The organism is Spirosoma arcticum (genome assembly GCF_054779955.1).
Map to the genome: position 1 here is coordinate 458,296 of NZ_BAAGXG010000006.1, position 57,671 is coordinate 515,966.

The 57,671-nt window shown below is 54.5% G+C and carries 51 protein-coding genes and 1 pseudogene (2 of these 52 only partly in view); 30 read left to right on the plus strand and 22 right to left on the minus strand.

The features are described from left to right. Together ACYVHB_RS16475 and ACYVHB_RS16480 are read right to left on the minus strand one after the other, a co-directional pair. Window positions 1-426, minus strand: partial view of an SDR family oxidoreductase gene (locus ACYVHB_RS16475; protein ID WP_461052858.1) — the 5' portion only. Its footprint begins 288 nt before the window's first position; only the first 426 of its 714 coding nucleotides appear in the window; its start codon is at window positions 424-426; its stop codon lies off the left edge, out of view. 135 nt (window positions 427-561) lie between these two features. Next, window positions 562-915 (minus strand): winged helix-turn-helix transcriptional regulator, encoded by a 354-nt coding sequence (locus tag ACYVHB_RS16480; RefSeq protein WP_461052859.1) that lies wholly within the window; start codon window positions 913-915, stop codon window positions 562-564. Between the two features lie 169 nt (window positions 916-1,084). On the opposite strand from ACYVHB_RS16480, the gene ACYVHB_RS16485 reads away from it, so the two are divergent. The 4 genes from ACYVHB_RS16485 to ACYVHB_RS16500 all read left to right on the plus strand — a co-directional run bounded on the left by ACYVHB_RS16485 (window position 1,085) and on the right by ACYVHB_RS16500 (window position 2,660). Next, on the plus strand, window positions 1,085-1,372 hold the full coding sequence (locus ACYVHB_RS16485) for a DsbA family protein (protein WP_461052923.1): 288 nt from the start codon (window positions 1,085-1,087) through the stop codon (window positions 1,370-1,372). Beyond that, a complete protein-coding gene (locus ACYVHB_RS16490) occupies window positions 1,341-1,520 on the plus strand; it encodes a hypothetical protein (protein ID WP_461052860.1) in 180 nt (59 codons plus the stop codon). The genes ACYVHB_RS16485 and ACYVHB_RS16490 overlap by 32 nt, the downstream gene beginning before the upstream one ends. Before the next feature lie 41 nt (window positions 1,521-1,561). Then, the gene (locus tag ACYVHB_RS16495; protein ID WP_461052861.1) at window positions 1,562-1,993 is read left to right on the plus strand and encodes an organic hydroperoxide resistance protein; all 432 of its coding nucleotides are present in this window, start codon (window positions 1,562-1,564) and stop codon (window positions 1,991-1,993) included. A 91-nt stretch (window positions 1,994-2,084) separates the two neighbouring features. After that, window positions 2,085-2,660 (plus strand): ester cyclase, encoded by a 576-nt coding sequence (locus tag ACYVHB_RS16500; protein WP_461052862.1) that lies wholly within the window; start codon window positions 2,085-2,087, stop codon window positions 2,658-2,660. Window positions 2,661-2,814: 154 nt separating this feature from the next. Here ACYVHB_RS16500 and ACYVHB_RS16505 read toward each other — a convergent pair whose 3' ends face one another. Then, entirely contained in the window at window positions 2,815-4,125 is a 1,311-nt protein-coding gene (locus ACYVHB_RS16505; protein WP_461052863.1) for an NmrA family NAD(P)-binding protein, read from the minus strand. A 144-nt stretch (window positions 4,126-4,269) separates the two neighbouring features. Between ACYVHB_RS16505 and ACYVHB_RS16510 the strand changes: the two genes are divergently transcribed. The 9 genes from ACYVHB_RS16510 to ACYVHB_RS16550 all read left to right on the plus strand — a co-directional run bounded on the left by ACYVHB_RS16510 (window position 4,270) and on the right by ACYVHB_RS16550 (window position 16,663). After that, window positions 4,270-4,596: a winged helix-turn-helix transcriptional regulator gene (locus ACYVHB_RS16510; protein WP_461052864.1), complete on the plus strand. Its 327-nt coding sequence runs from the start codon at window positions 4,270-4,272 to the stop codon at window positions 4,594-4,596. A 221-nt stretch (window positions 4,597-4,817) separates the two neighbouring features. Then, window positions 4,818-5,432: an RNA polymerase sigma factor gene (locus tag ACYVHB_RS16515; protein ID WP_461052865.1), complete on the plus strand. Its 615-nt coding sequence runs from the start codon at window positions 4,818-4,820 to the stop codon at window positions 5,430-5,432. A gap of 69 nt (window positions 5,433-5,501) precedes the next feature. After that, on the plus strand, window positions 5,502-6,602 hold the full coding sequence (locus tag ACYVHB_RS16520) for a FecR family protein (RefSeq protein WP_461052866.1): 1,101 nt from the start codon (window positions 5,502-5,504) through the stop codon (window positions 6,600-6,602). A gap of 106 nt (window positions 6,603-6,708) precedes the next feature. Then, on the plus strand, window positions 6,709-10,179 hold the full coding sequence (locus tag ACYVHB_RS16525) for a TonB-dependent receptor (protein WP_461052867.1): 3,471 nt from the start codon (window positions 6,709-6,711) through the stop codon (window positions 10,177-10,179). Between the two features lie 15 nt (window positions 10,180-10,194). Further along, the gene (locus ACYVHB_RS16530) at window positions 10,195-11,640 is read left to right on the plus strand and encodes a RagB/SusD family nutrient uptake outer membrane protein (RefSeq protein ID WP_461052868.1); all 1,446 of its coding nucleotides are present in this window, start codon (window positions 10,195-10,197) and stop codon (window positions 11,638-11,640) included. Window positions 11,641-11,679: 39 nt separating this feature from the next. Continuing rightward, window positions 11,680-13,032 (plus strand): polysaccharide pyruvyl transferase family protein, encoded by a 1,353-nt coding sequence (locus ACYVHB_RS16535; protein ID WP_461052869.1) that lies wholly within the window; start codon window positions 11,680-11,682, stop codon window positions 13,030-13,032. 30 nt (window positions 13,033-13,062) lie between these two features. Beyond that, window positions 13,063-14,418 (plus strand): polysaccharide pyruvyl transferase family protein, encoded by a 1,356-nt coding sequence (locus ACYVHB_RS16540; protein WP_461052870.1) that lies wholly within the window; start codon window positions 13,063-13,065, stop codon window positions 14,416-14,418. A 10-nt stretch (window positions 14,419-14,428) separates the two neighbouring features. Next, window positions 14,429-15,715 carry a polysaccharide pyruvyl transferase family protein gene (locus ACYVHB_RS16545; RefSeq protein WP_461052871.1) on the plus strand — a complete coding sequence of 429 codons (1,287 nt, stop codon included), beginning with the start codon at window positions 14,429-14,431 and terminating at the stop codon, window positions 15,713-15,715. Window positions 15,716-15,895: 180 nt separating this feature from the next. Further along, window positions 15,896-16,663, plus strand: coding sequence for a sugar phosphate isomerase/epimerase family protein (locus ACYVHB_RS16550; RefSeq protein ID WP_461052872.1), 768 nt, complete (start codon window positions 15,896-15,898; stop codon window positions 16,661-16,663). A 3-nt stretch (window positions 16,664-16,666) separates the two neighbouring features. Here ACYVHB_RS16550 and ACYVHB_RS16555 read toward each other — a convergent pair whose 3' ends face one another. After that, entirely contained in the window at window positions 16,667-17,581 is a 915-nt protein-coding gene (locus ACYVHB_RS16555; protein ID WP_461052873.1) for an AraC family transcriptional regulator, read from the minus strand. A 135-nt stretch (window positions 17,582-17,716) separates the two neighbouring features. Here ACYVHB_RS16555 and ACYVHB_RS16560 point away from each other — a divergent pair, with 135 nt between their 5' ends. The 4 genes from ACYVHB_RS16560 to ACYVHB_RS16575 are packed head-to-tail and all read left to right on the plus strand — an operon-like array spanning window position 17,717 to window position 24,501. Beyond that, window positions 17,717-19,855: a glycoside hydrolase family 36 protein gene (locus ACYVHB_RS16560; RefSeq protein WP_461052874.1), complete on the plus strand. Its 2,139-nt coding sequence runs from the start codon at window positions 17,717-17,719 to the stop codon at window positions 19,853-19,855. Between the two features lie 22 nt (window positions 19,856-19,877). Further along, the gene (locus tag ACYVHB_RS16565) at window positions 19,878-20,717 is read left to right on the plus strand and encodes a phytanoyl-CoA dioxygenase family protein (RefSeq protein WP_461052875.1); all 840 of its coding nucleotides are present in this window, start codon (window positions 19,878-19,880) and stop codon (window positions 20,715-20,717) included. A 1-nt stretch (window position 20,718) separates the two neighbouring features. Beyond that, window positions 20,719-22,185 (plus strand): sugar porter family MFS transporter, encoded by a 1,467-nt coding sequence (locus ACYVHB_RS16570; protein WP_461052924.1) that lies wholly within the window; start codon window positions 20,719-20,721, stop codon window positions 22,183-22,185. Window positions 22,186-22,194: 9 nt separating this feature from the next. Next, entirely contained in the window at window positions 22,195-24,501 is a 2,307-nt protein-coding gene (locus ACYVHB_RS16575; RefSeq protein ID WP_461052876.1) for a GH36-type glycosyl hydrolase domain-containing protein, read from the plus strand. Window positions 24,502-25,300: 799 nt separating this feature from the next. On the opposite strand, the gene ACYVHB_RS16580 is transcribed toward ACYVHB_RS16575, so the two are convergent. From ACYVHB_RS16580 to ACYVHB_RS16610, 7 genes and pseudogenes are all read right to left on the minus strand, one after another. Next, window positions 25,301-25,687 carry a transposase gene (locus ACYVHB_RS16580; RefSeq protein WP_461052877.1) on the minus strand — a complete coding sequence of 129 codons (387 nt, stop codon included), beginning with the start codon at window positions 25,685-25,687 and terminating at the stop codon, window positions 25,301-25,303. Between the two features lie 58 nt (window positions 25,688-25,745). Then, window positions 25,746-25,964: a DDE-type integrase/transposase/recombinase gene (locus ACYVHB_RS16585; protein ID WP_461052878.1), complete on the minus strand. Its 219-nt coding sequence runs from the start codon at window positions 25,962-25,964 to the stop codon at window positions 25,746-25,748. A 329-nt stretch (window positions 25,965-26,293) separates the two neighbouring features. After that, window positions 26,294-26,661 (minus strand): annotated as a pseudogene (locus ACYVHB_RS16590) (transposase); the annotation flags it as partial. A 362-nt stretch (window positions 26,662-27,023) separates the two neighbouring features. Continuing rightward, the gene (gene adhP, locus ACYVHB_RS16595) at window positions 27,024-28,061 is read right to left on the minus strand and encodes an alcohol dehydrogenase AdhP (protein WP_461052879.1); all 1,038 of its coding nucleotides are present in this window, start codon (window positions 28,059-28,061) and stop codon (window positions 27,024-27,026) included. A 106-nt stretch (window positions 28,062-28,167) separates the two neighbouring features. Further along, window positions 28,168-30,297, minus strand: coding sequence for a heavy metal translocating P-type ATPase (locus ACYVHB_RS16600; protein ID WP_461052880.1), 2,130 nt, complete (start codon window positions 30,295-30,297; stop codon window positions 28,168-28,170). Next, window positions 30,294-32,711 (minus strand): phosphoketolase family protein, encoded by a 2,418-nt coding sequence (locus ACYVHB_RS16605; RefSeq protein WP_461052881.1) that lies wholly within the window; start codon window positions 32,709-32,711, stop codon window positions 30,294-30,296. Before ACYVHB_RS16605 ends, ACYVHB_RS16600 begins: the two co-directional genes overlap by 4 nt. Window positions 32,712-32,913: 202 nt before the next feature. After that, window positions 32,914-33,786, minus strand: coding sequence for a universal stress protein (locus ACYVHB_RS16610; protein ID WP_461052882.1), 873 nt, complete (start codon window positions 33,784-33,786; stop codon window positions 32,914-32,916). Between the two features lie 229 nt (window positions 33,787-34,015). Here ACYVHB_RS16610 and ACYVHB_RS16615 point away from each other — a divergent pair, with 229 nt between their 5' ends. The 4 genes from ACYVHB_RS16615 to ACYVHB_RS16630 all read left to right on the plus strand — a co-directional run bounded on the left by ACYVHB_RS16615 (window position 34,016) and on the right by ACYVHB_RS16630 (window position 39,382). Continuing rightward, a complete protein-coding gene (locus ACYVHB_RS16615) occupies window positions 34,016-35,131 on the plus strand; it encodes a L,D-transpeptidase family protein (RefSeq protein WP_461052883.1) in 1,116 nt (371 codons plus the stop codon). Window positions 35,132-35,209: 78 nt separating this feature from the next. Further along, window positions 35,210-37,723, plus strand: coding sequence for a cation-translocating P-type ATPase (locus ACYVHB_RS16620; RefSeq protein ID WP_461052884.1), 2,514 nt, complete (start codon window positions 35,210-35,212; stop codon window positions 37,721-37,723). An 11-nt stretch (window positions 37,724-37,734) separates the two neighbouring features. Continuing rightward, window positions 37,735-38,595: a CPBP family intramembrane glutamic endopeptidase gene (locus ACYVHB_RS16625; RefSeq protein ID WP_461052885.1), complete on the plus strand. Its 861-nt coding sequence runs from the start codon at window positions 37,735-37,737 to the stop codon at window positions 38,593-38,595. Beyond that, the gene (locus ACYVHB_RS16630) at window positions 38,585-39,382 is read left to right on the plus strand and encodes a CPBP family intramembrane glutamic endopeptidase (protein WP_461052886.1); all 798 of its coding nucleotides are present in this window, start codon (window positions 38,585-38,587) and stop codon (window positions 39,380-39,382) included. The genes ACYVHB_RS16625 and ACYVHB_RS16630 overlap by 11 nt, the downstream gene beginning before the upstream one ends. A gap of 180 nt (window positions 39,383-39,562) precedes the next feature. On the opposite strand, the gene ACYVHB_RS16635 is transcribed toward ACYVHB_RS16630, so the two are convergent. From ACYVHB_RS16635 to ACYVHB_RS16650, 4 genes are all read right to left on the minus strand, one after another. Beyond that, on the minus strand, window positions 39,563-39,910 hold the full coding sequence (locus ACYVHB_RS16635; protein WP_461052887.1) for a hypothetical protein: 348 nt from the start codon (window positions 39,908-39,910) through the stop codon (window positions 39,563-39,565). 186 nt (window positions 39,911-40,096) lie between these two features. After that, window positions 40,097-41,482 carry an alpha/beta hydrolase fold domain-containing protein gene (locus ACYVHB_RS16640; protein ID WP_461052888.1) on the minus strand — a complete coding sequence of 462 codons (1,386 nt, stop codon included), beginning with the start codon at window positions 41,480-41,482 and terminating at the stop codon, window positions 40,097-40,099. A gap of 43 nt (window positions 41,483-41,525) precedes the next feature. After that, window positions 41,526-41,861 (minus strand): chaperone modulator CbpM, encoded by a 336-nt coding sequence (locus tag ACYVHB_RS16645; RefSeq protein WP_461052889.1) that lies wholly within the window; start codon window positions 41,859-41,861, stop codon window positions 41,526-41,528. 12 nt (window positions 41,862-41,873) lie between these two features. Then, a complete protein-coding gene (locus ACYVHB_RS16650; RefSeq protein WP_461052890.1) occupies window positions 41,874-42,773 on the minus strand; it encodes a DnaJ C-terminal domain-containing protein in 900 nt (299 codons plus the stop codon). A 251-nt stretch (window positions 42,774-43,024) separates the two neighbouring features. Here ACYVHB_RS16650 and ACYVHB_RS16655 point away from each other — a divergent pair, with 251 nt between their 5' ends. Continuing rightward, a complete protein-coding gene (locus tag ACYVHB_RS16655; protein WP_461052891.1) occupies window positions 43,025-43,852 on the plus strand; it encodes a DUF6544 family protein in 828 nt (275 codons plus the stop codon). Window positions 43,853-43,855: 3 nt separating this feature from the next. Here ACYVHB_RS16655 and ACYVHB_RS16660 read toward each other — a convergent pair whose 3' ends face one another. Beyond that, window positions 43,856-44,200 (minus strand): hypothetical protein, encoded by a 345-nt coding sequence (locus tag ACYVHB_RS16660; RefSeq protein WP_461052892.1) that lies wholly within the window; start codon window positions 44,198-44,200, stop codon window positions 43,856-43,858. Window positions 44,201-44,362: 162 nt separating this feature from the next. On the opposite strand from ACYVHB_RS16660, the gene ACYVHB_RS16665 reads away from it, so the two are divergent. The 5 genes from ACYVHB_RS16665 (at window position 44,363) to ACYVHB_RS16685 (ending at window position 47,827) form a co-directional block, all read left to right on the plus strand. Continuing rightward, entirely contained in the window at window positions 44,363-44,968 is a 606-nt protein-coding gene (locus ACYVHB_RS16665; RefSeq protein ID WP_461052893.1) for a hypothetical protein, read from the plus strand. A 10-nt stretch (window positions 44,969-44,978) separates the two neighbouring features. Beyond that, the gene (locus ACYVHB_RS16670; RefSeq protein ID WP_461052894.1) at window positions 44,979-45,611 is read left to right on the plus strand and encodes a hypothetical protein; all 633 of its coding nucleotides are present in this window, start codon (window positions 44,979-44,981) and stop codon (window positions 45,609-45,611) included. Next, window positions 45,608-46,723 (plus strand): Acg family FMN-binding oxidoreductase, encoded by a 1,116-nt coding sequence (locus tag ACYVHB_RS16675; RefSeq protein WP_461052895.1) that lies wholly within the window; start codon window positions 45,608-45,610, stop codon window positions 46,721-46,723. The genes ACYVHB_RS16670 and ACYVHB_RS16675 overlap by 4 nt, the downstream gene beginning before the upstream one ends. 17 nt (window positions 46,724-46,740) lie before the next feature. Further along, window positions 46,741-47,184 (plus strand): hypothetical protein, encoded by a 444-nt coding sequence (locus tag ACYVHB_RS16680; RefSeq protein ID WP_461052896.1) that lies wholly within the window; start codon window positions 46,741-46,743, stop codon window positions 47,182-47,184. A 64-nt stretch (window positions 47,185-47,248) separates the two neighbouring features. Next, window positions 47,249-47,827 (plus strand): DUF1003 domain-containing protein, encoded by a 579-nt coding sequence (locus ACYVHB_RS16685; protein WP_461052897.1) that lies wholly within the window; start codon window positions 47,249-47,251, stop codon window positions 47,825-47,827. Window positions 47,828-47,856: 29 nt separating this feature from the next. Here the strand turns inward: ACYVHB_RS16685 and ACYVHB_RS16690 are convergent, their stop codons facing one another. The 6 genes from ACYVHB_RS16690 to ACYVHB_RS16715 form a co-directional block, all read right to left on the minus strand. After that, window positions 47,857-50,511, minus strand: coding sequence for a cation-translocating P-type ATPase (locus ACYVHB_RS16690; RefSeq protein WP_461052898.1), 2,655 nt, complete (start codon window positions 50,509-50,511; stop codon window positions 47,857-47,859). Window positions 50,512-50,517: 6 nt separating this feature from the next. After that, window positions 50,518-51,351, minus strand: a complete 834-nt coding sequence (locus tag ACYVHB_RS16695) for a universal stress protein (RefSeq protein ID WP_461052899.1) — start codon at window positions 51,349-51,351, stop codon at window positions 50,518-50,520. Window positions 51,352-51,383: 32 nt separating this feature from the next. After that, entirely contained in the window at window positions 51,384-52,208 is an 825-nt protein-coding gene (locus ACYVHB_RS16700) for a universal stress protein (protein WP_461052900.1), read from the minus strand. A 102-nt stretch (window positions 52,209-52,310) separates the two neighbouring features. Beyond that, window positions 52,311-53,300: a 2-hydroxyacid dehydrogenase gene (locus tag ACYVHB_RS16705; RefSeq protein WP_461052901.1), complete on the minus strand. Its 990-nt coding sequence runs from the start codon at window positions 53,298-53,300 to the stop codon at window positions 52,311-52,313. Window positions 53,301-53,331: 31 nt separating this feature from the next. Beyond that, window positions 53,332-54,150 carry a universal stress protein gene (locus tag ACYVHB_RS16710; RefSeq protein ID WP_461052902.1) on the minus strand — a complete coding sequence of 273 codons (819 nt, stop codon included), beginning with the start codon at window positions 54,148-54,150 and terminating at the stop codon, window positions 53,332-53,334. Between the two features lie 120 nt (window positions 54,151-54,270). After that, window positions 54,271-54,621, minus strand: a complete 351-nt coding sequence (locus ACYVHB_RS16715) for a thioredoxin family protein (protein WP_461052903.1) — start codon at window positions 54,619-54,621, stop codon at window positions 54,271-54,273. A gap of 154 nt (window positions 54,622-54,775) precedes the next feature. Between ACYVHB_RS16715 and ACYVHB_RS16720 the strand changes: the two genes are divergently transcribed. From ACYVHB_RS16720 to ACYVHB_RS16730, 3 genes are all read left to right on the plus strand, one after another. Further along, window positions 54,776-56,410: a sensor histidine kinase gene (locus tag ACYVHB_RS16720; RefSeq protein ID WP_461052904.1), complete on the plus strand. Its 1,635-nt coding sequence runs from the start codon at window positions 54,776-54,778 to the stop codon at window positions 56,408-56,410. Then, window positions 56,388-57,476, plus strand: coding sequence for a response regulator (locus ACYVHB_RS16725; protein ID WP_461052905.1), 1,089 nt, complete (start codon window positions 56,388-56,390; stop codon window positions 57,474-57,476). The genes ACYVHB_RS16720 and ACYVHB_RS16725 overlap by 23 nt, the downstream gene beginning before the upstream one ends. 131 nt (window positions 57,477-57,607) lie before the next feature. Further along, window positions 57,608-57,671, plus strand: partial view of a heavy metal translocating P-type ATPase gene (locus ACYVHB_RS16730; RefSeq protein WP_461052906.1) — the start only. It continues 2,345 nt past the right edge of the window; the window shows 64 of its 2,409 coding nt (coding positions 1-64); its start codon is at window positions 57,608-57,610; its stop codon lies off the right edge, out of view.

Consider the following 57,671-nt stretch of genomic DNA (forward strand, 5'->3'; position numbering starts at 1 on the left):
CCAGGCACCCTTCACGGGCCGGTCCGTCGATACCCCACCCGTAAAAACGAACGACCCGCCCGCCCGCATTTTAGCAGCCGCAGCCCGCACCACATAAATGCTGCCCAGCAGCCGTATGTTGAACGCAACAAGCTGGTCAGCAACGTTTCCGTCGAGAAAGTTGCTGAGTTTGGTCGTGCCAGCCGCTACAAATACGTGGTCGATTTTCGTAAAACGGGCGAAAAACTGGTTGACACCCGCTTCGTCTGTCACGTCGAGTGCGTAGGTTGACACAGCACCAATCGTGCTGGCGGCCTGGGTGGCACTGGCTTCGGTGGTGCCGGTGATGGTAACGTTGGCTCCCTGTTGAAAAGCCAGCCGGGCGGTGGCCAGGCCCATGCCTGAACTGCCGCCGATGATGAGTACGTTTTTGCCTTTTAGGTCCATTCTGTGCTTGATTTACCGGCACAAAATTGGGTTACCCTGCTACGGCAAATCAAGTAGTTACGGAATTGTGTGTCACGCACGAAAACGGTAGTGTGTTGATTGATAGCTATTTAGCGACATCATCAACTCAATTTATTATAGCGCATTGGCCGGTACGTGTTCCTGAAACTTTTGTTTTACCCGCTCAATGGCCTGATGCTCGTCGCCCCAAACCGACAACTGCTCTAAGATGGGGATGAACGACAACCCCAGCGGAGTCAGCGAGTACTCGACCCGGGGTGGCACCTGGGCAAACACGACCCGCTCCACAAAGCCGTCGGTCTCCAGCTCCCGGAGTTGATCAGTCAGCATTTTTTCGGTAATCAGCGGGATAGCCCGGCGCAACTCCCCGAAGCGAACGGTTCCCCCGTTGAGTTGCCAGAGGATAATCATCTTCCAGCGACCATTGATCAGAATCAGACTGCTGGTGATTGGGCAGTTGGTGATCATCTGCAATTGGTTACGGGAATTTGATGAGGTTAACTTTCTCATTGTCAGATTACTATGTTTTTCGTGGGTGGCACACAATTCCGTAACTACTTGATTAGGAAGTGCCGGACAGGCCAATTTTGTATCATCAATCAGCCCGGTAGCACACCGGATAATCAGTCAACTAATGATGAATCCGGTACAAATCGACCTAATTTCTTATTTGGTTTGCCCCTGGTGCTACATCGGGCGGAAGCGGCTGGCCAGGGCGATAGCCCAATTGCCCGACCTCGAAACACGTATCCGCTGCCAACCGTTCGAGTTGTTTCCCCGGATTCCGGTCTCCGGTGTCGAACGGCAAAGCCACCTAAGGGAGGTCTTCGGCTCGGCTCAGCGACGCAATGCCATTTTTGCGCAGGTAGCCGAAGCCGGCCGGACCGGTAGACGTGCGCGATCAGCAGCGACACTACCGGTTTAGCAGCATCACCAGCGTACCCACTTATGTTTTCAACGGTGCGTTCGCGCTCGTTGGGGCGCAACCACCGGCGCAGTTCATCCGTGCTATTTACCAGGCCGCTGCGCTGGTTCCTGACCCCATTGACGCCTTGCCGTCTCCCACTGCTTAATCAGTCAATTTTTATTATAAATTTCAAAACAACCAAGTATCATGGAAACACAAACAGCGAAGGACCTTTACGTAGCCGAAGTAACCACCGTTGGTGGCCGCAACGGTCACGCCCAGTCGTCAGACGGCCTCCTGAACGTTGATCTGGCCTTCCCCAAAGAAATTGGCGGCAATGGCGGGGCCACGAATCCTGAGCAGCTTTTCGCGGCTGGTTTTTCGGCCTGCTTCGGGCAGACGCTGGGCATTCTGGCATCACAAAAGAAGCTTCCCGTCGATGTGAAAAACATCGCCGTTAAAGCGGACGTGCATCTGCTGTTGAAAGAAGTCGGGTACTGGCTGGCAGCAGACATCGAGGTCAGTCTGCCGGGACTCGACAAAGCCACTGCCGAAGCGTTAGTAGACGATGCCAAACACTGGTGCGCTTACAGCAATTCTACGCGGGGCAACGTCGAAACGACTTACCGGATCATTTAAGATCAACTCATCGAGTACGGAGCGCAGAAACGCTGTGCTCCGTATTAACCACCAATCAGGGTACACCTAAATTGATAAGCAGGGTACAATCATGAAAGCAGTCAACTCAATTTTCCGAACAGCCGCCCTCTGCGTGGCTTTGCTGGCAACGGCCCTCGCCTGTAGGAAGGACATGGACAATGTTCAACCGGCTACGGCCAGTTTGGTGGCGGCTAACGCGGTATTGGGCCGTGCTTTTTTCGATGAGGGCATCAACGGCACAACGCCCGCAGCCCGTGCCGCAGCCTTCACCCGGATTGTGTCGCCCGACTACCAGCAGTACAATGCGGTGGCCCCACCGGGCCGCGACGGCCTGATTGGCTTCGTGGAGGTGTTCCGCTCGGCCATTCCTGACCTGCGGGCCGTGGTGCGTGATGTATTTGCCACCGACGAGCGCGTCGTTGTGCGGTGGACCATCACGGGTAGGGCAACAGGTACTCCCTTTCTGGGCATACCAGCAACGGGCCAGCAACTGGAGTTCGACGTGATCGACATCTGGACGGTGCAGAATGGGCAGCTCTACGAACACTGGGACCAGTTCGACTGGCCGCGCTGCTTCATTCAGCTTGGGGTAAAGGGTCTGCCCGCTCCGTTTGTCGATGCCGCCAGCCGCCCCGTAAAACGCTGATTAGCTTAGCGGCTGTTGAGCAATGCCGCCAATGGGTACGTCCCTGTTTAAACCCCAGTCTAATTAGTTAAACGAGTAGTTACAACTCAGAACAACACAAATCAGTAAGTAGTCCGGCAGGCGAGTAGTACAACCTGACCGGACTACTTTTGCGTTAAGGAAGCGATACAATACCAAGTTGTTGCAGAATCGTCAGCACATCAAACTGCTCCCAGTGTTCGTGAATTTTACCGTCTATAATCCGGTAAGTTGTGATGCCCCGGACCTCGAATTGCTTTTGGGTGGGGGCGACGCCCATAAATTCGCCGACATGCTGACAGCTTGATGTCCAGATGCCTGTGTATAGGTTGCCTTCCTGGATGAGTTTTTCAACGGTGTACCGTTGCTCAAACACTTGATTGATGAACGCTACCGTCTGCCGAAAACCAGCTTTATCCGGCGTGCCGCCAAAAGCCGGAGAGTGATCTACAAACGTATCGGCAACCAACTCATCAACAAGCGCAGCTGCTTTCTGTGGGTCATTAGCCGTATACAAATCAGCGAAAAAGCGGGCAGTGGGATGTCGACCAGTCGGTTCCACTGAGCCAACGCCCCATTGAATCTGCCTGGCCCATTCATCAAACGGGAGTGGAGCAATGGGTAATTTCAGCAGAGTTGACTCCCGTAAGTGCAATGCCTGGAGGTGTTTCGCATTACCTGCCACGAAACGATAAATATTCGCAATCTCCCTGGCGGGACCGAATGGACCGGACAATTGCTGCTCAAAGTCGTCGGGCGTAACCGCTACGTACTGAATAGGCTTACCCAAGAGAGTGGAGAGACCCTGCGCCAGATCGTCGCCCGTCAGGAGTTGCAAACCGCCTAAGTCAAGTTTTTGTCCCACTAAATTTGGGCGTTTGATGGCCGCCACCGTGTACCGAACCAAGTCACGATGGCTCAGCCACGCGATTGGCTGGCCGGATGCAATTGGGTAAGCTAATATACCTTCGTTGGCCAGGAGTGGGATCGACCAGGGGGCCGCCAGATTATCCAAATAAATAGTTGGGCGGATTGAAATGTAAGGCAGTTCCTGAGCGTCGAAGAGACGCTCGGCCTCCAGTTTGCTATCAATGGCTATATAGCCTGTCTTCTCGGCGGGAACCGGAATGCTGGTGTTAAAGACAATCGACTCGACAGCCGACGTGCGATATGCCTGAACTACGTTGCGGGCAAAGTTACTGATTCTTTCCGGGTCAAAAATCAGCGGAAATACCAGCGAAATGTGCGCTACATCGACGAACGCTTTGCCAAGGCTATCGACATCGTCAAGGCTACCGTAAACCACTTCGACTCCCCTTTGCTGCAGGCTCTGCGCTGATTCGCCTGGGGTTATTAACGCCTTCACCGAAAAGCCTTCCTCCAGTAAGGCAGTCACCACGGCCCCACCCTGAAAACCAGTTGCGCCAGTTACTAATACTTTTTTCATGCGAAATTCTGTTGAAATAAGCTGTTTAACTGCACAAAGGTTGACCAAAACAAGTACTTTTGTTAAGTACTTACACAAAGGTATTGTATCGTACAGTTTTGGATTGTAAAGCTCATTATCAGCGTGTTATAAAACATTTATTTTATGAAATTTAAAGATGAAGCAAGCGGCTGCCCCGTTCGTAAAGCACTCAGTGTTATCGGCGGTAAGTGGAAGCTATTACTGATCTACCAAATTGGGGAGCAGTCCAGGCGGTATGGTGAGTTGAAACGCCTGCTGCCAGACATCACCGAGCGTATCCTGATTCTACAGTTAAAAGAACTCGTTGATGATGGCTTGCTGGCTCGTAAGTCATACGGCGAGGTTCCACCCCGCGTCGAGTACGCACTCACGGAGCGGGGTAAACGCGTGTTGTTGCTGGTCGAACAGTTGGAACGCTTCGGGCTGGAATACGTAGCCGCAGAGATCTAAACTCAGCCACCCGATCACTTGGATGCGGTCGCAGCGTAACGAGTATTAAAATACCGAAAATCACGCCCGCAGCCGACCGTTCAGACTATTTACGTTGGACTGGTTCCGGTTGATGGGTGGCGATTACACTCAATCGTTAGATGTGGTTTCAAAGCTGCTTTACCCTGTGGTCTTAGTAGCGGATCAGGCAAACGCCCCTTGATTGCAGTACCTCAGAACGCATGAATTCCCTTAACCCAAAACCTGCTCAAACCGATGGGGTGCTCTGGCAGCAACTCCAGAAGGGCAGTGAACTGGCGCTGGGTAAACTCATCAACCGGTACTTCAACCCGCTGCTGAACTACGGTCATAAATTCGTCCGCGACGAAGCGTTTGTAAAAGATTGCGTGCAGGAAGTCTTCATCGAAATCTGGAACCGGCGCGACCGCGTCAGCACGCCCGACAGTGTGCGGGCCTACCTGCTGAGTTCGGTGCGGAAGCGGGTGCTGCGCGAAGGCTACCGGCAGCAGATCAACCGCGACGACGAACCGGCTGACTTAGAAAATAACGGAAACCTGATTGATTTTTCGCCCGAGTGGACAGTAATCGAGCAGGAAAGTCTGGCCGAAACCACGCACCGAATCGCCGAAGCCCTGGCCAAACTTCCCAAACGGCAACAGGAAGTGATCTACCTGCGTTACTACCAGAATCTGGAGCGCGACGACATTGCGGCCATCATGAACGTTAATCCGCAGTCGGTGTCGAACTTGTTGCAGGCGGCCTACACGTCGATGCGCGAAAACTGGCCCATGCTGATGGTGTTGATTACCGGCTGGCTAACCCGTTTTTCTAAATAATTTACTGTAAACCAGTATCCGACGCCAGAATTTGCCATCTGACAGCACGAATCATTCGTACTCCGCGCTATGGAAACCGATTATCGAACGTTTACCCTTGACGACCTTGCCCGCGACGAACGATTTCGCCAGTGGGTCATTGAGCGCGATCCGGCAGCGGAGCGGTTCTGGCTGGCCTGGTTAACGCAGCACCCCGACAAGCGGGATACCGTTCAGGTGGCACGGGCGTTTTTACTGGCGCTGGAAGAGGAAAACACGGCCCTGCCCGCCAGTACGCTGGCCGAAATCACCGACGACGTCGCCCAGGCTGAACCGGTGCGGGTGATCCCTTTAGGGCGGAGCAACGCCTTTCGGGTGGCGGCTTCGGTGCTGCTGGTGGTGGGCGTTGGGTATGCAGGCTACCGGTTCCTGCACCAGCCCGACCGGCAGCTACAGGCCCAGATTCGCCAAATTAATCCCGCGCTTGTCGATAACCCGGTCAGGCGAATCAATGCTACGGCTCAACTGCAGTTAGTTCGGCTGGAAGACGGCAGCGTGGTTCAACTCTATCCTAAGAGTACGCTCCAGTACCCGGCCCATTTTGCGGCCACCAACCGCGAGGTTTATTTGCGGGGCAAGGCGTTTTTCAACATCGCCCGCAATCCCAAAAAGCCGTTCTGGGTTCATACCAACGCCCTCTCGACGCAGGTGCTGGGAACGAGTTTTATGGTTAGCGCCTTTGCCGATGCGGCCCAGGCGAAGGTCGAAGTTAAATCGGGACGGGTATCGGTTTACCGGCTGAGCGACGTAGAAGGGGCAAGGCGCGACCAGCTTACCGAACGGGTTGGGGTAATTCTGACGGCCAACCAGCAGGTGGCCTACGCCCAAACCGACGAGCGGTTGGTGAAGACTGTGGTGGCCCGCCCCGCCGAGTTACAACTGGTTGGTTCGCGGGCATTTGTATTCGAGGAAACGCCCATTGCCGAGGTGTTCGCCCTGCTCGAAAAAACCTATGGCTTAGCCGTACTCTACGACCCGGCCACTATGAACCGCTGCTACCTGACGGCCAACCTGACCGACGAATCGCTGTTCGACAAGCTGGCCCTGATCTGCAAAATCACCCGGTCGTCCTACGAAATTGTGGATGGTCAGATCGTTATTCATAGCAATGGTTGCGATGCAAATGTCTGATAGTTAGCGTATTGTGCATTATCTATAAATTAATTCTATAAATAATACCAGAAAACCAGTATCTATCGGTACCGGCCGCCATCCATGAGAAAAACTTATGTGGTTTATGGCCAGATACTACTTAACTCCTTCACTCATTCGGGCGTTTATGCGATTCTCAGTGACGCAGCTATTGATAACTCTCCTGCTCGTGAGTGCCACCTACGCCCACGACGCGCTGGGGCAGGAAGTGCTCGAACAGCGCGTTACGCTCACAACCGACGTGGTTAGCTTGAAAGGTGCCTTAACCACGATTGAACGCAGCTCGAACCGGACGGCCCGCACCGGCGGACCGGTTGCCGTACGGTTCATCTTCAACCCGAAAGAAATCCAGATCAACCAGCGCGTCACCCTCAGAGGGCGGTCCGCTCCGCTCCGGGTCGTGCTGGATGAACTGCTGTCACCCCTACGCATCCGCTACGAAGTGACGGGCAAGCAAATTGCCCTGTTCAAAGACAACAGCACCGGCCAGGTATTGCCCACCGAAATCAGTACCAATACGCCCGCCCTGGCCGAACAGATCATTACCGGCACCGTGACCGACGAAAAAGGCGAAGGTTTGCCGGGGGTGACTGTCCTGTTAAAGGGTACTCAAAGGGGTACAGTCACTGAACCGTCGGGTAAATTCCGGCTGACGCTCCCCGACAGGCCGGACGCCGACCCGTCAGCCACGCTCGTGTTCTCGTTTGTGGGCTACACGACGCAAGAAATCGTAGTGGGGAATAAGTCTGTCGTCGATGTCAGGCTGGGCGCGGACGATAAATCGCTGAACGAAGTCGTGGTGGTAGGCTACGGCACGGTGAAGAAATCGGACCTGACCGGAGCCGTTGCCCGCGTGGGTGCTACGGACATTAAAGCCACGCCCATCGTGGCCTTCGACCGGGCGTTGCAGGGCCGCGCGGCCGGGGTGCAGGTGGTGCAAAACTCCGCCCGGCCCGGTGGGGAGGCTACCATTCGGATTCGGGGTTCGGGATCGGTCAATGCCAGCAACGACCCCTTGTATGTTATCGACGGATTTCCCACCACAGGTCTGAATTCCATTAACCCCAACGATATTGAATCCATCGAAGTGCTGAAAGATGCCAGTGCCACGGCCATCTACGGCTCGCGCGGCTCCAATGGGGTGGTGCTGGTAACGACCAAACGGGGCAAGGCGGGGAAAGCGGTCGTGAGCTACGAGGGGTATTACGGCACCCAGTCCGTTCGGCGGGCTATTCCGCTGCTGAATGCCCGGCAGTTCGCCGATTTTGTGAACGAAACCCAGACTAACAACGGAGGTAAGCCTTTCTTCGATGGCAGCACCGCCGACCGTCCCCTGCCGACTTCCCTCGGTGGAGGAACCGACTGGCAGGCCCAAGTGCTGCGCAAAGCACCCATTCAGAACCACCAATTGGGAGTCTCGGGCGGTTCCGAGAAGTCCCGGTACGCCGTTTCGTTCGGGTATTACGATCAGCAGGGCATCATCCTGAACTCGAACTTTAAACGCTATACGCTACGGGCTAACTTAGATAACGATGTGTCGTCGCGGCTGCGGGTGGGACTGACCGTGCAAGGGGCTTATACGACCGGTAACAACGCCCGGACGGAGGTGGATGGCAACGGCGGTGGTGGCGTAACCAGTGCTTCTTTGAGTTATTCGCCCACCTTTCCGGTGTATAACGCTGACGGAACGTACTATAAAAACTTAGGTACGCTGAATGGTTATTCGGTTGATAACCCGCTGGCCATTGCCAATGAAATTAGCGCCGAGAACTCCCTGATCCGTCTGCTGGCCAATTCGTTTGTCGATTATAAAATCATCGACGGGCTGAATTTTCGAACCAGTTTCGGGGCGGATTTGCAGGCCACCAAAGCCAATAATTACAGCACCCGGCTGGCCCTGGCCGGTGCTAATTCGGGCGGTTCGGCTTCCGTCAGAGCCATGCAAAGTATCGGCTGGCTCAACGAAAATACGCTGAATTATACCCGGCAGCTAACCGCCCGCCATACGCTGAATGCCCTGCTGGGTTACACCATCCAGAGTTTGACCACCGAAGACGTGACGGCCAGGGCTAACACGTTTCCCAACGACTTTGCCGAATACAACAACCTGGCGGCCGGTTCGTCCTTAGTTGCGCCCATTTCCGGGGCGAGCGACTGGCGGCTGATCTCTTACATCGGCCGGGTTAACTACGGCTTCGACGACCGCTTTCTGCTCACCTTCACCGCCCGCCGGGATGGCTCCTCGCGGTTTGGTGCCAACAACAAATTTGGTTTCTTCCCCTCGGGCGCGTTCGCCTGGAAGTTGGCCAATGAGAAATGGATGAAGAACCAGAACATCCTGTCGGACACTAAACTGCGGGTAAGCTACGGGCTATCGGGCAATCAGGAAATTGGCAATTACCAGTACTTAGCCAACATCGGCAACACGCCTTACGTGCTGGGTGGTGTGCTGAACTCGGGTGCCACCACCGCTGGCATTGCCAATCCCGATTTACGCTGGGAGCGAAACGCGCAATTCGATGCAGGACTTGACATGGGGTTATTCAACAACCGCATTCAGCTAACGGCCGATTACTACATTAAAAAGACCTCGGATCTGCTTTTTTTTGTGGGCGTACCAACTTCATCGGGGTTTGGCCCGACGCTGAAAAACATCGGCAGCGTTGAAAATAGGGGAATTGAGCTTTCCCTGACTACCGTTAACGTCAACAGGGGCAACTCAGGCAATTCGGGCAATCCAGCCGGGGGTGGTTTTCGGTGGACATCGGATATCAACCTGACGTTTAACCAGAATAAAATTCTGACCTTAGACGGTCGTCAGGAATTTACGACCGGCACCGACGCGGTGATTTTCGCAACGGCCGTCAACCCCATTCTGCTACGGGTCGGTAGTCCGCTGGGCAATTTTTACGGACGCGTGACGGATGGCATTTTTCAGAATCAGGGCGAAGTGGATGCCTCCGCTCAGAAAATGGCCAAACCCGGCGACCTGCGCTACAAAGACCTCAACGGGGATGGGATCATCAACGACCTCGACCGGGCCGTCATCGGCAATGCAAATCCTAAGCTGTTTGGGGGATTCAACAACACGTTCTCCTTCAATGGGCTGGAACTGAACATCTTTGTGCAGGGTGTTTCGGGAAACAGCATCCTCAACTACGGTACGTTCGATCTGGTCAACCTGACCGGGGGCAACAACCAGTCGGCCCGCGTACTGGACCGCTGGACGCCCACCAATCCCAGCACGACCATCCCCCGCGCCAATGCCGCAGGCGGCTCCCGCATTCTGTCCAGCTTTCAGGTGGAAGACGGGTCATATCTACGGGTAAAGAACATTTCCTTAGGCTACAACCTACCCAAAAACCTGCTGGGCCGCCTGTCGGTCAGTGCCGCCAAAGTGTACGTGACGGCCCAAAACTTCGTCACCTTCACCAACTACACGGGCTACGATCCCGAAGTAAACCGGTATGGCTCTTCGTCGCTCAGCCAGGGGCTGGACTACGGCGCTTACCCGGCCGCCAAAACGCTGTTAGTGGGCCTGAACCTGACATTTTAACCGTCGACCGAAGCTATGAAAATTAAGTACCTACTCCCCCTGATTGCCTTAGTGGCGCTGGGTTGCGAACAACAGCTCGATCTGGTACCCGTTACCAACCTGACCGACGTCACGTACTTTAAAACGGCTGATGACGCCAGAGCCGCGCTGGGAGCCTGCTACGCGTCGTTGAGTGCGCCCATTGAGCCGAGCTTAGATATGACCTCCACCGACGATGCGATTCCGTTCCTGACCGGAGCCGCCGACCGGCCGCTGCTCTGGCGGTACAACATTGTCCCGACCAACACCATTATCGGTTCCTACGCCGGTGCCTATACGGGTATCAATCGCTCCAACATTGTGATTAGTCGGCTACCGGGCATTTCGATGGATGAGAATCTGAAGAAACGCTACGTCGCCGAAGCGAAGCTGCTGCGGGCACTGCACTATTTCAACTTAGTCAGATTGTACGGCGACGTTCCTTTAGTCACGAGCGAAACCACATCGCTGGATGGCCTGTCGGTGCCGCGCGACCCCGTCGATAAGGTGTACGAGCAGATTGAAGCCGATCTGAAAGAGGCTGAAACGGTGTTGCCCAAGACCTACCCAGCGAGCGAATCGGGCCGGATGACGCAGGGAGCCGCCAAGGGGATGCTGGCGAAAGTGTATCTGACGCGGGCGGGTACCACCCGGACGTCACCCTACTGGACGCAGGCGGCTGCCAAAGCCAAAGAAGTGATCGACCTGGGCGCGTATGATCTGTATGCCAATTTTGCCGATGCCTTCGCCCTGACCGCCCGTGGCGGCCGGGAAAACATGATTGAAATACAATACCTGACCGATGTGCGGGGGCATAATCTGGGGCGGGGGTTTGGGGTACGTTCCGCGCCCATTTATCCGGCCGGTGGCGCGGGAATTGCCCGGCCCACGGCCAGCCTCTTCAACGCCTACACCGCTGACGATAAGCGCAAGCCCGTCACCTTCCTGACGTCCTACGTGTTCAACGGCGCAACCACGAACCTGTCCATCAGCGATCCCGACCCGACCAAAGCGGTGGCTATTCAGAAAGTTTGGGACAGAACGGCCCGCACTAACGGGGGCGAAGGAACCAGCATTCCCATTCTGCGCTACGCCGATGTGCTGCTGATGTACGCCGAAGCGCTCAACGAAGCGAATAACGGCCCAACTGCCGAAGCCTATGCCGCCCTGAACCGGGTTCGGATACGGGCCGGACTAACGCCGTTGTCGGGCCTGACGTATCAATCGTTCAAGGAGGCCACCTGGCTGGAACGGCGGCTGGAACTGGTCTTTGAAGGAAGCCGCCGGTTCGATCTGGTACGCACCGGTCGGCTGCTCGATGCGGTAAAAGCCGAAACCAGTTTCAATCGTAACCCCACCATCCAGCCGTTCCATATCCTGCTGCCGATTCCACAATCTGATCTGGATGCGAACCCAAATCTGAAGCAGAATTCGGGATATTAGCTTATGATAACCTTATCCACCCAAACACGCCGACAATTTATGGCGGCGGCAACCGCCTTGTGCGGCCGGTTCGCCGGAGCGATGACGCTCTTCCCCGGCATTTCCTTAGGGGCGGCTCCCGGAATGACGCCGGGCCGACCGCACCAGAATGCCGGTGGTGCGGCAATCCGACCACGGCGTATCGGTTCGGACCACCGCCCCCGCCACATCTTGCTGCGCTCGGGCTGGCAAACCGAAAACATCGGTGACATCGCCCATACGCCGGGCGTGCTGGTGCTGTTTGAAAAGTACCTCCCCGAAGCCATTATTACGTTCTGGCCGTATTACGAGTACCTGCCACCCCAGGAGGTAAAGATGCTTATGCACCGTTTTCCCAAACTGCGCATTGTAGAGGGTAAACTCGATGCCGAGGGCCGCGCATCAACCCCCGAACTCGAAACGCCCCTGATTTCAACTGATTTTATGCTGCATAACTCAGGTCCATTTATGGTCGCCTGGGCTGACGCGGAAGCGTTTCACAAACGGACCGGCAAGCCCTTCGGCGTGTACGGGGTCACGTATGGGCACTGGGTGTTTGGCACCCGCGAAAAGGAAACCCTTAATAAAGCGCAGTTCGTGTATTTCCGCGATTCGATGTCGTTGGAGAAAGCCAGACAAAACGGTGTCCACGCGCCCATTATGGAATTCTCGCCAGATGCGGTTTTTGCGTTGGACGTGCGGGATGAAAAAACCGCCGACGCTTTTCTGCGGACGCACAAGTTGGAAGAAGGTAAGTTTCTATGTTGCATGCCCAAGCAGCGGTTTACGCCCACCTGGTTGCACGTCCTGAAAAAGCGGCCCTTTGATGGCCCGAAGAACGCCCGTAATGAGGAGATGAAAGAACATGATCATATTCCCCTGCGGGAAGCTATTATTGCCGTGACGCGCCAGACGAACATGAAAATCCTCATCTGCCACGAAGACGAAACCGAAATGGGGATTGGTAAGGAGTGGCTGTTGGATAAACTGCCCGACGACGTTAAGAAAAAGGTGGTCTGGCTGGATCACCTATGGCCTTTGGACGAAGCCCTAAGTGTTTACCGGCGTTCGGCGGGGTTGTTTGGCCACGAGATGCACAGCCCCATTATGTGCATTGGCAACGGCATTCCCGCCTTAGTCGGGCGGTGGGTCGAGCAGAGCAGTAAAGGCCTGATGTGGGACGATATTGGGCTGAAGGAGTGGCTGTTTAATTTTGATTATGAGGACGACGTAAAACGACTCGTCCCAACCGTGCTGGCCCTGGCGAAGAACCCTGGAGCGGCTAAGGCCAAAGCCGTAAAAGCCCAGACGTTTGCCCATAATCGGCTCCGTGAAACGATGGACGTTGTTATAAAAGCCAGTGAGCCCGCTTAAAACCAGCTATTAGCCTTACCATACAACCTGATGACCTCACGCCGGGATTTTCTTAAAGTATCGTCTTTATCGGTAGCTGCCACCGCACTCCCCGTTCCTGACGGGCGGGCTGCACAAGCCGTGCGGGTTTCTTCGGCCCCAAAGCCTCTTATTTTGCTCCGCTCGTCGTGGAACGACCATAACATTGGCGACCAGGGGCACACGCCGGGTACGTTGCGGCTGCTCCAGCGGTACGTACCCGAAGCGGAAATCCTGCTCTGGCATCAGGACCCGCGCCCCGAAACCGAAAAAGTCATTACCCGGAATTTCCCGACCGTGAAAATCGTGCGGGGGGCATTTGCCGACGGCGATAAACCGTTTACCGGGGAACTGAAAGACGCGTTCGACCGGGCCAATCTGTACATCGTCAATTCGGGAATGGTGTATAACTACGGCCTGTTCGGCTACGACTGGCCCGCGACGATGGCCAACCTGACCCCGTTTTACTATTGTCTCGACCGGGGCATTCCATTTGGGTTGTACGGGCAGTCGTTCGACAAGTTTGCTCATCCGGCCATGCCCGTGTTCCGGGACGTACTGAGCCGGGCTGCGTTTATCTATACCCGCGACGACGAATCGCGCAAGTTTCTGAGCGAGAATAAGTTTATGCCGGGGCGGCCCTCCGTCGGCGTACTGGACTTTGGGCCGGATGGCTGTTTCGGGATCGATGTACGGGACGAAGAAAAAGGCCTCGCTTACCTGAAAAAAGTGGGCCTGGAGGAAGGAAAGTTTCTGGCGGTCGTCATTCGCACCAACACCAAGCATATCTACGACAAATCGGGGGGGAGCCTGATGAACCCCGCCCAGGCTACGCCCGAACAACAGGAACAGGACCGGGTACGGATGGGCTACGTCCGCGACCTCATCACGACCTGGGTGCGCGAAACGGGCCTGAAGGTCTTGCTGGCTCCCGAAGTGAGCAAGGAAGTGGCTCAGAACAAGCAGAAAGTGTATGACCTGCTCCCCGCCGACGTGCAGAGCAAGGTGGTCTGGCGCGATTCGTACTGGAACTGCGACGAAGCCATGTCGGTGTATGCCCGCGCCCATTCGATGTTCGGTATTGAACCCCACTCGCTGATTATGGGGCTGGCTTTAGGCGTTCCGGTGGTTCATGCCCGTTCGCTGACCCATGGGCGCAAGGGCTGGATGTTCCGCGACATTGGTTTGCCCGAGTGGTTGTTCGATATTGACAAAACATCGTCCGCCGACATCACCAAAGCCGTGCTGGACATTCACCGGGATTACCCGGCGGCCAAAGCAAAGGTCAAAAAAGCCATGACGTTCGTGGCCGACCGGCAAAAAGCCACCATGCAAACCGTGCGTAAAACTCTGAAATTAACCGCGTAGGCCCATTAGTATGAATCGCTCAATCATTCAAAATCGTCGTCAGTTTCTCAAAACGACGGGCCTGTTGTCGGCTGGTGCGTTGCTGATTCCATCGGTGTTGCAAGCCACGGGCAAACCCAATCCGGTCATTCTCATTACGTCGGGCTGGCAGGATGTCAACATCGGCGACATTGCCCATACACCGGGCTTCATTGCGCTGCTTAAAAAACGGCTGCCCAACGCGAAAATCATTCTCTGGAAACGCAGTAAGAGCGAACTTGTGGAAACGATGCTAAACCGGCATTATCCCGATGTTCGCATCATCCACGGGTCGGTAGATACCAACTTCATCCCCCAATCGGAGGAAGTGAAACAGGCTTTTACAGAAGCCCACCTGTTCATTCACGGCTCGGGACCTTACGTACTTGCCGCTGATTATCTGCGGGCCTGGCACCGCCAGACCAAAAAGCCGTTTGGTATTTTCGGCGTAACCACGCAGGAGGTGAACGCTGACCTGAAAGACCTGCTCCAACACGCTGCGTTTATTTACACCCGCGAAACGGCCTCCGTTGAGGTGCTCCGGAAAGCGGGCTTATCGGGGAAGCACATTGCCTTTGCCCCCGATGCGACGTTTGCCCTGACCATTCAGGATGAAGCGAAGGCACGGGCCTTCATGCAGGCCAATCAATTGATGCCCAAACAGTTCATCTGCGTCATTCCCCGGCTACGGGTAACGCCCTACTACCAGTTTCGACCCAACAACAACGGCTGGAGTGACGAGCGCGTCCGGCAGGTCAGCGAACTGAATAACAAGTACAAAGAGGTGGATCATGCCAAACTGCGGGAAGCCATGATTGCGTGGGTCCGAAAAACCGGCAATAAGATTGTTGTCTGCCCCGAAATGACGTATCAGGTCGATATCATGGACGAACTGCTGATTAACCCTCTGCCCGATGACGTAAAGCCTTTTGTGGTGAAGCACGGGTACTGGCTACCCGACGAAGCCGCTTCGTTGTACGCCCAAACGCATACAGTGTTGAGCTTTGAGTGTCATTCGCCCATTATTGCGGTTGCCAACGGAACCCCCTGTTTCTACCTCCGCCAGCCCGAAGATTCCATCAAAGGCCAGATGTATTATGATTTAGGCTTTGCCGACTGGACGTTTGAAATCGATCAGGCAACGGGTGAACAGATTACGAATCGGCTATTAGACGTAACCAATAATTATGCTGCCGCTCAGCAAACCATCCGGTCATCGCTGGCGACCGTGGGCAGGCGCTACGACGAGGCTTTTGCGCTGGTCTCCGCCACAGTTTGAGCCGTCCCTATTCAGTGCTAAGCAGTCAGGACCGGTCCGCCGGAGCGGACGAAAGTTTTAGTATTACCACGCAGGTTTTCCCGCGTATTGCTATCTGAAAGAGCTAAAGGAGTGACAAGGAATACAAGTGAATCGCCGGGCATATCGATCAAATTTTACGCGCCCGAATGGGGTAGTACCATGCCCTTCAATACCTTTTGCCGGAACGTAAAGGCGGCTGGCTATGATGGTGTCGAGATGGCCCTGCCCCTCGACATGGCGGAGCGCATGACGGTTACAGATACGCTTCGAGAGTACGATCTCGAACTGATCGGGCAGTACTGGCAGTCCTTCGAGCGCGACCTTGCCGAACACGGCCGGAACTACGAGAAATACCTCCGAAACCTGCTTTTGGCCCAGCCCGTTTTTATCAACTGCCAGACTGGTAAGGATTTCTTCACGTTCGACCAGAACAAACAATTGTTCAGTTTGGCAACCCGAATTTCGGCGGAAACAGGCGTCCGAATTATTCACGAAACCCACCGGGGTAAGGCCCTGTTTGCGGCCCATATCGCGCAGCACTATCTGACCCAGCTCCCGGAGGTCAGGATTTGCTTAGACATTTCGCACTGGTGCACCGTCCACGAATCGCTGCTCGCCGATCAGGCCGAAGCGGTAAACCTGGCCCTTTCGCGTGCCGACCATATCCACAGTCGGGTGGGGCACCCGGAAGGGCCGCAAGTCAATGACCCCCGCGCCCCGGAATGGGAAGGTACGCTCAACGCGCATCTGGTTTGGTGGGATCAGGTGGTCGAAGCGCGCCGAGCCAGGGGAACCCAGCTAACCGTCACGACCGAGTTCGGCCCGGCGACCTACATGCCCATGATGCCCTACACCCAGTTGCCCATCGGGAATCAGTGGGAAATCAACGTGTTTATGCTGAACCTGCTGAAAAGACGCTATGCCTGAGGGCTACAGCATACGCCGTGTTCCTTCGCTTTTCCGGTACTCCGCCGGTGAAACGCCCATTTGCTTTCTAAATAATCGCGAAAAGTAGAAGGGGTCGTCGATGCCTAACTGAGCCGCTACTTCATTGACGCGCAGATCGCTGAAGTGCAGCAACTGGCAGGCCCGCTGAATGCGCAGGTGATTGAAGTACTCGATGGGTGCGTAGCCAGTGTCCTGTTTAAATTTTCGGCAGAAGAATGACGTGGATAGATTAGCCGACTGAGCAATATTATCCAGTGTGATTGCATTCGACAGGTTTTGCTGCATGTAGCCAATGGCTTTGTTGCTGGGCGAGCTGCTGGGCCGGACCAGGCCGCGCTGAAAGGGTTCAGGCAGGACAAACGACACCAGAAAATAAGGAAGCGTCAGATTAGCGAAGAGCAGATTCGATTGGCTGTAACCATTCAGAAACGTCTCGTATATTCGGTCAAAGAGCGAAATTCGTTCGTTTGAGAACACCACCCGGACAACCTGGGCCAGGTTTTCACGATTACCCATGGCGGCCCAAACCGATTCATGGCAGGCCGTACCATTGATGTGAAACCAGTAGATCGTCCACGGATTATTGGTGTCAGCCGCATAGGAATGGGGCACACCCGGTGCAATGGCGTACATATCGCCCGCCTGTATCGTCACCCGGCCGTTAGGGACCTGAATCCAGCCCAGCCCGTCGGTGCAGTAGAGCAGAATCACCTGCGACATCCCAGTTGGCCGCTGGTAGTAGTGGTGCAGCGCCTTCGGGAAATACCCCATCTGGGTGATGAACAGGTTGTTGATGAGGGGCATTGACCGGCATTTCTCAACCACTTCTTTCGGGATCTCGATCATCCGCTCACCGGTAAACCCCCGGCCTTTTCGATTCTGTCGCTTCGTTGCCATCAGGTACAGATAATTTAGTGTCGAAGATAAAATAATCCAGCTTTATGCCAAAATACTCTATTTCCGTCTTCCCGGAATAATCGAACATTGCAGGCACAAAATGCAATGAAACAGTAGGCCGTTTATCGCCATTTCATGAATACTTATCGCTACCTGATTTTTCTGAATGTGCTTGTCGGCAGCATTGCTCTGGCTACTTCGGCGGCTTCCGCAGCGGCAGAGCCACCCTTTGCCAAATGGACTAACTCGGAGTTGATTCTCAACAACGGTCTCGTTCAGCGAACCATTAAACTACCGGTTGCGGAAGGTCCCTTTCTGACCACGCTGTACAAACCGGTTCAAGGGGAACACCAGTATTTCACCCAAACGAATCCTGATTTTCAGTTTGAACTGAACGGCAAAACCTACACTGGTTCGGGCGACTGGCGGCTGATTACAGTTCAGAAAATTACGGATGCCAAACAGGGCGACGGAGCGGCCGTGACCCTGCAAAGCAAAGACGGAGCGGTTGAAGTGAGCGTACGGTTTTTGCTGTATCCTGACCTGCCCGTCATTCGCAAAAACTTAGTAATCAAGAATCTGGCTAACGAGCGTGTCCAACTGGAATCGGTTGACGTAGAGAAGTTTACCGTTACAAAGTATTACGCCACCACGTTTAGCTGGATTTGCCACGACTACGGCCGACGGCGCTCTATTGGCCCCTACGATGGCACGATGCAGGATGCGCTGCTGACCGTTCACAACAGCGACTGGCAGCAGGGCCTCGTGATTGGCAACGAGGCCGCCGGGGTCGTTAAACACACGTCCGTATTCTGGGATGAGCCTGCCATTGTGAGTGGCCTGACTCACAAAGATGCCCGCTTCCCGTTTCGGAAACACCTTGCCAAAGGGGAATCCTTTACGACCCCACCCGTATTCACCATCGTTTACAACAACCACAAAGACCCCGACGAGGTACTGAATACCGCCGTTCCTGATTTTGTCCGCAAGCATCTGGGCATCCGGCTATCCGAACTGGCCCAAAAACCCACCTTCGTTTACAACACGTGGGTGCCTTTTGGCAAGGACATCAACGAAACGCTCATCCGGGAACTGGCCAAAGCAGCCGCCGATGCCGGGATGAAAGAGTTCGTGATTGATGACGGCTGGGCTGATAATTATGGCGACTGGATTATTGATAAAACGAAATTTCCCAATGGGTTGAAACCCGTTTTCGACTACATCAAATCGCTGGGCATGAAGCCGGGAATCTGGGTTAGTGTGGGCAGTGCCTCGCCCTATAGCAAGGTGTACCAAGCCCATCCCGACTGGTTCGTGCTGGACCAGCAGCAGCAGCCCGCCAATCTGCACGAGGATGATCTGAACATGCGTACGGCCTGCTTTGGCACCGGCTGGCGGGGCTACATTAAAGACGTGCTGCTCAAACTGGCCCTCGACTACGGGCTGGAATATCTGAAGCTTGACTTTACGGTCGTGACCAGCACCTACCGGTTCGGCAACAAGGTAACGGGTTGTTACGCCACGAACCACAAAGGCCATGCCGATCACCACGAGTCACTGTACACCAATTACGAAGACGTCTGGAAGCTCTTCGATGAGCTGCATGACGCCAAGCCCAATCTGTTTATTGACTGCACTTTTGAAACGATGGGCGGCCTCCAGTTGATTGACTACGCTATGCTGAAACACGCCGAAGGCAACTGGCTCTCCAACTTCAACGGCCCCGATGCCAAAGTAGACCTGCGGGTGAGGAACATGGCCTGGTGGCGTTCGCCGGCCATACCCGCCACCGCCTTAGTTATCGGCAATCCGGAGATGCAGGATAAGGGCTGGGAACTGCACATTAAATCGCTGGCCGGAGCCTTACCCATTATGCTGGGTGATCCCCGAAAGCTATCCGCCCCGGACCTGAAAACATACCGGACCTACGCCGATTGGCTGCAACGGCTGGAAAACAAGCATCAGATTATGAGCTACCGGCAGGATCTGCCCGGTTTTGGCGAACCGATGGAAGGCAGGTGGGACGGCTTCCAGCGTATCAATACCGAAACGAAGCAGGGCGGCATTATCGGCGTGTTCAGGCACGGTGCTACCGAAACGAAGCGGATGGTTACGGTCCGAAACCTCGACACTACGAAGCAGTATGAGGTCCGATTAATGGACGGGAAAGTCGTTGCATCCCTTAACGGACAGGCCCTTCAAACAACCGGGTTTGCGGTGACTTTAACCGACCCGTATGCCGGGGAGCTTTTTGAGATTAATGCTAAACGATAAACAACCTTAAATAGTAATTACCATGACAAACCAATCGTTAACACCAGCCCAGATCCGCCAGTACCATCAGGATGGCTACCTCATTATCAAAGACTTTTTGGGTGCGGAAGAGGTCGAGAAGCTTTATCAGGTCGCTATCGACGACAGTGCCGTCAGCAAAAACGCCATCAACGTCAACGACAGTAACGGTAAACGCAGCAAACTGTCGCTTTGGTACAAACCCGGCGACGACATCTACGGCCTGCTCACCCGTAGCCAGCAACTTGTGGATGCAGTGGGTGAACTGCTGGAAAACCCAACGTCGCCGGTCTGCCATTTTCACTCCAAACTGATGCAGAAAGAGCCGCGCGTGGGTGGGGCCTGGGAGTGGCATCAGGACTACGGCTACTGGTACAAAAATGAGTTTTTACTGCCCGATCAGATGATGTCGGTGATGGTGGCGATCACCGATGCCAATCCCGAAAACGGCTGTTTGCAGGTTATCGAAGGGTCGCACAAACTGGGTCGGGTCGAACACGGCTTTGCGGGCGAACAGGTTGGCGCGTCGCAGCGGTACGTCGATCTGGCCCTGAAAACGATGGAACTGGTCTACGTGGAGTTGAGGGCGGGGGATGTCCTGTTTTTTCACAGCAACATCCTGCACCGGTCCGAAGCCAATTTGTCGGATAAGCCGCGCTGGTCGATGATTTCGTGCTACAACCGCCATGCCAACATCGGCTACAACGATTCAGCTTCGTCCTCGTCGAGCATCACGCCCATCGAGGTCGTTCCCAACGATGCCCTGCTCACCTGGAAAACGGCGGGTCTGGCCGAAGCGGGCGCCAATTTCTTAGCGAAAGAAGCCGACGTTGCCCTGAAGTAAACTGAGACAAACTACGAATCATGAATCCCGGCGGGGAACCGCACAAACGACAAACTCAAAAACTAACCCCACCCTCATGGCCCTTATCATTCAGGCCCAGGCCGAAACCACTACGAACAGCGCAGCCGTTAACCGGGGTTATGTTTACCTCATCAGTGCCATTGCTGCCTTAGGGGGCGTCCTGTTCGGCTTCGATATGGTGATTATCTCCGGCACCGTCCCGTTTTTCACCCAGCATTTTCAACTTGATGAGTTTCAGACGGGCTGGGCGGTGGGCTGCATCAACCTCGGAGCCGCCGTCGGTGCGTTAATCGGTGGGAAACTAAGCGATTCGATGGGGCGCAAAAAGCTCCTGATGGCGTGCGCGATCCTGTTTGCATTGACGGGCTTATGTACGGGCTGGGCCGGAAGTTTCCCCCTGTTTGTCGCCTTCCGGATGCTGAGTGGCGTCGCGGTCGGGGCAGCGGCTCTGGTTTGCCCGATGTACGTGGCCGAGATTTCACCCGCTCCCATGCGGGGGCGCATGGTGTCGTTCTATCAATTGTCAATTGTCATTGGCATCCTGCTCGCGTATCTGTCCAATTACCTGTTGCTGAACACGGGCGTAAACAACTGGCGGTGGATGTTCTCGTCGCAGTCGGCTCCGTCGCTGCTGTTCTTTTTTGGGTTGTTCTTCGTGGCCGAAAGCCCGCGCTGGCTTATTCGCAAGCACCGGACCGACGAAGCAGATACCGTGCTTAAGCGGATTGGCGGGGACGACTACGCCCGCTTAGAAGCCGCTCAGATCAGGGCAAGCTTTTCGCCGGACGGAACCGCACCGAACGGCCGTCAATCGGTTGGCGCTTTGTTCCAGAAGGACCTGTGGCCGATTGTCTTTATCGGCATCGTGGTGGCGGTTTTCTCGCAGGCTGTCGGGCAGAATTCGTTGTTCTCCTACGCCCCTGAACTGTTCCGGCAAGCGGGCATGGCGCAGGATTCGGCTTTTCTACAGTCGATCATCATCGGCGTCATCAACTTCATTTTCACCTTTATTGCCATTGGCACGATTGATAAAGTCGGGCGCAAGAAGCTCCTGCAATACGGGTCAGCCCTGCTCGGTCTGGATGCACTGGCGTTGTCGGGGGCCTTCTACTTCCAGTTGCCCGGTGCGTGGATACTCGTTTTCGTGCTGGCGTTCATTGCTATTTATGCCGCCACCTTAGGCCCGGTTACGTGGGTTGCCCTCTCCGAGATTTTTCCGAACCGGATTCGGGGAAACGCGCTGGCGTTGGCTACGCTGGCTCTGTGGATTACCAACTTCTTCACGACGGCTTCGTTTCCGGTCATGAAACAGTACTGGGGCTTGCCGCTCACCTTTGGCTTCCACGCCGTTTTGTGTTTCATCTACTTCTTATTCGTTCGCCTGCGATTGCCGGAAACGAAGGGCAAATCCCTGGAAGAGATTGAGAATGAACTAACCCACCGCTGAGCCTCGTCTATGCCCTTTTCGCCCATCTCCGCCCGCCATTCGCCCTTCTGCACGAGAGTAACGTTCTCGTGTATTGTTTGTCTGCTATACCTGCAAACGGCTTATTGCCAGAAAATCGGCACCTGGGCCATGTCGGCGAAGGGGTTGCCCGTTTACCGGTATACGGGCGCTATACCGTTTACGGCGGCTGACAAAGACGGTGTCGATGCCAACCTGCCCGAAGACCCTTATTTTTTGTTGGGCAACTACCGCGTGGGCTTATTGACCCACGCCAGCGGCCGCTATCAGCTGCTGACGGCGGAACGGGCCTGGGCCAGACTGAATGCCGATGAGCAAACCAACTACGGCTGGAATGACGCCAGCATCCGGTTCGGCGTGGGCCAGGCAGCGAAAAGGGTGAATCTGATTGGCGTCAATTCGCTGGCGGCTGACCCGGCCCTGACGCAGAAATCGTTTGGCGTAGGCATGGCCCGGTACACCTATCAATTGCCGCAGGTCCGTTGTACACGTACGCTTTCCGTTAAACCCTCCCCCGCCATCAACCAGGGCAATCCCGCATTTGTGGTCACGGTGACGCTCAGCAATACCGGCACCCAAACGCAGCAACTGACCTACATCGAGCGTATACGGGTCAACTTTGTCCTGAACGGCACCCAGTACACCGACCCGGCCAAACGTCCGCTGCTGTACCGCGCGGCCATCGGCGTTGACGCCAAAAAGCAACTCGCCATCGCAGATATACACCACAAAGCGAATGCGTTTCTGGTCACGCCGACGCCAACGGAACGCTACCCCTACGACGTTGACCCGCCCTCGGTGTTTATGTGGGCCGGAAATACGGGAAGCGACTACCAGTCGGCGGTAAGGGCGACCAACGACACGCTGGCCACGACCGTGAACGCGACCCTGAAACCGGGGCAAACGGTTCGGTTCAATCTGGTGGTCGGCCTGACGAAAGGCAACCGGTCCGCAGACGTTGACACGCAGGTGACCGACCTCTTGGCGGGGGCCACGGTAAGCGACCCATCGGAGGGGATGTTCGTTCAGCAGTGGAAGGCCAAACTACCGGATTTGTCGGCGGAGAAGAATGAAATTCTCAAGCGCGAAATGCTGTGGAACGCCCATTTTGTGGAAGCCTCGGCCAAGTACAGCGCGTATTACGACGAAACGTTCATTCCGCAGGGTACGGTCTACAGCTATTATTTTGGCGACAACATTTCCAACCGCGATCATTTGCAGGCCGCGCTACCGGCCTGCTACACCAACCCGGCGCTGGCCAAATCCATTCTCCGCTACGTCCTCAAGCACACCGAAGCCGACGGGGAAATCAAGCGGGGCAACGCCGGATTCGGCTATACCGCCCCGTCGATTTATAAAGAAAGCGACGAGCAACTGTTCTTTTTCTACGTCCTCTCGGAGTACCTCACCATCACCAAAGACTACAGTTTTCTGAACGAGTCGGTGGCCTACTACCCCGCTGAACTGGGTAAAAAGGAAACGGTCCTGACGATGCTGAAGAAGCAGTTTATCTACCTGCGCGATGAAATCGGCGTGGGACCAAACGGGTTGGTCAGGATGCTTAATTCCGACTGGAGCGATAGCTTCTTCCACGATTATTCGCCTAACGTATACGCCGGGTCCGCCGAATCGCACCTGAACTCAGTCGTCGTCGTGGCCACCTTTCCCAGGCTGATTGACGGACTGCAAAAATCCCGCAACGCCCAGGCTACTCCGCTGATCACCGCGCTGAACGACTACCGGGCCGCCATTGAGCAGGCCTACATGCGCGACCTCGGCGACCGAAACTTCTCGGCGCGGGCGTACCTGAGCCGCAAATTAAAGTTTGGAGTCGATAACGTTTGTCTCGAACCGCAGGGGTATCTGTTGCAGGTGCCGGGCCTGCCCACGGCGCGAAAAAAGGCAATCTATGAGTACGTGAAAAGCAAGGTGCTGGCCCCGGAGAAAATCGGCATCCGAACGCGGGAACGCTCGTTATGGGGCCGGAATCCCGACGGTGAAGACGGTGGCATCTGGTTTTCGCTGGAATACCCCGTGCTGCTCGGCGTAGCGACGTTTGATAAAGCCGAAGCCTGGTCGTTATTGACCAAATTTTCGTTTCATAACTACGCCCAGCAGTACCCTGATTACTGGGTGGGGCAGTGGACAGCCGCCGATGAGGTAAACTCCACCCTGTACCGCGAAGGGCTGTACGCCTTCTGGGTGCCGTCGCAAGATCGGAAACGGGCGTTTCAGGGCTATTGCTCGCACCCCCACACCTGGCCGCTGTTCTGCTACTTCAAACTGAACGAACCGTGAACCTGATGCTCTAAAACTGTTAGTCGGTGAGTGCCCACCGGTTCCCAATCTACGCCCCGGCAGCCACCGTTGTACCGCTTATGTACGAAGTTGCCTTCGGGCTACGGCGGCAAGTGAAACGCGCTCAAATTAGCTTGGCGGGGCTTCTTGTTTGCCCCATTAGTCGGGTCGATGCTGAACACCGACCAGTTTACCTAAGCTGGCTGGAAGCCAGTGGCGGCAGAAAACAGCGGTACCCGTCGTGGGTTTTTTGCATAGTCAGATGCTTCGGTTGTTTCGGAAATGCATTAATCTGCCTACCTGTAAGCAGGGATCAGATAAAGATTAAGGCAATCAAGTTAAAATCGGATCCGCGACGGCGTCTCAGTGGCTGGTGCGACATCACCCGTGTCGAAGCCAGGGGTAAAAACATAGTTTCACTGTTTATTTCCACCCTGGCCAGCCCGGACCGGAATCGGAGGGTTTCGTGAACAATTTCCACCAGTAGCCCATACTGATACAAACCATTCATTGATAGCAAAATAACGAGTTCGTTAAATAGCATTCTTACCCTTTTATTATACGAAAGTGGTCAGTTGAGTAGGCGGGGATCCTGTACGAATATAAACAGGTAGTTGTGTGAAGAAAACGCGACGCAACCTATACCAGAAGCATGATGAGGGGTTATCGAGCTATTTTTTTCCTAAATGAAACGGAGCAGTACGGTACGTCGAAAATAACTGGATTAATTAAATCTTCAAAAATTTCACTTTCAGTTAGTTATCTACGAAGATGAAGCTGTTTAGAGACTTTCTAAATTTCATAATCGGCGAATCATTATACAAACCATTACCAGTTGAATCATGGCTTCGGAGACTTTCACCGACCGCTCGTAATCAACACTTAATCGACGCTGATTGGTCAACCAAGCAAAGGTGCGTTCGACGATCCACCGGTTAGGTAACAAAACGAACATCTTAATTCCGAAGGGCTTACGTATAATCTCCAGCAACCATGAATAAACCTTTTTGACCTGCGTTTCAAACTCACCACTGTACCCCCCATCGGCGAAGATTACGTTCAGTCGAGGAAAATTTACCCTCGCTTTATGCAAACGAGCCAGTACGAAGCCCGCTCCCCGTCGCTCATCAATATCTGCCCGGTGAACCACCACCCACTGGGAGTCGGTGAGATCGGTAGGATACATGGGTGGTTCTTTGTGCCTACCAACTTACTGGCTCCTTATTTAATTCACAATACCATTTTTAGACAGTCTCTGACGCTTTTGAAATAAATTCGCTCCCATTATCCACTTGAATCCGTTCGGGTACCCCCTTATAATGCACCCGCAACTGGTCCATCACGGCCACTACATCTTCCCCTTTCAACGACTGGCCGACGTGAAGGGCTACGCACTGGCGGCTATACTTATCGACTACAGTTAAGGCCCTGATTTTTCGGCCATCGAAGAGCTGATCTGCCACGAAGTCTATGCCGCTACGGCGGACCGTTCCAGCACTGATGAATGCTGGAGAGTTCAGGCCGATCCAGCCGATGAGCCCCTGATCGCTTGCGTCGAGGGCGCTTACTCCCCAAATTAAGCCCTTCTATACGATACAGACGGTGTACGCGCTTGTGCCGGGTGGCCGGTGCCATTGTCTCGCCAGCCTTCTCGTCGAAGTAGGGTGAAGATACGTTGACCGCCATAGCGAACACGTGTCCCTGCAACCTCTCGAATACATTTTCTCCGCACTGAATCATCTCTGGATCGGGCTTTGTAGTACCAAGTTGAACGCCGTAAGTGTACGACTTGGCAGGCTCGGCGGTTTGATACCCAGTAGTCTTCCATTAAACTCTGGGCCAGACCTCTTTTTTGGACTGGCCCGCACAGGCGGCCCGGTCAAAGCTTTTTTTTGATCACCTCCTGAAGCATTTGCTTATCCAGACTTAAGTCGGCGACCAATTGCTTCAATTGCGGGTTCTCTTCTTGAAGTTGGCCGAGCCGCCGAAGCTCGGGAACGCCCAGACCGCCATACTTCTCACGGTCCGCCGTCGCGGTTCCAGTTATAGAAGGTGACTTCGCTGATGCCCATCCGCTCCGGCGGCCCGGTTGCGGCAAACCTCAGCGACGAGTGTTCCAGTGTCGGCTTGGCGAAGCGCAAAAACGATGGCTCCGGCCACCCGGTTGCGCTTCGGTGAATTTGGTCTTTTTGATAAGCGATTATTTGGTTGTTGAATTACCGAAAAATCGCCCGAACTCTCTACTTTAGATTGGTCCAGTTTATGGGGAGGAGGTCAAAGAAAGCCCTGACTACCCTTACTACTGACATAGGGCTGTCACTGGCCCCTGTTTTCTTTGGGTAGTCAAACCAAAATCGTCCGAGTGCGGCCGGGACCGGCCAGGTTATTGATGGGGAGTGAAACAGGCTTTTATTCCCTTTCCAACCGACTGTATCGAAAAACGGCAGGCTAAACAGCCGCATCCAGGTTCTGCTGACGCGGCTGTTTAGCCTGCCAAAAGTGTATATCGATAAATACGTACTTTAATTTACACGATCAAAGTCAAGAACCACCCGGCCTTCAACCTGTCCTGCTTTCAGGTCGGTGAAAACCTGATTGATATTTTCGAGCCGCTCGGTATGGTAGTGAACTTTTACCTTACCGGCAGCGGCAAAGGCTAAACTTTCCGTCAGGTCCTGCCGCGTGCCGACGATGGAGCCCCGAATGGTTTTGCGGTTCAGCGTGACGTCGAAAATATTGAGGTCAAAATCGCCGGGCGGCAGTCCGACCAGAGCCAGCGTACCCTGCCGACGTAACATACCAACCCCCTGCGCAAAAGCCGTTCGGGAGACCGCCGTTACCAGTACACCCTGTGCCCCGCCCAGCTTGGCCTGAACAACCGCAGCCGGGTCTTCTTTCGTGGCGTCGATGACTACATCGGCCCCCACTTCCTTTGCCAACCGGAGTTTTTCGGGGCTGATGTCAACGGCAACGACGTACATACCCATCGCTTTGGCATATTGAACCGCTAAGTGACCCAGCCCGCCAATGCCGGAGATGACGACCCATTCACCGGGTTTGACTTCGGTTTCTTTCAGTCCTTTGTACACCGTTACCCCCGCACACAGAATAGGGGCCGCTTCGACAAACGACAGGGCGTCGGGAATGAGGCCGACGTAATCCGGATCAGCCAGAACATAGTCGGCAAAACTGCCCTGAACGGAGTACCCCGTATTTTGCTGGGCGTGGCACAGGGTCTCCCAGCCCGAATAACAGTATTCGCAGTGCCCGCAGGCGGTGTAGAGCCAGGGCACACCTACCCGGTCTCCTTCGTGAACATGGGTTACCCCCGCGCCCACGGCGACAATGGTGCCGACCCCTTCGTGACCGGGAATCAGGGGCAGGGTTGCTTTTACCGGCCAGTCGCCGTCGATGGCGTGCAGATCGGTATGACAAACGCCACAGGCCGCCACCTGCACCAAAATCTGTCCGGGACCAACAGCCGGGACAGGAACCTGCTCAATCTGTAGCGGCTGGCCGTAGCCATGCAGGACCGCTGCCTTCATTGTTGATGGAATCATCGTTGGGATATTGGGTAGTAATAAAATAAACGTAGGTCACCGACCACCAACCCGGTATGAGTAAGATCAGTCCAGGAGCCGACCGTGGTCATAATTCTCGGTCGCCTTACCGCAACGACCGCTTCAGCAACTGGGCGTTCAGAGCGACAATAACCGTGCTGGTACTCATCAGCACCGCACCCAAGGCCGGGCTGAGCACAAAATGGGGGTATAGAACCCCGGCAGCCAGCGGAATGGCAATGACGTTGTAGCCCGTGGCCCAGAACAGATTTTGAATCATTTTGCGGTAGGTTGCTTTACCAAAATCGACCAGATTCGTGACATCGGTGGGTTTGCTGTTGACCAGAATAATATCGGCGGTTTCGGCGGCTACGTCGGTACCGGACCCAACGGCGATGCCTACGTTGGCCTGTGCCAGGGCTGGTGCATCGTTCACCCCGTCGCCGGTCATGGCCACGAACTGCCCCTGCGCCTGTAAGTCTTTCACGATGGTTACTTTCTGATCGGGCAGTACCCCGGCATAAACGCCGTCCAGCCCCAGTTCTTTTGCCACCGCGTCGGCTACTTTCTGGTTATCGCCGGTGGCCATATACACCTTGATACCCGACGCCTGCAACCGGCGGACGGCTTCTTTGGCGTCGTTCCGGATTCGGTCGGCTAAGGCCACGTAGCCCATTAACTGATTGTCTGTCAGCACAAAAACCACCGTTTCGGCTTCGCCAATCGCGTCCGGCGGCAACTCGATTCCTTTTTCAGTCAGATAACCAGGGCTAGCGACGACCACCCGCTTTCCATCCACCATGGCCGAAACGCCCTTGCCCGTTATGGACTGAAAGTTCTGAATAGCAGGCAAGGTCAGGTTACGCTTTCGGGCTTCGCGGACGATACTTTGTGCAATGGGATGCTGGGATTGTTGTTCGAGCGCTGCGGTCAGGCCCAGTAGGATCGCTTCGTCCATAGCGGGCGCCAGCACAGTTATGCGGGTAACGCCGAACGCGCCTTCGGTGAGGGTGCCGGTTTTGTCGAACACCATCGCTGTGATCTTGCGGGCTTCTTCAAAGGCGGTTCGGTTACGAATGAGCAGTCCCTTCCGGGCCGAAATACTGGTCGATATGGCCACGACGAGCGGAATGGCCACCCCCAGCGCGTGGGGGCAGGCCGTGACCATAACCGTCACCATCCGCTCGATGGCAAAGGCCGCATCTTTACCCGCCCAAAGCCAGGCCAACAGCGTAATCAGGCCCGCCGACAGCGACAGTATCGTTAGCCAGCCCGCTGCCCGGTCGGCCAGGGTCTGCGTTTGCGATTTAGCGTTCTGAGCTTCCTCAACCATCTTCACTACCTTGTTGAGGTAGCTATCTTCGCCCTTGTGCGTCACCCGGATGGTGAGTGCCCCCTCGCCGTTGACGGCCCCGGCAATAATGGTAGCGTGGGTGGTTTTCTGCACCGGTACGCTCTCACCCGTCAGCATACTCTCATCAACGGTACTGTCGCCGTCAACTACTTCGCCGTCAGTGGGGACGCGCTCACCCGGCCGGACCAGCACCACGTCGCCGACAATTAACGTCGTCACTTTTACGTCATTGATGGTAGTACCGTCGACTTTGTGGGCATCCGACGGCAACATCCTGACAATCAGCTCCAGCGAATGCGACGCCCCGGCCACCGATTTCATCTCGAAATAGTGCCCCAGCAACATAATGTCGATTAACGTAGCCAGTTCAAAAAAGAAGTCTTCGCCCCGCAGCCATCCCACCGACACCACCACGCTGTAGACATAGGCCGTGGTAATGGCAATGGTGACCAGCGTCATCATGCCCAGCCTGGATTGGCCGAGCTTCCGGGTTCGCAGTTCGCCAACCATCCCGGTCAGAAACGGCCAGCCGCCATAGCCGTAAATAAACGTGGCCAGCACCAGCACGACCGGACCGCGAAACGGAAAGTCGAACTGGTAACCCGTCAGATTCCGAAACATCATCGACAGCAAAATGACCGGCACCGACAGCATCAGGCACACCCAGAACCGGCGCAGAAAATCGGTGATCATAGCGCCGTGGGCGTGTCCCCCGTGCATCGAATGACCGGCCATGTCGCCGTGGTCCATACTGCCGTGATCTATATGGTCGTGGTTCATGGCCGTGTCATTCATACCGGGCGGTACGTCCGTGTGGTGAGTGGATTGGTGAGCCATACCGGAGACAGTGTCGGGCTGGTCCGTTTTGGGGTAGTTCGTCATGCTGGTTTTGGGTTGATCCACGTCCAGTTGCGGATTTCGGGCATATCCTCCCCGTTTTTATTGATGTACTGCTTGTGTTCGATGAGCTTATCGGTCAGGTGTTGCTTCAGGTAAGCGCCCGTATTGCCCAACTGAGGCAGCCGGTCGATAACATCCATGACCAGGTGAAAGCGGTCCAGCTTGTTGAGCACTGTCATGTCGAAAGCCGTCGTGATGGTGCCTTCTTCCCGGTAGCCATGCACGTGCATGTTGGTATTATTAGCGCGGTTGTAGGTTAGCCGGTGCACCAGCCACGGATAGCCGTGAAAGGCAAAAATGACCGGTTTGTCTTTGGTGAACAGGGCATCGTAGTCCGCGTCGCTTAGGCCATGAGGGTGTTCTGTGTGGTGCTGTAGCTTCAGCAGATCAACGACATTGACCACCCGGATTTTTAGTTCGGGCAAGTGCGCCCGCAGGATCGAAACGGCCGCCAGCGTTTCCAGCGTGGGTACGTCGCCACAGCACGCCATCACGGCATCCGGCTCAACGCCCGCGTCATTACTCGCCCAGGGCCAAATACCGATCCCTTCCGTACAATGCGTGCGGGCGGCATCCATGCTCAGCCATTGGGGGGCCGGATGCTTGCCAGCCACGATTACATTGACGTAGTGCCGGGAGCGTAGGCAATGATCCATCACCGAGAGCAGGCAGTTGGCATCGGGTGGCAGATACACGCGCACGATACCCGCTTTCTTGTTGACCACGTGATCCATGAAGCCGGGGTCCTGGTGGGTAAAGCCGTTGTGGTCCTGCCGCCAGACGGTAGACGTCAGTAGGTAATTCAGCGAGGCAATCGGGCGACGCCACGGAATTTCCCCGGTCGTCTTCAGCCATTTGGCGTGCTGGTTGACCATCGAATCGACGATGTGGATAAAGGCTTCATAGGAGTTGAACAGGCCGTGCCGCCCGGTGAGCAGATACCCTTCCAGCCAGCCTTCGCACTGGTGTTCGCTGAGCATTTCCATCACGCTGCCCGTGAGAGCCAGAAACTCATCGCTCTCGGCCGTCTGGGCATTCCACTGCCGGCCGGTCACCTCAAAAACCGCTTCCAGCCGGTTTGACAGCGTTTCGTCGGGGCCAAAGATCCGAAAATTGCGCGGGGTCTGATTCAGTTTGATCACATCCCGCAGAAACTCCCCGACCACGTGCGTATCGGAGGCCTGGGTCGCTCCCGGCGCGGGCACGTCGACCGCGTACTCACAGAAATTCGGCAAATGCAGGTCGCGAAGCAACAACCCGCCGTTGGCCTGCGGATTGGCGCCCATCCGCTGGTTACCGGTTGGAGCCAGTTGGGCCAGTTCGGGCAACAGTTGCCCCTGCTCATCAAAAAGTTCGTCGGGTTTGTAGCTCCGCAGCCAGGTTTCGAGCTGCGTCAGATGCGCCGGGGGCGTAGTAGCCGACACGGCAAGCGGAACCTGGTGCGACCGAAACGTGCCTTCGTTGGGTCGACCATCGACCACCTTCGGCCCCGTCCAGCCTTTTGGTGATCGGAGCACGATCATCGGCCAGCGCGGGCGTGTCGTATCCCCCTCATCACGGGCCTGTCGCTGACTCTGTCGGATTCGCGTGATGGCCTGATCCATCGCAGCGGCCATGGCCTGGTGCATGAATTCTGGGTCGTGACCTTCCACGAAGTACGGAGTCCAGCCGTAACCGCGCAGTAACTGGTCCAGCTCCTCGTGGCTGATGCGGGCCAGCACCGTTGGACTGGAAATTTTGTAGCCGTTCAAATGCAAAATGGGCAGCACCGCCCCGTCGCTGACCGGATTGAGGAACTTGTTGGAATGCCAGGCCGTGGCCAGCGGACCGGTTTCGGCTTCCCCATCACCGATTACACAGGCCACAACCAGTTCCGGGTTATCGAATGCGGCCCCGAATGCGTGACTGAGCGAATACCCCAGTTCGCCCCCTTCGTGAATGGAACCGGGAATTTGGGGGGATGCATGGCTCGAAATGCCGCCGGGGAAGGAGAACTGGGTAAATAGTTTTTTCAGCCCGGCTACATCGGGGCTAATTGCCGGGTACACTTCGCTGTAGCTGCCTTCGAGGTAGGTGTTAGCCACCACTGCCGGACCACCGTGGCCGGGACCGGCGATGTAGATCATGTCGAGATCATACATTTTGATGACCCGGTTCAGGTGGGCGTAGATGAAATTCTGCCCTGGCGTAGTGCCCCAGTGTCCCAGTTGTAGGTGTTTTACGTGCTCCAGAGATAAGGGTTCCCGCAGCAGCGGATTGTCGCGCAGGTACATCTGGCCCACCGATAAATAGTTGGCGGCCCGCCAATAAGCATTAATCAGGCGATAGTCTTCCGGGGATAACGGCGTACCTGTTTGACTTTCTACTGCTGACTGTTCAGCGATGATGGCTTCCATAGCTTATTCGGTTGTATCTGTTGTTATATCATTTGACGGGGCCAAAAGCCGACGGACCGATTGGGCAATCATTCGCTCCTCATCGGTCAGGATAACGCGGACCATGCCGGCTCGCATCGGTCGAAATCACGCTCGCATCAACAACCGGCGAAAGGGTGTCGGGTAATTTTATTAAAAAATGCAGCGCTGAAGAACGCGTCGATCACAGCGCAAAATCCATAGTTGACAACTCGCTGACCGGCTGGGGTTGGTCGTTGCTGTTGTCATCGTAAAGCGTCAGCAGTGGTACGGCTGGCGTAAAGGCCCATAAGCGGGTGACCCGGCTGCTCGTCAGCGTCTCCGTCCGGTCGTTATATTTAGGTATCGTTACCAGGAGATCGACCGGATGCGCGGCTAAGTAAGTATCGATGCCCAGCCTGGCACTGGAAGCCTTTAGTTGAGCGATGGCTGGTTCGACAGGCATCAAAAACTGCCGGATATGGGCTTCCCGCTCCATGTTGACGACGGGCTTATTCGGCGTGTCGATAGTCAGTAAGGTAAGGGTCGCCCCTTTGAGGGCCACTAATTCTTTGACGGGGTTGAGCAGTTTGGCATTCTTCAACAGGGCAAAATCAGCCGCCAGCACCACCTGGCGAACCGGCCGCTGGACAGCCGCATGGCGGGGCACCACCAGTATATTCGCCCTAAGCTGATGAACCAGGGCGATTGCGCTATTGCCAAACGGATCATCGGTGTCGTCGGGTTGCGGACCGACGACCACAAAATCATACTCCTCGGCTTCGAGCGACCGCTGAACGACCTCAATCAACTGCCCCGGACAGGCCGACGAACGGAAGGTATGCCAGTCATTGGTGGCTTCCCGGCGCAACTCGGTCACCACGCCATCAAGCTGATCAGCATAGGCGGACCGGGTCGCTTTAACAACGAGTAGGGGATTATGCTGGCTGTTGGACTCTACCGGGTGGACACAAAGCAGGTGAAAGTCAACGAGGGTGTCGCTAAAAAACGAGCGGGCAAACCGGAGTGCGTTGTGGGAGGCTTCCGACAGATCGGTCAGCAGAAGAATCTTTTTCATACGGGATTGAGTGGTTAAAACGGGTGATGGAAAGCGAGACAGGCGAGGACGATACAGCCGAATCAACGAATACCACAAAGGTGGCTGGCGGGAAGAGCTGGGCCCATGACTCCCGTCAGGCCGGAGACTGATTAAGTTCAGGTCGAGGGCTAAGGGTCGTCACCGAACGGTCATCGGGCAGGCTGCACCTTTGCCAGAAATTAGGCCTACTCATGGCCTCAACGTGCCTATGCATCGCGTTTTGCTTGTTTTTCTTCTGTGTTTAACCACCCACACGGCTGGTGCCCAGATCGCTGGCGATTGGTCCCGGCTACGAAACTATGCCCATTCCATTGGGGTAGACAGTCTATGCGCTCAGCCCGACTCGGCTTGCCTAACGCGTTATTTTACCCAGATTATTTATGGCCGAACGCCCCGCCGGATGAGTTACCAGGGTTTACCGGAGCGCATCGATACGGTAGGCATCAACCGGCTGAGCGACCAGTTTCTTACCGAAGCGGATTGGTGTCCGCTGCTGGATTCGCTCGAATCCCAGGATCGGCACTACCGGCAACTAATTGCCTACTGCATGCGCTGTTTGGTGGATGACTACATGGCCGACTCGCTCACCATCGGGCAGGTGCAGGAAACACTCAATACCTACCGCTGGCTGAATCGATTCTCCGCCGATAAACGGGTCGTCGTCAATATTCCCTCGGCCACGCTGCGGGTCATTGATCGGCAGGGCAATACGTTGCTTCGTAGCCGGGTTGTGGTTGGAAAGCGGGATACGCCAACGCCCCTGTTTACGGCTTCTATTCCCAGTTTAGTGACGTACCCGTACTGGAACGTACCCCGCTCCATTACAGTGAGGGAATTACTGCCCAGGATTCGAAAAAATCCAGCCGCTACGCTGGAGGCCATGAATCTACAAATCATCAATGCAAAAGGGCAGGTAGTGAATCCAGCGTCTATAAACTGGAAAAGTAACTCATTTCCGTACCGGCTACGGCAATCAACCGGCTGCGACAATGCCCTGGGTATTCTAAAATTCAACGTGACCAGCCCTTACGATATTTACCTGCATGATACCAACGTCCGGCGGGCTTTTACGAAGGAGAATCGGCAGTTGAGTCACGGCTGCATCCGGGTCGAAAAGCCAGCCGAACTGGCTAATCTGCTGCTGGGATATATCCGCTTCGGCGCAGATTATCTAACCTGTTGCCCTAAGAATGCCAGTCCCAAAACGATACCCCTGCCTGCCACCGTGCCGGTTATCATGATCTATAATCTGGTGGATATGGACGAAGCCGGGGCCGTAGAGGTGCATCGGGACGTGTATGGCTGGTGGCGGCTGGCATTATGATCAATTCTACGACTGCTGTCACTTTGTGCCTGATCAATCAATTCCCCAGCGTACCTAATTGGAACCTGACTGCTTACTATGCTACCCACGCAACGCCCATTGCCGGGCCTGACCGACGAAGCCGTTGCCCAATCGAGGGCCTCACACGGACGTAACGTACTGAGGGCCAAAGCCCCTTCGCAACTGTTGACGACCACGAAAGAAGCCATTCTGGAGCCGATGTTTTTGCTTTTGCTGGTGGCCTGCGCGGTGTATGTTGGTTTGGGCCGAACCGAAGAAGCTATGACCCTTGGCGTGGCACTGCTGCTGGTATCAGGTATTTCGGTCTATCAATCCATCCGTAGCGACCGAGCGCTGAGTACCCTCCGCGAACTGACCCAGCCACGGGCGCAGGTCCGGCGCAATGGTGCGCTTACCACCGTCCCCATCGAAACCATTGTGGTCGGAGACGTGATGCTGGTCGAAGAAGGCGAACGCGTTTCCGCCGATGGCACGATTGACGAAGCCAGCGATTTTTCGGTGGACGAATCCATCCTGACAGGCGAGTCGATTTCGATCATGAAAACACCCGGCGACGTAGTTTTTGCCGGCACCAGCATCACCACGGGCAGCGCGTGGCTCACCGTCACGGCAGTGGGCGCACAAACGGAACTCGGCAAAATTGGGCGGAGCATCGCCACCATTCCGACCGAAAAAACGCCCCTGCAACGCCAGATCAATCAATTTGTGATTCGCATGGCCTGGATCGGCCTGGGCGCGTTCGTCCTCGTGTGGGGCATCAACTACGCCCGCTCGGGTGATTGGATTACGGCCCTGCTCTTCGGCCTGACACTGGCCATGTCCATTCTGCCCGAAGAAATTCCGGTGGCCTTCAGCAGTTTCATGGCGCTGGGAGCCGCCCGGCTGAGTCGCATGGGGGTCCTGACCAAGCAACCTCAGACGGTCGAGAGTCTCGGTTCGGCCACGGTGATCTGCACCGATAAAACCGGCACCATTACGCAGGACGGCATGAGCGTCCGGCAACTTTACGACGGCGCAACCGACTCGCTCGTTTCGCTGCCCCGCACCGGCGCAGTGGATGGCCACGGCCCGGGCTTATCTGGCACGGCCGCTTCGGTACTGGCCTACGCCCGCTGGGCCAGCGAAACCGACCCCTTCGACCCGATGGAAAAAGCCATTATCGCGGCCTTCGTTGAAACGGATCCATCTGCTGCCGCCAACCCGTATCCGATGGTTCACGAATACCCACTGGCCGGAACGCCCCCTATGATGACCCACGTCCGACAGACACCCACGGGCGAATTTATTATAGCCGGAAAAGGAGCCGTCGAGCACATTCTGGTGGTTTGCCGACTCGACCAAACGGTGGCCGACACCGCACGCAGGGTTACCACGCAACTCTCGAAGGATGGGTATAGAGTGCTGGGCGTAGCACGGGGAGTATACGGCTTACCGAACTTCCCGGCGCAACAGGACGAGTTTACGTGGTCTTTTTTGGGTTTGATCGCGCTCGAAAATTCGCCCAAGCCGAACGCCAGTGCGGTTATTCAGGCGTTTACGGAAGCGGGCATCCGGGTGAAAATGATTACCGGTGATTTTCCCGAAACGGCCCAGGCCATTGCCAGGCAGGTGGGGTTGGCGGGGGCTGACACTTTACTGACGGGTGAGCAGGTGATGGCCATGGACGAACCGACGCTTCGGGAGCGGGCCGGGCAAACGGCTGTGTTCGCCCGGATGTTTCCCCAAGCCAAACTACGGGTCGTGAACGCCCTCAAAGCCAACGGCGATATCGTGGCCATGACCGGCGACGGCGTCAACGATGGCCCGGCCCTGAAAGCGGCCCACATCGGCGTGGCAATGGGCAAACGCGGCACCGAAGTCGCCAAACAGGCCGCGTCGCTGGTACTGGTCAATGATGATCTCAGCACCATGGTCGATGCCATTGCCCAGGGTCGGCGCATTTACCAGAATCTCAAAAAAGCGATTGCGTATATTGTTTCCATCCACATCCCGATCATCCTGACGGTGGCCGTGCCACTACTGGCGGGCTGGAAATGGGAGAACCTGTTCAGTCCGATTCACGTCATTTTTCTGGAACTGGTGATGGGTCCGACCTGCTCCATCGCCTTCGAGAACGAACCCGCCGAAGCCGGGCAGATGCAGCAACCACCCCGCCGGCTGACCGACACCTTTATGGCCGGGCCGGAACTGGGCCGGAGCATCGCGCAGGGTCTGGGAATTTCGGGATTCGTGCTGGGCGTGTACTACGTGGCCATGCAACAGGGCGAGGCTGTGGGGGTGGTCCGAACGCTGACGTTTACGACGCTGGTATTGAGCAACATCCTGTTAACGCTGGTCAACCGGTCGTTTACGCAGTCGGTCTTTCAGACGATCCGCGTACCGAACCCGGTGCTTTCACTGATGCTGGGCCTGACGCTGGGGTTGCTGCTGACTATGCTGTTCGTGCCCGACGTGCGGCAACTATTCGGTTTCGCGCCCGTGTCGGCATTGGCGTTGGGCTGGTGTTTGCTGGCCGCGCTGGTTGGCGTAGGCTGGATCGAGGGATACAAAGCGATTCGGGGAGGTAATTGACTGACAGCCGTATGAATAATTTACCCACTAAAAAGTCTCCGCTGACCTTTTTTCTATTGGTTTACGGACTTTCCATTCCGTGTTGGGTCATCGAAACTATGATCGATGTTAAAGGGCTGCCTTTGGATATTCCAATAACGGATATACTCGCTGCATTTGCGCCCTTGGTTGCCGCCAGTATTCTTGTTTATAAAGAACAGGGGAGGGCTGGTGTTAAAAAGCTATTCGGGCGAATTGTTGATGTCGAAAGAATCAACCCGAAAGCGTGGTATATACCCGTTATTTTTCTGCCGGTTCTGCTGTATTTTTTAATTTACCTGACTATCCATTTTGCAGGATTACCGCTTCCGACAAAATGGATTATTCCGTTCGGTTCAATTCCTGTTCTTTTTGTCTTCTTTTTCCTCGGCGCGGTAGCTGAAGAAACGGGTTATATGGGCTATGCTATTGATCCGATGCAGGAGCGGTTTGGTGCGTTGGGGGCCAGCATCCTGATGGGCATACCCTGGGTAGTCTGGCATTACCCGTCAATCATTCAGCAGGGCCACAATTGGACGTGGATAGCCTGGGCAACGCTCGGCACCGTAGGGGTGCGCGTACTGATTGTCTGGATCTATACTAACACCGGGAAAAGTGTATTTGCCTGCATCCTGTTTCATACGCTATTGAACATCGGACGGCCCTTATTTCCCGCCGACTCAGCGCATAATCCGCTGGTTGACTATCCGGCCATTCATTATTCGATACTGGCCGTCGCTGCTGGTATTGTTGTTTTTCTATGGGATTCAAAAACATTGACTCAGTACAGGTATCGCGCCCGGCCACACACAATTAATTTGGTAGCCGCAACGAACGACGGTCATGGAAAATAGCCAATCAAGAGTTCGTGTCATTTCATCATTCTTCGGATTAGTTTTTCTACTGTCTGTTCCATGGTGGATACTGGGAGCCGTTGCCCCGGATTTTACGAAGATTTTCCCGATAAAACTCCCGATCAGTGCGCTGATGGCCTTCTGCCCGTTGATAGCGGCCATCATTCTGGTTTACAGAAAACAAACCGGTCAGGGCGTTAAAGAACTGTTGAGCCTAACCTTCGACTTCAAAAAAATTAAGGACAAACGGTGGTATCTACCTATTGTCTGTCTGATGCCTGTCATCGCTGTACTTTCTTACGGGTATATGGAACTGACGGACGCACAGATCCCCGAATCCCAGACACCCGTTTTATCCATACTCATCTTCTTCGGTATTTATTTTATTGGTGCTATCGGGGAGGAGATTGGCTGGAGCGGTTATGCGATTGACCCGTTGCAAAGCAGGTACGGCGCGTTAAAAGCAAGTGTGATTTTGGGAGGGTTTTGGGCTATCTGGCACGTTATACCCTGGAGTCAGACGCATCAGACGCCGGTCTGGACAGTTTGGCAATCGGTCAGCACCGTTTTGTTGAGGGTTGTCATGGTCTGGCTTTTTAACAATACGGGCAAAAGCGTTTTCGGTATGATTCTCTTTCACGCTATGCTTAACATCAGTCCGTATCTGATTCCGAATCAGGGCGGACATTTTGACCCGTTTGTCACGTGTATTTTATTGATAGTAACGGTTGCAGTTATCGTTTTTGGATGGGGTTCAAAAACATTGGCCCGGTATAGATACGACTGATTACAAGGCTATTCACACTTAAGTCGGCTACAAACGGCTGGATAGACAAAAAATCAGCCCCGTTTTATAAGCTGATTTTTTGTGTAAGACGCGAAAGTTCATTTGAAGCATATCATCCGTCATATTAACAAACCGTTACTAACAATTCGTTGTCCTTTAATAGTTTCATTCCGAGGTCGTTTAGGAATATGCCTTTATTGTTAAAATAACTCCTACAATAAATATACTTCCAAGAGTAACATACGTGAAAGTATTTCTCTCGAGTTGTTTGCTATTTGGAAGAAACATTCTGTATAGTCCAAGCGTTAGGGATAACCATCCAATTAGAGTAATTAATAGTGTCCAGTCAACAGTCCAGTTATTGTGAGAACGAATTAATGCGAGTCCGCCTGTGAATAAAAGCAAACCGTTCAGATAAACAACAGTTGCCTCTACCTTTGTCCAGATGTGAAGGTTTAAAAACTCGGACATTGAAAGAACTATAAGAACTGGCCCTATGAGCCCTGCTATATCTTTTGAAGTTTCCATTTAATTTCTAAAATGACTTTATTTTCGCTTGAGTAAATAAACTATTACATATCGATATTTTACTTTTTAAGAACAGCGTCATTTTGAGTGGTGATGTAGAGTTGGAGAACTTCTGCTTATTTATCTTTTCGGGATTTGCCACTCCAGAAAAGGATAGAAATAAAGAATAAATCATTTTGGTGGTTGTTATAGGGGATATTCCTTAATCTTTTTTGCAGTTTTCTCTATCTTCTCAACGTTTTTAATTTGTAGGGCCAGGAATCGTTCTACGTCATAAATTGCGGTATGTGATGCCGGAGATATTTTGGGCAATATAAGGTCAAACGCATGGTCTGTCTGTGGTAAAATATGCATTACCGTTCGCACTTTTTTCTCCACCAAACGGGTGTGCAAAACACGGGTCGTGTTTACGGGAGCCATTACGTCATGTTCACCCTGTATCAGGAGTGTGGCAGGACAGTTAGCCTGTACATGCGTAACAGGTGAGTACAGCGCGTATTGTTCAGGGCACTCATCGGGGTGTCCGCCTAATAATGGAGCAAATGTCCCTGCGTTTGCAAAGTCTTTATCAAAATTAAAACGGTAATAGGCTGTCCCCATTCGTTTAATCAGCCATTCGGGCAATTGAACAGGCAGCGCTTTTTTTGCCGAGCCCGGATTTGAGCGGGTGGTAATATGCTGATTAGTGTGGTAGTACATGGCGGCCAAATCTGTTGGGCCATATAGGGAAACAACTCCGCAGACGCTGATGTCCTCTCCTACCAGTTCTTCTGGTGTAAACTGTGGGTTGTTGGCTGTGTAGCCCGCCAACAGGGCAAGATGACCTCCCGCCGAACCTCCGCCAACAATAATTGTATCGGGATTTACTCCGTACCTGTGTGCATTTTCTTTCATCCATGCAATGGCCCGCTTTACATCGTTTACCATTCCCATCATGTCCGTTTCAGGAGCAAGCCGATAAGCCACGTCCATAATCACATGACCCTGGGCAGCCAGGTGACTAAAAAACGGACGAGTACCAACATCTTTATCGAGCAGATACCACGCACTCCCATGCATATATATAAAAGCCAAACCTGAAGGGGTGACCGTTGCATTGGGTTGCCATACATCACACAAAAGTTTTCGGTTTGTGCGGGGAATGGTTACAAACGAAATATCTTGTTCTATGCGCGGCTTTAGAACGGCGGGTAAACTTAGTATTATTTGCCTGAGGAGAAAGTGATTTTTTTGTTCAACAGGTATGCGGTTTTCCCAATTCAAACCAAAAGCACGTTCAAAGCTGCTTGAAAAATCAGGTGGACGCGTAACGCTGAAGATATGTATGAAAAAAATCAAAACATCATACATGCCAATCAAACTAATGAATACAGAACCTGTTGTTAGTCCCACAATGACGCTTAATACACCAATAAGAAAAAGTAATGGTGATAATGCGGAAACAAGCAGTTTTGCTATCCACAAAGCTGGCGCAGGCCAATGCAACCGAAGGAAAATTAGACTACTCATTAGTGCAGCCAAACAGCCTAAAACAGTTGCACTAATTTGGATGATAAATCGTGTAGTTTCCATTCGATTTTTCTCTAATATAATTTTCAATAAAAAGCCGTTCTACTTAAAGTTCGCTGGCCGGCTCATAAAATGCCAGCCGGGTTTGTAGTTGATTGACCTGCTCCTGTGCGTGCTCCAGCCGTTCGAGTAGATGGATGACAATATCTAAATCCTCAACGTGAACGGCCAACTCGCGGTGCAGCCGAATGAGCCGTTCGAGCGGAGCCAGTTGGTCGGGATGCAGGTAACGCACCGGCCCGATGGTGGTTGTTTCCAACATACCCTGCTCTTCAAGGGCAACCACAAAGCCGACATCAAGCTGGTGATACGTAAAAAATTCGTGGGCAGAAATCAAGGGGTTGGTCGGGCTGCGTTCAGTCGGGCTGCGTTCAGTCGGCATATGGGGCTATGATTAGAGAGCGGCTAATTGGGTGAACAGGTCTTTCTGGGCGTCGGTCAGATTGGTCGGAATCGTGACCTGCCACTGCACGTAGAGGTCGCCGAATAAGCCTTCCTGCTTGTAAACAGGAAAGCCCTTGCCTTTCAGCCGCACGGAGCCGCCATTTTGGGTGCCAGCCGCCACCCGCATTTTTACCTTACCCGCCAGCGTTTCGATAACGGCTTCTCCCCCCAGCACCGCCGTGTAAAGCGTAATTACTTCGGTGACGTATAGATCATTGCGGTTGCGTCGGTAGCGGGGGTCTTCGCCAATCACAAACGTGATAAACAAATCGCCGTTTGGCCCGCCGTTTTCGCCCGGTGCGCCGTAGCCCGCCAGTTTTATTTTTTGGCCCTGCTCCACCCCGGCCAGCACCGTGATGCCGATGGTGCGGCCATTGAGGGTTAGCGGTTGCGAGTGGGTTGTGTAGGCTTCCACTAAGCTCTGGTGTAATTCGGCCTGGTAATCGGCCCCCCGAAACCGGGTTTGCCGCCCACTGCCGCGCCCGCCTGTCTGCTGGCCAAACATCGACGAAAAGAAATCTGAGAAATCGGCTCCGTCCCCGTCTGCCGAAAATCGGCTTCCGTCGGTGGCGGAGGTGGCCCCGGCCTGTCGGCGTTGTTGCCGGGCTTGTTCCATCTCCTCACCGTGCTGCCAGTTTTTGCCGTATTGATCGTACTTCTTCCGTTTCTCCGGGTCGCTCAGTACTTCGTTGGCTTCGTTAAGTTGCCGGAATTTGGTACCGGCCTCCACATCGTTCGGATTTACGTCGGGGTGATACTTGCGGGCCAGTTTGCGGTAGGCCTTTTTGATGGCTTCCGGCGACGCATCGGCCGCCACCCCCAGGATGCTGTAATAATCAATAAAGTCCATACGGCATGCAAAAGGATTTCTGTTGATCAGTGAGCGACAAGTAGTTGCCCCATTTTCTACAGACAAAGATGGCCGCTCTGCTCCGGTCAATTCATGACGATGGTCAGTCATTTGCCTGATTTGCAGCAGTCCACACTTCCTGCTATAAATCAATCTACTGACTGACTGAGGTCAGGTCGTGGCGCCGGGCAGAGCGGTAGATTTGTGTAGTTACAGCAAAAAAAATGACACGATTAACCCCTAATCCAGTGATGAAAACCAAAACCAATCTTCTAATCGTGTCGGCCCTCGCCGTTCCAGTTGTCACATGGCTGATTGGTCGGTGGGTCGTAGCCCGGCAGTCGCGCCGTGACGTGGCCAATTTGTTTGCGCTGGCCGACACCGGGCCGGTCAACACCTACGACCCGGCCCAACTTGCCGATCTGCCCATACCCGTACAGCGGTACTTCCGGCACGTGCTGAAACCCGGTCAGCCGTACCTGCGCTCGGTTCGGCTTCGGCACGATGGGCAGTTTAAAACCGACCTGAAAAAAGACTGGATTGCGATCACCGGCGAGGAATATTTTCTGGCCGACACACTAAATTATATCTGGATCGGCACGACGGCCTGGTTCACGGCGCGGGATGAGTATGTGGCGGGGCGGGGCAGCCTGACCGTGCGGCTGTTGGGTACGTTACCGATTGTGCACGGCAGCGGTCCGACCTACGACCAGGGTGAACTGTTGCGCTGGCTGGCCGAAAGTGCCTGGTTTCCAACGAATTTACTGCCCGGTGGGTGGGTGATTTGGTCGTCGATTGATGATCACTCAGCCACGGCCACGCTTACCGATAACGGCCAAACCGTGTCTTGTCTGATGAGTTTTAACGAGCAGGACGAACTGGTGCGGTGCCAGGCGCAACGCTACCGCGACGAAACACACATAGCTACCTGGGTGGGCCACTTCTCAGATTACCGTGATTGGCATGGTCTGCGGATACCAACCCACGCCGAAGTTGCCTGGGTCATTGCAGGCGAAGAAAAGCCTTATGCCCGCTTCATTCTGCGCGACATCGAATACGATCAGCCCCAGGCCTATTAAATACTACCCTTGGTGTAGCAGCCGGTAGCCCACCACGATCAGACCAACAACGTACACGGTGGTGAAGATTACCTTGTTGTAGCGGGCCAGCCAGTTGGGTAGAAATATATCGAAGTTATCCCGGTCCGAATCCGAATAGTTTCGGGCGATAATCGTCAACGGACAACGACCGCCAAACAACAGCAAAACCAAGACTTCGGCAACGACCAGCCCGATCACAATCCAGGTATACGGATTTACGTCGTCGGCTAATTCACAATAAAGAACGTAAACAATGGCGGTGACCATGAATAGCCAAATGAGCGTATGGATCAGTTTCACCGAAAATAGATTGAGCGTATTATTCATTGCCTGTTCTTCTACCGTGTAATCAGACCGCTAAGGTACCCAGATCAACAGTGAACGGTTAGGGCGAAGATCAGACGAATTGCTGATGCTGCTCAGGGCAAGGCAGTTAGCCTTGACATAGCTTTGCCTGAAATCTAAACGAATCCTCAACAGGCAGGGCACATGAAGAAGATAGCGATTTTCTGGGCGGTGGTATCACTTACGGCAACAAGCCTCTTTGCCCAAACCAGCCCATCGTCGAGTTCATTCTGGCGTCCCATCCCCCGCCGTTACGAAGTGAAGCAGGCCCTGGAGATAGAGAGTTTAGTGCCCATGTTTCTGACGGGCGGCTATCATTTCGCCGTTGGATACCGGTACAAAAAATTCAGGGTGCGGGCCAGCGTCATTAACGGCGGCACGTATAACGCCGAGACGGTCGGCCTGAACAACTCGTCACCGGCGTTCAAACGGTTTTATAACACATCGCCCGGCATTTTCTTCGGCTACAACGTCTGGAAAAACCTCGAACTCTACACCTACCTCGAAAGCCACACCTTCGGCATCGAGCAGCAAAGTACGGGTATTACCAAAGACATCAAGAGTATCGACACCGGCCTGGGCCTGAGCTACCAGTTTTTTGTTGGCCGGGTTTTCTACGTGCAGCCGGGTGTGCATTTGTACCTGCGACGCAACAACCGCGCGGACTTCGGCGACATCCGGTACAACATTCCCAACGCCGACATTTCGCCCGTGATCCGGATCGGAGCCAGGCTCTGGCAACAGTATTAAGCCAGAAATCATGAAAAAGCAACTCAAAATTACCGGCCTTGTCGTGCTGGCCCTTGGGGCCGCCTGGACAGCCCTGACGATCTGGGCAGAACGTACCGGGCCAAAACGAAGCTGGCAATTAGGTAGTCAGACTGCGAAAAAGCGGGCGTTGATTGTCTATAATCCTGACCCAGTTTATAACCTCGATGAGCAGGTAAGCCGGTCGTTTGGTCAGGCCCTGGCCGACGGAGGTATGTACGTCAGGGTTGCCAGTGTCGCAGCCGCCGAAACGGATGCCGACCAGCCAGTTGATCTGTATGTGTTTTGCGCCAACACCTACAATTTTCGACCCGATTGGGCGGTGAGCAATTTTATCCGGAGACAGGCGGATCTGGCTGGCAAATCGGTGGTGGCGATTACGCTGGGGAGTGGCTCAACGGAGGCTTCGCAAAACGCACTCGAAACCCTGATTCAGAACAAAAGGGCCAATCTGCTCGACTCGCGGTCGCTGTGGCTGCTGAAACCCAATGACAAATCACGGATGCGGGAATCGAACGTTGCCGTTTCGGTGTCGATGGCCTACGCCTGGGGCGCAGAAATGGCAAAACGGTACGGAACCGACCCGGCGGTTTCGGCCCGATCAGAATCAGTACATCAGCCATGAACAGACAGCAATTTCTGGGCATCGCCGGGGGCACGGTTATTCTGGCTGGTGGCGCGTATTACGGCTTTAGCGACCGCAGAAACTACACCCGCGCTGATAGTGAGCAACTTGGCTATACCAGCGTGACACTGACTGCTGACGAACGGCAAATCCTGTTGCTGGCCTCCCTTGCGCCCAGTGGCCACAACACCCAGCCGTGGTTTGTCAAACACCTCGAACCGTACCATTGGATCGTCGGCAACGACAAAACGCGCTGGTTACCTGGCGTTGACCCAAACCAGCGGGAAACCATCCTGTCGATTGGGGCTTTTCTGCAAAACATCGAGTACGCTGCCAGCAACTTAGGCTATACCTGCCAGTTCGATACGATGGCGATGAGCAATCAGGATGAGGACATCGTAACGGTAAAACTGCGTAGATCAAGCAAGGTTCCTTCGTATGACACCCAAAAAATAACCAGACGCCGAACGGTACGATCGAACTACCTGGACGACGCACTGAAAAAAGAAGACCTCACGTACCTAATTAATGGTGAATCTGAATTTATACAATTCATTCCCAATACGGGTAAAGAATGCCGCCTGCTAAATGAACAAACCATCGAAGCAAACCGAATTCAGTCGTACCGGGATGTGGCCCAGCAGGAACTGGCCGACTGGATACGGTTTTCGAGTAAAGATGCCGCAGCCTACCGGGACGGACTCACGACGGCGAGTATGGAAATTGACGGAATTCTCGGCTGGTTGTTGCGAAACTTCTACGGAGAATCAGCTGTGATGAAACCCGGTTTTCGGAATCAGGCTATTGATAAGGTGAAGCAGCAGGTCGCCCAATCGGCGGGCTGGCTGCTGATTACCAGCAAAGACAACGCCGTAACAACCCTGCTTGAGACCGGCAAACGAATGCAGCGACTCTTTCTGATAGTGCGGGATCGGGGTGTTGCCCTTCATCCGATGACGCAGATTCTTGAGGAATCCCCGACGAATCAGACCATCAATCAATCCATTGGCATCAGCGGTCCGGTGCAGTTTATCCTGCGCACCGGCTATCTGAAGACGTACCCCGAACCGGTTTCGCTTCGGCGGTCGGTCGACGGGTTTGTTCACACCTGAAAAGTGCCCGCCACCTCATGAAAATAAGCCGAACTATTCTTGTGATTTTGCTGGGGTTTCTTGGTTTGGGAGCTGTTGGAGGAGGTGGCATATTCATACTTTCTCCCAGCGGCAAACTGTTTGGGATGCCATTGTCCATGTTAGACAAGTCGCCCTTCACTGATTTTCTAATCCCCGGAATAATCTTGTTCATCGTGTTGGGGCTGATTCCCTGTGGGTTAGTCGTTGCCTTGTTAAATAAACCGGTAAGTAAATGGGCCGAACGGTTCAATTCCTTTCCTGATATGCACTGGGCATGGACGGGCAGTGTTTACGTGGCTTTTGCGCTCATCGTCTGGATACAAATCCAGATGGTTTTTCTCCAGGCCGTCGATTGGCTGCACACCTTTTATATATCTCTGGCCATTGCCATACTTTTTGTCGCGCTATTGCCGACTGTCAGAAGCGTGTACAAAAAGTAAATGAGTTGCTCCGGTCGTCATTCATAATCTACAGTATGATCACCGACTTTCTAAAAACACGAAGATGAACAACACCGGAATAGACCAGCTTTTGTCGGATGAAAATGCGCATCTTGAAAAGCTGCACAAGATTGTCAGGGAGACGCTTGCCGCTGAGGAACTCATCATTCACAATCTTGTAAATCCCCCGTTAGAAGTGCTGACACAGGGACAAAAACTCTCTGACAGGGTCGCTCGATTTGGCGGGAGCTGGCGATTCATAATCCTGTTTGGCATTATCCTGACGGTCTGGATCATTTTCAATGTACTGGCTATTGGCCACTACAAGTTTGATCCTTATCCGTTCATCCTGATGAACCTGATTTTATCCTGCATTGCTGCGTTACAGGCGCCCATTATTATGATGAGTCAGAACCGGCAGGAAGAAAAAGACCGCATGCGCAGTGAGAATGATTACCTGATCAATCTGAAAGCGGAAATGCAAATCCGCAGCCTGAATCAGAAGGTAGATTTATTATTGGAAGAGCAGATCAAAACCCTATTCGATACGCAGGAAAAACAGTTCGTTTTGCTTCAGGCGCTGAACGACAAACTTGACAAGCTGCTGGCCAAACCGGAGGTATTGCTTCCTGTGACTCCATGAATGATGCCTTTGCTGCCTGTCTGCCAAGATTAGCCTGCAACAGCGGGGATGACGGGCAGCGTGGCAACTGTGGCTTTTACCGGGGCCGGTTTGCCCAAATTGCCTCGCTGCCGGATGATCAGCTTCTGAATCTCGACCGCCCAGAAAACGATGCTCGACACGGCTACCGTGATACCCAGTTCGGACCACGACAAGGGTTGGGTGTTGAAAAGATCGTTGAAGAACGGCGTGTAGATAATCATCAGTTGCAGCGCGACGGTGAGTGTAATGGCCCCCAGCATGGGTTTGTTGGCCAGCAGCCCCATGCTGAACACCGACGACCAGTGGGAACGCACGGCAATGGCGTTACCCAACTGACTGAAACAAAGCACCGTAAACGTCATCGTTTGCCAGTGGGGGATGTTGCGCTGAATGGCCCAGGCTTCTATACCAATAGTGACGCCCCCGATCAGCAACCCGACCCACAAAATGAACCACAGCAGCGGCTGACCGTCCCCCCCATCGGCGAAAATGGTTTTCCTGGGATCGATGGGTGGCCGGTGCATGGTGTTCTTCTCGGCGGGTTCGTAGGCCAGTGCCAGACCTGGCAAGCCGTCCGTGATCAGGTTAATCCACAGGATATGAATCGCCAGTAAGGGGATGGGTAACCCGAAAAAAGGCGCGAAAAAGAGGGCGACAATCTCCCCCGCGTTGCCCGACATGATGTAGCGGATAAACTTCAGGATGTTGTCGAAGATGCGTCGCCCGTGCTTGACGGCTTTGACGATGGTGGCGAAGTTGTCGTCGAGCAGAATCATGTGCGCGGCTTCTTTGGAGACCTCCGTGCCGTTGATGCCCATCGCAATGCCAATGTCGGCGTTTTTGAGGGCCGGGGCGTCGTTGACCCCGTCGCCGGTCATGGCTACGAACTGGTGGCGGGCCTGCAATGCGTTGATGATGCGTAGCTTCTGGGCCGGATCGACCCGCGCGTACACCCGCACCTTTTCCACAATCGCATCGAAGGCCGGGTCATCTAATTTCGTCAGTTCCGGCCCGGTCAGTACCAGCTCGTCGGCTGACGAAATAATGCCCAGGGTTTCAGCGACGGCTTTGGCAGTCAGTTTATGGTCGCCGGTGATCATGACGGTAATGATCCCGGCCTGTTTGCATTCGGCCACGGCCTGCCGGGCTTCGTGGCGGGGTGGGTCCATCAGGCCCACGAAGCCGATGAAGGATAAGCCGGATTCGATGGTGGTGGGCGTAACGTCCGGGGGCAGTTCAGGCAGAAGTTTACCCGCGTAGCCCATCGTGCGGTAACCCCGTTCGGCCATTGCATCGACGCGGGTTCGCCAGCCGGGAACGTCCGCCTGCTGATTTGGATCGAGTTGTTTGAAGAGTGATCCCACGGCTCCTTTAGTGATAACCAGCACACCCTGCTCCGTCTGGTGCAGCGTGGTCATGCACTTGCGCTCCGAGTCGAACGGCAGTTCGGCGATGCGCGGAAACCGGTTTTCGATTGCTGTTCGTTCGTAGTCTCTTTCATCGGCATACTTCGTTAAGGCCACTTCGGTTGAATCGCCGAGCCAGTTTCCGTCTTTGTCATTGGTTACGTCGTTGTTGAGCGCCATCGCCGTCAGCAGCCCATCGCCATTGGCCAAAACGGGTAGGGCGAACGTCGGCGATTGGTCGACCTCCTCAACTGTCATTTTGTTGAGCGTCAGCGTCCCCGTTTTATCGGTGCAGATGTACGTAACCGACCCCAGCGTTTCGACGGCGGGCAGCTTGCGAATGAGCGCGTTGCTTTTCACCAATCGCTTTGCTCCCAGCGCCAGAGCAACGGTAACCACGGCGGGCAGGGCTTCGGGAATGGCAGCCACCGCGAGCGAAATGGAAACCAGCAGCAAATTCAGCAGCGGCTCACCCCGTAACCAGCCAGCCCCGAAAAAGAGCAGACAGATCACCAGCGCGCCGACCGATAAGCCTTTACCAAAGGTGGCTAACCGTTTTTGCAGCGGGGTAGCCGTTTCGTCGGTCTGGATCAGTTTGGCAATCTTCCCCAGTTCGGTGTCCATGCCGGTCGCCACGACGTAGGCCCTGGCCCGCCCGTTGGTCACGAACGTGCCTTTATAGCCCATGTTCAGCCGGTCGCCGAGCGGATAATCACCAGGGGGTAGCGCAACGGGGTTTTTCTCGACGTTATCCGACTCCCCGGTCAGCGACGACTCATCGACTTTCAGGGCGTGGGTGTCCATGAACCGGACATCGGCGGGAATGATGTTGCCCGCTTCAAGCAGCGTTACGTCGCCGGGCACCAGGTCTGCCGTGGCGACTGACAGCGTTTGTCCGCTCCGCAGCACCTGGGCCTGATTAGCGGCCATCTTTTTGAGGGCCTCCATTGACTTTTCGGCCCGGTACTCCTGCACAAACCCAACAATCGCGTTGAGCAGTACAATTGCCAGAATGACGTAGGTCGATTTCACCTCACCCACCACCCCTGATATAATCGCAGCCCCAATCAGCACCAGAATCATGACGTCCGTAAACTGATGCAGCAGGATGAGCCAGACGGTTTTCTTTTGCCCGTCCGTAATTTGGTTGGGACCGAACTCGGTCAGCCGCTGCTGGGCCGTAGCGGGGTCAAGCCCGGCGGGGGTAGTATTCAGCGAGCGGGCTACGTCCGCCACCGATGTAACGTGATAATCCATCTGAGATCAGGCTTTGCTAAATACCAGCAACGGTATGGTAGTCAGGAATGAGTAGTCGACCGAGTTGCCCGACCCGAATAACCGATTGAAAAATCCTTCATTCTGCTGGGTGAACATAATCAGCAGCGAAGGCTTTTCGGCGTTAACGACCGATTCGATGTCGGCGACTACCGTTTTTGCCAAATCACGGGGCTTTAGCTGCACGTTGACGGGATAATCCGTGAATTTCCGGACGGCCATGTTGATGATCTCCGGGTCGGTAACGGGTTCGCCCAGACTAACGAAATGCAGTAGTTCAACCGTAGCCGCCAATGGCCGGGCAAAATCGACCACCCGTTTCACCTGCGGTTCGAGACGGCTCAAGTCGGACGCGCACAAAATGCTGGTCAGCCTAATGGCGCGGTACGTACCCGGCACCGCAATCACCGGCACCGGCGACTGGTTGATGAGATTGGCGGTCGTGGTACCGAATAACTTCTCGATAGTTCCGGCTCCCCGCGCACTGAGGCAGATAAAGTCGAAGGCGTGGTCGGCCGCGTAACCCATGATGACGCTGTCTACCAACGGCGAGTTTTGGATTACGCACCTATAGTTTGTTGGGTTGAACTTCAGCTTGTCATAGATTGACAGGACAAACTCGTCGAGGGTCGTTTGGGCTTTTGCCGTTTCGCTTTTCTCGTAGGCCGCGTACGTTGTCTCGTTCCAGCTCGTTAGTCTCATTACGTGCTGCACGTGCAGGAACGTCAGCGCAACTTCATACTGAGACGCCAGTTGAATGGCAAAACGCAGAGCCGCCTTCGAGTTGGCCGAAAAGTCGGTGGTAACTAAGATTTTTTTCATTGAAGAATGGGGAGACGTCGTGTCTGGGCCGGTCAGTCCTTTAGTTGCAGAATCAGCACGGGTACGGGAACATGGTTCAGCACATCTTCGGCTACGCTGCCCTGTAATAGATGACGCAGGCCGGTGTGCCCGTGGGTGTATACCACAATCAGATCGGTTTGCCGTTCGTGAGCGTAATTCAAAATTCCCGTTTCCACAGTGCGGGCCTGACGGATGTGCAACTCGTAGTCAGTGATGCCTTTCTCCTTTGCCAGTTCGTCCATCCAGGCGTGTACCCCATCAGCAGCGAGGGTATCGTTGGGCGTACTCACGTAGACGAACTGTTTCAGGCTGTTACCGCCCGCGTCGAACGGATACGGTGGCCATTGCTGCCGGAGGGCATCGTCCACGTCGATGGCGGCAACGGCGTTTTTAGGAGCAAAACCGTTTATTGCCTGTTTGATGACCAGCACCGGACAGTGGGCATGCCGGACAATGTGCTCGGCGTTGGACCCAAAGAGCCACTCATCCCAGCCTGACGTACCATGCGTGGCCAGCACGATCAGATCGGCCCTGCGTTCGGTCATGGCTTCGTACACCCCGCCCGCGTCCCGGCAGGTAATGGGAATGATCGTGATATCCTTATAAATAGGGTTCTCCGCAACCTCCTGTAGGTCAGCAACGGCGGTGTCGTCCTGCTCATCGAGGTAGCTGGCCATCGCCATCGCTCCTTCCACCGTGTTGGCACGGGCTATCGAAAACGGGATGTAATGCACCAGTAGAATTTCAGCGCCGTAGGTACGGGCCAGGTCGGCGGCTACCTGAAGGGCACTATCGGCCAGGGGACTTAAGTCGGTCGGAACAAGAATGGTTTTCATACGAAACGGGTTTTGATTGATACTACAAAGGAGCGGTATGTACCGCTTACAAACCCTGACGTTAGTCAGTTGAGAACCTGTTTAGCATTAGCTCTGATTTTTTTACCCAACCACGACGGCATCCGCCGGTAGACGTTCCTGTTCCAGATACGTCAGGTTGTTGAGGGTAGTATGGGCGATCTGCTCCATCGCTTCCCGGGTGAAAAAGCCCTGGTGAGCGGTGACCAGCACATTCGGTAAATGGGTCAGGGTATTCAGGTCCGCATCGGGCAGGTCCTTGCCTGACCAGTCGGCAAAGAAGAAATCATCTTCCTGTTCGTACACATCGATACCTAACGCATCCAAATGGCCGCTTTGCAGCGCATCCAGCACGGCAGGTGTGTCCAGTAGTCCGCCCCGGCTGGTATTGATCAGGTACGTACCTGGTTTCATCCGGGCCAGCGCGGGCGCGTCGATCAGGTGATGCGTCTCGGGCGTGAGCGGACAATGGAGCGAGATAACGTCGGCTTCGTTCAGTAACTCATCCAGGGGCACATACGTCACGCCAAGCTGCTGCAATTCGGCCGAGTGCATTTTGTCGTAGGCCAACACGTGACAACCAAAGCCGAGCATGATGCGGGCAAAGGCCGCGCCAATCTTGCCCGTGCCGATGACACCAACCTGCTTGCCGTACAGGTCGAACCCCATCAGGCCATCCAGTGTGAAATTATTGTCTTTGGTCCGTTGGTAGGCTAAATAGGTCTTTCGGTTCAGCGACAGCAGCAGGGCTACGGCGTGTTCAGCCACCGAGTGGGGCGAGTAGGTCGGCACCCGCAGGATACGAATGCCCAACTGCTGCGCTGCCTGAATATCCACCTGATTGGAGCCGGTACAGCGCAGGGCCACCAGCCGAATGCCCTGCCCGGCCAGCGCCTGAAGCGTCGGCGCGTCGAGCCGATCATTCACAAAGACGCAAATGGCCTGGTGACCAGCCGCCAACGGTACCGTTTCGGGCGTTAGGGCCTGGGGCAGAAAGGTTAGCTGGTGCCGGTGATTGGCGGCTTCCAGAAACGCCTGTTCGTAGGGGTGGCAGCTAAAAAAAGCAACATTCATGGTAACGACGTTTGATTGAGAACGAGTAGAATCAGACAACCGCCAGCAGCGGAATATCTGTCAGACGAGCCATGCGCCCAGTTTCTCCTTCGCTAATTAGCTTCTGGAACCAGTTTCGCATCTGCGGCAACATCATAATCAGGTCCGCTTTGTTGGCGTGAGCGAAGGCGAGCAGGGTATCGTAGATTTCGTCTCCGGTCTGGATAGTCAGCGTATGGGGCTGCGGATTCAACAGGTGCCGGATATGCTCGGCCTGATGCCGCGTGCTGGCGTCATCCGGATTATCACTAATGCACAGCACATTGATCACGCTGCCGAACGACCGGGCAAAACTCAGTGCCGTATCCAGGACTACGGCGTTGGGGGTTGCGGCCAGGTCAATACCCAACACCACGTTTTTTACCCCAGCATAGGTAATGCCGGGTGGAATCAGGAGGAGTGGCACTTCTGTCTCAGCAACCATTTCGGTTGCTATGCTTCCCATCAGTTGCGCACTTTGAGGGGCCGTACCCACCGTGGACATAATCAGCAAATCGGCCTGTTCATCTCTGGTTATTGCACGAATCGCGTTCATGGTATGGCCTTCCTGGGCGATGCACCGAATCGGTACGGTCGCACCAAGCGTTTCCCTCAGTTCATTCGCCAATTGTTGTAAAGCCGTTAAACTGCTTTCCCGCGTTGCTTCTACCGACAGCGCGAAGTCACCCGTTTTAGCCGGATTATCGGGCCAGACATGATAAGCGTGTAGTAAAATCAGTTGGGCTTTCTGGTCAACGGCTAATTGACCAGCGAAGCGAGCCACCCGGTTGGCGTTGGGCGAAAAATCGGTAGCAAGAACAATCGTTTTCATAGGTGAGTCTTTGTTAAGGCTGCTGTATATAATGGCTTGATTGGTAGTTCGAATGACACGATAAAGCATCATATAGTTGGTCACAATAAACCGGACGTTGATCATCCCGTTGGCTGATTCTCAGTTGACCTTTTTACTTAGCAGCCTTTCAATCAGCAAAACGAGCGTGGCTTTGTCAGACATGCCTTCCTGCCGCCACAGTTCGATGCCCCGCTGAACCAGTACAAAAGCGGGGGTCTGGGTAATGGCAAAACTTTGTACAACGTCAGGGTGGCTGGCTTCGTCAATTCTTAGAACCTGTAGCAAGCCGCCGAAGTGTGTTTGCAGCGAATTGGCCAGAGCAGTCAGATGATCCCGTTGCTGGCGGTTGGTCCCTTCCGAAGGCATAAAAAAGATCAGTAGAACCGCCGACGGGGCAGTCAGCAAAACGGGGTACGGATCGTCGGGGTTGTTAGCCGGAAAGTCCTGCATAGTTGTGGGTGAAAAGAGACAACCTTCATAACGAAGTCAAAAGTGGCCGTTTGTTTCGCCAAATCGACTGACATTCGTCAGGCGTTGCCCTGATTCTTAGCCCGTTTCAAGAAATTCGGGGTAACTTGGCATAGAATCCTGTTGCCAGATAGCAATGGGAGCTTCTTGCCCGATGCTGACCGACTTGTCTTTAACTACCTTACCGGGATTACTTTTCGAAGAGAGCGAGGATTTTATCGGCATTTATAACCTGAGCGATGAGCGGTTTGTGCGAATCAATCAGGCCGGCGTTTGGATGCTTGGGTTTTCCTCGGAACAGGATTTGCTGGCCGATCCCGTCCGGTCCCGGTCGTTGCGGACGCCCCCCCTGGAGGGAAAATATCGGACTAACCTGATTGAGCGAATCATCCAGGCCGGAAAGCACGAAGAAACCGCCCAAATTGAACAGCACGACGGTCAATTGTTCTGGGGCAGGCTTATCATTCATGTGTTCACCGAAAACGGCTGTCCCTTTGCGCTCATCCGGCTCATCGATCAGGGACGGTTACACCAGGCCGAGCGCGAACTCGATCACAGTGTTCGACGCTACGAAGCAATTTTCTCTAATGCGGCCATTGGCATTGTCGTTTGCAACGAGCGGGGACAAATTGTATCCGCCAATCAGTTGGCCGACCAACTCTTTGGTTACGGGGCGGGTGAATTAGAGACGCTGACCATTGAACAGGTCGTGCCAACGGGTGTGAGCAGTTACCACCAAACGCTCCGCCAGTCGTTCACTACCGCGCCCCAGGTGCGGGTGATGGGGCATAACCGCGATCTGCACGCTCAGCGCAAAGATGGGTCGGTGTTTCCGGTCGAGATCAGTCTGAGTTATTTTCGGCTGGAGGCCGACTTATATGCGGTGGCATACATCATCGACATCACGCTCAAAAAAGAAGCAGAGCAGCAATTAGTTGCTCACCGGGACCATATCCAACGGCTGAACACGGATCTGGAGCAGAAAGTAGCCGACCGCACCCACGCCCTGATGAGCACGCTCGCTGAATTAGAACAGTCGAAAAATGAGCTGGCCAAAGCCTTAGCCGCTGAGCAGCGATTGGGCGAACTCAAATCGAGGTTTGTGTCGATGGCTTCTCACGAGTTCCGCACCCCCCTGACGGCGCTACAGACCTCGGCCACCTTAGTCGAGAAGTACGCCGGTGCCGACCAGCAGGCGAAGCGCAAGGTCCATCTCGACCATATTCGGACGTCGGTCAAGCATTTGAACGACATCCTCGAAGAGTTTTTGTCGGTGGGCATGATCGAGGCTGGTAAAGTAGAACGCCATTCCACCGAGGTCGATATGGCCCAGTTGATGAGTGAAATCGTCGCGGATGCGAAGGGACTGTTGAAGCCGGGCCAAACGGTAAAGACCTACCCATCGTGTCCGGCTTCAGTCTGGTTGGACTCGTCGCTATTGCGTAAGATTCTGATCAATCTGCTCGCCAATGCCCTTAAATACTCGGGACCGGGATCGACCGCAACCATCTGGGCGACGTGTACGAATCAGGAATTGACCCTAATTGTGCAGGACCAGGGGGTCGGCATACCGAAGGCCGATCAGGAACACCTCTTCGAGCGATTCTTCCGCGCTAAAAACGTCGCCAACATCGCTGGAACCGGACTGGGGCTTCACATCGTGGGCCGCTATGTGGAGCTGATGGGTGGCACGGTGGCCCTGGAAAGTGTATTGGATCAAGGCACTACCGTTACCTTAACCCTGCCGTATGACAACGATCCTGCTGATTGAAGACAATGACCTGATTCGCAACAATACGGCCGAAATACTGGAACTGACTGGCTACACCGTCCAAACGGCCGAAAACGGGAAGATCGGCGTCGAAAAAGCCCTGGCTGACAAGCCCGATCTGGTCATTTGTGATATTATGATGCCCGTGCTGGATGGCTACGGGGTACTCCATATCTTCAATAAAAATCCGAATCTGGCGGGCGTACCCTTCATCTTTCTAAGTGCCAAAATCGAACGCAGCGACTTTCGCAAAGGCATGGAACTGGGGGCTGATGACTACCTGACCAAACCCTTCGAAGAGTCAGAACTGCTCAGCGCCATTGAAGGGCGGCTGAACCGTTTCCGAAACGTTGGCGATACCGCGAACCAGCCCCCGCCTGTCCAGCCCCCGCTACAGTCCGCGCACGATGTCTATCAGGATGGGCTGGAGCAATTCTTAGCCGATGCCCGGCAGGTGGGCAACCTGCAAAGCCTGTCGGTCGACCGCAAGGTGCACCCCGTGCGCCGAAAGCAGTACGTGTATTCGGAAGGCGATGACCCGATCCGGCTCTATTTTATCCAGTCGGGCACGGTTAAAACCGTGCGGGCCAATGCCGACGGTAAAGAACTGATCACGGGTCTGTACCACACCAGCGATTTTTTCGGCTATGTACCGCTGCTCGAAGACAGCGACTATACGGATTCTGCCGTGACGGTGAATGACACGGAACTGGTGTATATACCAAAAGCCGACTTTCGGCAATTACTGCTGGCCAATCCAGTCGTCAGTCAACAGTTTATCAAGTTGCTGGCCGGTCGGGTGGCCGAGCGCGAAGCCCAGTTACTGGGGATGGCCTACAATTCTCTTCGGCGACGGGTGGCGGATACGTTGCTGAACCTGCACGAGCAACAACCCGATGGCTATATTCAACTCTCGCGGGATGATCTGGCGGCCATGGTTGGCACGGCAACCGAGTCGCTAATCCGCACGTTAACTGAGTTCAAGGGCACCAACTTTATCGAGATGACGGCATCGGGCGGTATTCGGGTCGCGGAGCCGGACAAGCTGCGTTCCGCAAGGTGGTAGCCAACTCAAGAGGTACGACCTGAAATTGCCAGACCCAGACGGCTAAATACTGAGCCGTGTCAGGTCGACTGCTGACGCCTGTCAGGGCGGTTCAGGCTGTTTGTTACCAACTTGCCCCCAAATTCTGCGGTATGCCTACGGTAACGACATCAACAACATGCTACCATTGTGGCGACGACTGTGCTGAAACCGACA

What these genes read in the sequence shown, in the direction of transcription:
- ACYVHB_RS16500 (WP_461052862.1), top strand. Translation starts at nt 2,085, where the DNA reads ATGAAAGCAGTCAACTCAATTTTCCGAACAGCCGCCCTCTGCGTGGCT.
- ACYVHB_RS16510 (WP_461052864.1), top strand. Translation starts at nt 4,270, where the DNA reads ATGAAATTTAAAGATGAAGCAAGCGGCTGCCCCGTTCGTAAAGCACTC.
- ACYVHB_RS16670 (WP_461052894.1), top strand. Translation starts at nt 44,979, where the DNA reads ATGAAAAAGCAACTCAAAATTACCGGCCTTGTCGTGCTGGCCCTTGGG.
- ACYVHB_RS16690 (WP_461052898.1), bottom strand. Translation starts at nt 50,511, where the DNA reads ATGGATTATCACGTTACATCGGTGGCGGACGTAGCCCGCTCGCTGAAT.
- ACYVHB_RS16485 (WP_461052923.1), top strand. Translation starts at nt 1,085, where the DNA reads ATGAATCCGGTACAAATCGACCTAATTTCTTATTTGGTTTGCCCCTGG.
- ACYVHB_RS16600 (WP_461052880.1), bottom strand. Translation starts at nt 30,297, where the DNA reads ATGACGAACTACCCCAAAACGGACCAGCCCGACACTGTCTCCGGTATG.
- ACYVHB_RS16625 (WP_461052885.1), top strand. Translation starts at nt 37,735, where the DNA reads ATGAATAATTTACCCACTAAAAAGTCTCCGCTGACCTTTTTTCTATTG.
- ACYVHB_RS16620 (WP_461052884.1), top strand. Translation starts at nt 35,210, where the DNA reads ATGCTACCCACGCAACGCCCATTGCCGGGCCTGACCGACGAAGCCGTT.
- ACYVHB_RS16725 (WP_461052905.1), top strand. Translation starts at nt 56,388, where the DNA reads ATGACAACGATCCTGCTGATTGAAGACAATGACCTGATTCGCAACAAT.
- ACYVHB_RS16540 (WP_461052870.1), top strand. Translation starts at nt 13,063, where the DNA reads ATGACCTCACGCCGGGATTTTCTTAAAGTATCGTCTTTATCGGTAGCT.
- ACYVHB_RS16635 (WP_461052887.1), bottom strand. Translation starts at nt 39,910, where the DNA reads ATGGAAACTTCAAAAGATATAGCAGGGCTCATAGGGCCAGTTCTTATA.
- ACYVHB_RS16610 (WP_461052882.1), bottom strand. Translation starts at nt 33,786, where the DNA reads ATGAAAAAGATTCTTCTGCTGACCGATCTGTCGGAAGCCTCCCACAAC.
- ACYVHB_RS16705 (WP_461052901.1), bottom strand. Translation starts at nt 53,300, where the DNA reads ATGAATGTTGCTTTTTTTAGCTGCCACCCCTACGAACAGGCGTTTCTG.
- ACYVHB_RS16650 (WP_461052890.1), bottom strand. Translation starts at nt 42,773, where the DNA reads ATGGACTTTATTGATTATTACAGCATCCTGGGGGTGGCGGCCGATGCG.
- ACYVHB_RS16630 (WP_461052886.1), top strand. Translation starts at nt 38,585, where the DNA reads ATGGAAAATAGCCAATCAAGAGTTCGTGTCATTTCATCATTCTTCGGA.
- ACYVHB_RS16675 (WP_461052895.1), top strand. Translation starts at nt 45,608, where the DNA reads ATGAACAGACAGCAATTTCTGGGCATCGCCGGGGGCACGGTTATTCTG.
- ACYVHB_RS16480 (WP_461052859.1), bottom strand. Translation starts at nt 915, where the DNA reads ATGATCACCAACTGCCCAATCACCAGCAGTCTGATTCTGATCAATGGT.
- ACYVHB_RS16580 (WP_461052877.1), bottom strand. Translation starts at nt 25,687, where the DNA reads ATGTATCCTACCGATCTCACCGACTCCCAGTGGGTGGTGGTTCACCGG.
- ACYVHB_RS16575 (WP_461052876.1), top strand. Translation starts at nt 22,195, where the DNA reads ATGCCCTTTTCGCCCATCTCCGCCCGCCATTCGCCCTTCTGCACGAGA.
- ACYVHB_RS16665 (WP_461052893.1), top strand. Translation starts at nt 44,363, where the DNA reads ATGAAGAAGATAGCGATTTTCTGGGCGGTGGTATCACTTACGGCAACA.
- ACYVHB_RS16535 (WP_461052869.1), top strand. Translation starts at nt 11,680, where the DNA reads ATGGCGGCGGCAACCGCCTTGTGCGGCCGGTTCGCCGGAGCGATGACG.
- ACYVHB_RS16505 (WP_461052863.1), bottom strand. Translation starts at nt 4,125, where the DNA reads ATGAAAAAAGTATTAGTAACTGGCGCAACTGGTTTTCAGGGTGGGGCC.
- ACYVHB_RS16695 (WP_461052899.1), bottom strand. Translation starts at nt 51,351, where the DNA reads ATGAAAAAAATCTTAGTTACCACCGACTTTTCGGCCAACTCGAAGGCG.
- ACYVHB_RS16565 (WP_461052875.1), top strand. Translation starts at nt 19,878, where the DNA reads ATGACAAACCAATCGTTAACACCAGCCCAGATCCGCCAGTACCATCAG.
- adhP (WP_461052879.1), bottom strand. Translation starts at nt 28,061, where the DNA reads ATGATTCCATCAACAATGAAGGCAGCGGTCCTGCATGGCTACGGCCAG.
- ACYVHB_RS16640 (WP_461052888.1), bottom strand. Translation starts at nt 41,482, where the DNA reads ATGGAAACTACACGATTTATCATCCAAATTAGTGCAACTGTTTTAGGC.
- ACYVHB_RS16720 (WP_461052904.1), top strand. Translation starts at nt 54,776, where the DNA reads ATGGGAGCTTCTTGCCCGATGCTGACCGACTTGTCTTTAACTACCTTA.
- ACYVHB_RS16685 (WP_461052897.1), top strand. Translation starts at nt 47,249, where the DNA reads ATGAACAACACCGGAATAGACCAGCTTTTGTCGGATGAAAATGCGCAT.
- ACYVHB_RS16680 (WP_461052896.1), top strand. Translation starts at nt 46,741, where the DNA reads ATGAAAATAAGCCGAACTATTCTTGTGATTTTGCTGGGGTTTCTTGGT.
- ACYVHB_RS16515 (WP_461052865.1), top strand. Translation starts at nt 4,818, where the DNA reads ATGAATTCCCTTAACCCAAAACCTGCTCAAACCGATGGGGTGCTCTGG.
- ACYVHB_RS16710 (WP_461052902.1), bottom strand. Translation starts at nt 54,150, where the DNA reads ATGAAAACGATTGTTCTTGCTACCGATTTTTCGCCCAACGCCAACCGG.
- ACYVHB_RS16660 (WP_461052892.1), bottom strand. Translation starts at nt 44,200, where the DNA reads ATGAATAATACGCTCAATCTATTTTCGGTGAAACTGATCCATACGCTC.
- ACYVHB_RS16560 (WP_461052874.1), top strand. Translation starts at nt 17,717, where the DNA reads ATGAATACTTATCGCTACCTGATTTTTCTGAATGTGCTTGTCGGCAGC.
- ACYVHB_RS16615 (WP_461052883.1), top strand. Translation starts at nt 34,016, where the DNA reads ATGCATCGCGTTTTGCTTGTTTTTCTTCTGTGTTTAACCACCCACACG.
- ACYVHB_RS16645 (WP_461052889.1), bottom strand. Translation starts at nt 41,861, where the DNA reads ATGCCGACTGAACGCAGCCCGACTGAACGCAGCCCGACCAACCCCTTG.
- ACYVHB_RS16520 (WP_461052866.1), top strand. Translation starts at nt 5,502, where the DNA reads ATGGAAACCGATTATCGAACGTTTACCCTTGACGACCTTGCCCGCGAC.
- ACYVHB_RS16700 (WP_461052900.1), bottom strand. Translation starts at nt 52,208, where the DNA reads ATGAAAACCATTCTTGTTCCGACCGACTTAAGTCCCCTGGCCGATAGT.
- ACYVHB_RS16550 (WP_461052872.1), top strand. Translation starts at nt 15,896, where the DNA reads ATGCCCTTCAATACCTTTTGCCGGAACGTAAAGGCGGCTGGCTATGAT.
- ACYVHB_RS16530 (WP_461052868.1), top strand. Translation starts at nt 10,195, where the DNA reads ATGAAAATTAAGTACCTACTCCCCCTGATTGCCTTAGTGGCGCTGGGT.
- ACYVHB_RS16655 (WP_461052891.1), top strand. Translation starts at nt 43,025, where the DNA reads ATGAAAACCAAAACCAATCTTCTAATCGTGTCGGCCCTCGCCGTTCCA.
- ACYVHB_RS16525 (WP_461052867.1), top strand. Translation starts at nt 6,709, where the DNA reads ATGGCCAGATACTACTTAACTCCTTCACTCATTCGGGCGTTTATGCGA.
- ACYVHB_RS16605 (WP_461052881.1), bottom strand. Translation starts at nt 32,711, where the DNA reads ATGGAAGCCATCATCGCTGAACAGTCAGCAGTAGAAAGTCAAACAGGT.
- ACYVHB_RS16715 (WP_461052903.1), bottom strand. Translation starts at nt 54,621, where the DNA reads ATGCAGGACTTTCCGGCTAACAACCCCGACGATCCGTACCCCGTTTTG.
- ACYVHB_RS16495 (WP_461052861.1), top strand. Translation starts at nt 1,562, where the DNA reads ATGGAAACACAAACAGCGAAGGACCTTTACGTAGCCGAAGTAACCACC.
- ACYVHB_RS16545 (WP_461052871.1), top strand. Translation starts at nt 14,429, where the DNA reads ATGAATCGCTCAATCATTCAAAATCGTCGTCAGTTTCTCAAAACGACG.
- ACYVHB_RS16555 (WP_461052873.1), bottom strand. Translation starts at nt 17,581, where the DNA reads ATGGCAACGAAGCGACAGAATCGAAAAGGCCGGGGGTTTACCGGTGAG.